52 protein-coding genes (2 of these 52 cut by a window edge) are annotated in these 56,878 nt (G+C 70.1%); 23 read left to right on the top strand and 29 right to left on the bottom strand.

Translation table 11 applies throughout. The features are described 5' to 3' along the window. On the top strand, positions 1–75 hold the 3' portion of the coding sequence (locus Ate02nite_RS22390) for an aldo/keto reductase (protein WP_203808608.1). It extends 780 nt beyond the left edge of the window; the window shows 75 of its 855 coding nt (coding positions 781–855); its start codon lies off the left edge, out of view; the stop codon is at positions 73–75. Here Ate02nite_RS22390 and Ate02nite_RS22385 read toward each other — a convergent pair. Beyond that, positions 68–865: an alpha/beta hydrolase gene (locus Ate02nite_RS22385; RefSeq protein WP_239147598.1), complete on the bottom strand. Its 798-nt coding sequence runs from the start codon at positions 863–865 to the stop codon at positions 68–70. The genes Ate02nite_RS22390 and Ate02nite_RS22385 overlap by 8 nt on opposite strands. A 49-nt stretch (positions 866–914) precedes the next feature. Then, positions 915–1,346 carry a MarR family winged helix-turn-helix transcriptional regulator gene (locus tag Ate02nite_RS22380; protein WP_203808604.1) on the bottom strand — a complete coding sequence of 144 codons (432 nt, stop codon included), beginning with the start codon at positions 1,344–1,346 and terminating at the stop codon, positions 915–917. Between the two features lie 89 nt (positions 1,347–1,435). Here Ate02nite_RS22380 and Ate02nite_RS22375 point away from each other — a divergent pair, with 89 nt between their 5' ends. Both Ate02nite_RS22375 and Ate02nite_RS22370 read left to right on the top strand, forming a co-directional pair. Further along, entirely contained in the window at positions 1,436–1,600 is a 165-nt protein-coding gene (locus tag Ate02nite_RS22375; protein ID WP_203808602.1) for a hypothetical protein, read from the top strand. A gap of 342 nt (positions 1,601–1,942) precedes the next feature. Continuing rightward, a complete protein-coding gene (locus Ate02nite_RS22370; protein WP_203808599.1) occupies positions 1,943–3,523 on the top strand; it encodes a hypothetical protein in 1,581 nt (526 codons plus the stop codon). Between the two features lie 109 nt (positions 3,524–3,632). Here Ate02nite_RS22370 and Ate02nite_RS22365 read toward each other — a convergent pair whose 3' ends face one another. From Ate02nite_RS22365 to Ate02nite_RS22320, 10 genes are all read right to left on the bottom strand, one after another. Then, positions 3,633–4,799 carry an MFS transporter gene (locus tag Ate02nite_RS22365; RefSeq protein WP_203808597.1) on the bottom strand — a complete coding sequence of 389 codons (1,167 nt, stop codon included), beginning with the start codon at positions 4,797–4,799 and terminating at the stop codon, positions 3,633–3,635. 73 nt (positions 4,800–4,872) lie between these two features. Beyond that, a complete protein-coding gene (locus tag Ate02nite_RS22360; RefSeq protein WP_203808595.1) occupies positions 4,873–6,570 on the bottom strand; it encodes a DUF6311 domain-containing protein in 1,698 nt (565 codons plus the stop codon). A gap of 103 nt (positions 6,571–6,673) precedes the next feature. Next, positions 6,674–7,660 carry a TIM barrel protein gene (locus Ate02nite_RS22355; RefSeq protein ID WP_203808593.1) on the bottom strand — a complete coding sequence of 329 codons (987 nt, stop codon included), beginning with the start codon at positions 7,658–7,660 and terminating at the stop codon, positions 6,674–6,676. Between the two features lies 1 nt (position 7,661). Beyond that, positions 7,662–9,026, bottom strand: a complete 1,365-nt coding sequence (locus Ate02nite_RS22350; protein ID WP_203808591.1) for an FGGY family carbohydrate kinase — start codon at positions 9,024–9,026, stop codon at positions 7,662–7,664. After that, the gene (locus Ate02nite_RS22345) at positions 9,019–9,960 is read right to left on the bottom strand and encodes a transketolase family protein (RefSeq protein ID WP_203808589.1); all 942 of its coding nucleotides are present in this window, start codon (positions 9,958–9,960) and stop codon (positions 9,019–9,021) included. Before Ate02nite_RS22345 ends, Ate02nite_RS22350 begins: the two co-directional genes overlap by 8 nt. Then, positions 9,957–10,838, bottom strand: a complete 882-nt coding sequence (locus tag Ate02nite_RS22340) for a transketolase (RefSeq protein WP_203808587.1) — start codon at positions 10,836–10,838, stop codon at positions 9,957–9,959. The genes Ate02nite_RS22345 and Ate02nite_RS22340 overlap by 4 nt, the downstream gene beginning before the upstream one ends. A gap of 26 nt (positions 10,839–10,864) precedes the next feature. Beyond that, positions 10,865–11,842, bottom strand: coding sequence for a D-ribose ABC transporter substrate-binding protein (locus Ate02nite_RS22335; protein ID WP_203808585.1), 978 nt, complete (start codon positions 11,840–11,842; stop codon positions 10,865–10,867). A gap of 12 nt (positions 11,843–11,854) precedes the next feature. Then, complete coding sequence (locus Ate02nite_RS22330; RefSeq protein ID WP_203808583.1) at positions 11,855–12,934, bottom strand: ABC transporter permease; 1,080 nt, start codon at positions 12,932–12,934, stop codon at positions 11,855–11,857. After that, a complete protein-coding gene (locus tag Ate02nite_RS22325; protein WP_203808581.1) occupies positions 12,931–14,436 on the bottom strand; it encodes a sugar ABC transporter ATP-binding protein in 1,506 nt (501 codons plus the stop codon). The genes Ate02nite_RS22330 and Ate02nite_RS22325 overlap by 4 nt, the downstream gene beginning before the upstream one ends. Beyond that, a complete protein-coding gene (locus Ate02nite_RS22320) occupies positions 14,433–15,068 on the bottom strand; it encodes a DUF2291 family protein (protein ID WP_203808579.1) in 636 nt (211 codons plus the stop codon). The genes Ate02nite_RS22325 and Ate02nite_RS22320 overlap by 4 nt, the downstream gene beginning before the upstream one ends. 144 nt (positions 15,069–15,212) lie before the next feature. Here Ate02nite_RS22320 and Ate02nite_RS22315 point away from each other — a divergent pair, with 144 nt between their 5' ends. From Ate02nite_RS22315 to Ate02nite_RS22300, 4 genes are read left to right on the top strand one after another with little or no spacing between them, the layout of a single operon-like run. Then, the gene (locus tag Ate02nite_RS22315; protein WP_203808577.1) at positions 15,213–16,181 is read left to right on the top strand and encodes a sugar-binding transcriptional regulator; all 969 of its coding nucleotides are present in this window, start codon (positions 15,213–15,215) and stop codon (positions 16,179–16,181) included. Between the two features lie 52 nt (positions 16,182–16,233). After that, positions 16,234–16,716, top strand: coding sequence for a hypothetical protein (locus tag Ate02nite_RS22310; RefSeq protein WP_203808575.1), 483 nt, complete (start codon positions 16,234–16,236; stop codon positions 16,714–16,716). Positions 16,717–16,720: 4 nt separating this feature from the next. Beyond that, a complete protein-coding gene (locus Ate02nite_RS22305; RefSeq protein WP_203808573.1) occupies positions 16,721–17,851 on the top strand; it encodes a sensor histidine kinase in 1,131 nt (376 codons plus the stop codon). Next, positions 17,848–18,489, top strand: coding sequence for a response regulator transcription factor (locus Ate02nite_RS22300; RefSeq protein WP_203808571.1), 642 nt, complete (start codon positions 17,848–17,850; stop codon positions 18,487–18,489). The genes Ate02nite_RS22305 and Ate02nite_RS22300 overlap by 4 nt, the downstream gene beginning before the upstream one ends. A 1-nt stretch (position 18,490) precedes the next feature. On the opposite strand, the gene Ate02nite_RS22295 is transcribed toward Ate02nite_RS22300, so the two are convergent. After that, a complete protein-coding gene (locus tag Ate02nite_RS22295) occupies positions 18,491–19,213 on the bottom strand; it encodes an SDR family oxidoreductase (protein WP_203808569.1) in 723 nt (240 codons plus the stop codon). Between the two features lie 101 nt (positions 19,214–19,314). On the opposite strand from Ate02nite_RS22295, the gene Ate02nite_RS22290 reads away from it, so the two are divergent. The 3 genes from Ate02nite_RS22290 (at position 19,315) to Ate02nite_RS22280 (ending at position 22,678) form a co-directional block, all read left to right on the top strand. Beyond that, positions 19,315–20,184, top strand: a complete 870-nt coding sequence (locus Ate02nite_RS22290) for a LysR family transcriptional regulator (protein ID WP_203808729.1) — start codon at positions 19,315–19,317, stop codon at positions 20,182–20,184. Positions 20,185–20,193: 9 nt separating this feature from the next. Next, entirely contained in the window at positions 20,194–20,697 is a 504-nt protein-coding gene (locus Ate02nite_RS22285) for a GNAT family N-acetyltransferase (protein ID WP_203808567.1), read from the top strand. 634 nt (positions 20,698–21,331) lie between these two features. Next, a complete protein-coding gene (locus Ate02nite_RS22280; RefSeq protein WP_203808565.1) occupies positions 21,332–22,678 on the top strand; it encodes a M78 family metallopeptidase domain-containing protein in 1,347 nt (448 codons plus the stop codon). Positions 22,679–22,801: 123 nt separating this feature from the next. Here Ate02nite_RS22280 and Ate02nite_RS22275 read toward each other — a convergent pair whose 3' ends face one another. Further along, on the bottom strand, positions 22,802–23,992 hold the full coding sequence (locus Ate02nite_RS22275; RefSeq protein WP_203808563.1) for an MFS transporter: 1,191 nt from the start codon (positions 23,990–23,992) through the stop codon (positions 22,802–22,804). Between the two features lie 301 nt (positions 23,993–24,293). Here Ate02nite_RS22275 and Ate02nite_RS22270 point away from each other — a divergent pair, with 301 nt between their 5' ends. The 6 genes from Ate02nite_RS22270 (at position 24,294) to Ate02nite_RS22245 (ending at position 29,510) form a co-directional block, all read left to right on the top strand. Then, positions 24,294–24,926, top strand: a complete 633-nt coding sequence (locus Ate02nite_RS22270) for a DUF5317 family protein (protein WP_203808561.1) — start codon at positions 24,294–24,296, stop codon at positions 24,924–24,926. Between the two features lie 244 nt (positions 24,927–25,170). After that, positions 25,171–25,530 (top strand): hypothetical protein, encoded by a 360-nt coding sequence (locus Ate02nite_RS22265; protein ID WP_203808559.1) that lies wholly within the window; start codon positions 25,171–25,173, stop codon positions 25,528–25,530. A 271-nt stretch (positions 25,531–25,801) separates the two neighbouring features. Then, entirely contained in the window at positions 25,802–27,742 is a 1,941-nt protein-coding gene (locus Ate02nite_RS22260) for an MMPL family transporter (RefSeq protein WP_438871238.1), read from the top strand. Further along, positions 27,739–28,236: a hypothetical protein gene (locus tag Ate02nite_RS22255; RefSeq protein WP_203808557.1), complete on the top strand. Its 498-nt coding sequence runs from the start codon at positions 27,739–27,741 to the stop codon at positions 28,234–28,236. The genes Ate02nite_RS22260 and Ate02nite_RS22255 overlap by 4 nt, the downstream gene beginning before the upstream one ends. A gap of 48 nt (positions 28,237–28,284) precedes the next feature. Then, positions 28,285–28,887: a ClpP family protease gene (locus Ate02nite_RS22250; protein ID WP_203808555.1), complete on the top strand. Its 603-nt coding sequence runs from the start codon at positions 28,285–28,287 to the stop codon at positions 28,885–28,887. After that, positions 28,887–29,510, top strand: coding sequence for an ATP-dependent Clp protease proteolytic subunit (locus tag Ate02nite_RS22245; RefSeq protein WP_203808553.1), 624 nt, complete (start codon positions 28,887–28,889; stop codon positions 29,508–29,510). The genes Ate02nite_RS22250 and Ate02nite_RS22245 overlap by 1 nt, the downstream gene beginning before the upstream one ends. Here the strand turns inward: Ate02nite_RS22245 and Ate02nite_RS50005 are convergent. After that, complete coding sequence (locus Ate02nite_RS50005) at positions 29,507–29,872, bottom strand: helix-turn-helix domain-containing protein (RefSeq protein WP_203808551.1); 366 nt, start codon at positions 29,870–29,872, stop codon at positions 29,507–29,509. The two genes, Ate02nite_RS22245 and Ate02nite_RS50005, sit on opposite strands and share 4 nt — an antisense overlap. A 124-nt stretch (positions 29,873–29,996) precedes the next feature. Here Ate02nite_RS50005 and Ate02nite_RS22235 point away from each other — a divergent pair, with 124 nt between their 5' ends. Further along, entirely contained in the window at positions 29,997–30,356 is a 360-nt protein-coding gene (locus Ate02nite_RS22235) for a PRC-barrel domain-containing protein (protein WP_203808549.1), read from the top strand. Here the strand turns inward: Ate02nite_RS22235 and Ate02nite_RS22230 are convergent. The 6 genes from Ate02nite_RS22230 to Ate02nite_RS22205 all read right to left on the bottom strand — a co-directional run bounded on the left by Ate02nite_RS22230 (position 30,341) and on the right by Ate02nite_RS22205 (position 37,445). Next, a complete protein-coding gene (locus Ate02nite_RS22230) occupies positions 30,341–30,967 on the bottom strand; it encodes a glycerophosphodiester phosphodiesterase (protein ID WP_239147597.1) in 627 nt (208 codons plus the stop codon). The two genes, Ate02nite_RS22235 and Ate02nite_RS22230, sit on opposite strands and share 16 nt — an antisense overlap. 19 nt (positions 30,968–30,986) lie before the next feature. Next, on the bottom strand, positions 30,987–31,805 hold the full coding sequence (locus Ate02nite_RS22225; protein ID WP_203808547.1) for a MetQ/NlpA family ABC transporter substrate-binding protein: 819 nt from the start codon (positions 31,803–31,805) through the stop codon (positions 30,987–30,989). 11 nt (positions 31,806–31,816) lie between these two features. Beyond that, on the bottom strand, positions 31,817–32,473 hold the full coding sequence (locus Ate02nite_RS22220) for a methionine ABC transporter permease (protein WP_203808546.1): 657 nt from the start codon (positions 32,471–32,473) through the stop codon (positions 31,817–31,819). Continuing rightward, positions 32,470–33,438, bottom strand: a complete 969-nt coding sequence (locus Ate02nite_RS22215) for a methionine ABC transporter ATP-binding protein (RefSeq protein WP_239147596.1) — start codon at positions 33,436–33,438, stop codon at positions 32,470–32,472. The genes Ate02nite_RS22220 and Ate02nite_RS22215 overlap by 4 nt, the downstream gene beginning before the upstream one ends. 97 nt (positions 33,439–33,535) lie before the next feature. Beyond that, positions 33,536–36,469 (bottom strand): dipeptide ABC transporter ATP-binding protein, encoded by a 2,934-nt coding sequence (locus tag Ate02nite_RS22210; protein ID WP_203808544.1) that lies wholly within the window; start codon positions 36,467–36,469, stop codon positions 33,536–33,538. Beyond that, entirely contained in the window at positions 36,462–37,445 is a 984-nt protein-coding gene (locus Ate02nite_RS22205) for an ABC transporter permease (protein WP_203808542.1), read from the bottom strand. Before Ate02nite_RS22205 ends, Ate02nite_RS22210 begins: the two co-directional genes overlap by 8 nt. A 91-nt stretch (positions 37,446–37,536) precedes the next feature. Between Ate02nite_RS22205 and Ate02nite_RS22200 the strand changes: the two genes are divergently transcribed. From Ate02nite_RS22200 to Ate02nite_RS22190, 3 genes are all read left to right on the top strand, one after another. Next, the gene (locus tag Ate02nite_RS22200; RefSeq protein WP_203808540.1) at positions 37,537–39,141 is read left to right on the top strand and encodes an ABC transporter family substrate-binding protein; all 1,605 of its coding nucleotides are present in this window, start codon (positions 37,537–37,539) and stop codon (positions 39,139–39,141) included. Between the two features lie 109 nt (positions 39,142–39,250). Next, positions 39,251–41,680 (top strand): phosphoenolpyruvate synthase, encoded by a 2,430-nt coding sequence (locus Ate02nite_RS22195; RefSeq protein ID WP_239147595.1) that lies wholly within the window; start codon positions 39,251–39,253, stop codon positions 41,678–41,680. A 41-nt stretch (positions 41,681–41,721) separates the two neighbouring features. Then, positions 41,722–43,332: an MFS transporter gene (locus Ate02nite_RS22190; protein WP_203808538.1), complete on the top strand. Its 1,611-nt coding sequence runs from the start codon at positions 41,722–41,724 to the stop codon at positions 43,330–43,332. 993 nt (positions 43,333–44,325) lie between these two features. On the opposite strand, the gene Ate02nite_RS22185 is transcribed toward Ate02nite_RS22190, so the two are convergent. Beyond that, on the bottom strand, positions 44,326–45,054 hold the full coding sequence (locus tag Ate02nite_RS22185; RefSeq protein ID WP_203808536.1) for a CPBP family intramembrane glutamic endopeptidase: 729 nt from the start codon (positions 45,052–45,054) through the stop codon (positions 44,326–44,328). Positions 45,055–45,137: 83 nt separating this feature from the next. On the opposite strand from Ate02nite_RS22185, the gene Ate02nite_RS22180 reads away from it, so the two are divergent. Further along, complete coding sequence (locus Ate02nite_RS22180; RefSeq protein ID WP_203808534.1) at positions 45,138–46,466, top strand: AI-2E family transporter; 1,329 nt, start codon at positions 45,138–45,140, stop codon at positions 46,464–46,466. Between the two features lie 138 nt (positions 46,467–46,604). Continuing rightward, positions 46,605–47,417, top strand: a complete 813-nt coding sequence (locus Ate02nite_RS22175; protein WP_239147594.1) for a CAP domain-containing protein — start codon at positions 46,605–46,607, stop codon at positions 47,415–47,417. A 7-nt stretch (positions 47,418–47,424) separates the two neighbouring features. Here the strand turns inward: Ate02nite_RS22175 and Ate02nite_RS22170 are convergent, their stop codons facing one another. The 5 genes from Ate02nite_RS22170 to Ate02nite_RS22150 are packed head-to-tail and all read right to left on the bottom strand — an operon-like array spanning position 47,425 to position 52,668. Beyond that, positions 47,425–48,408: an ABC transporter substrate-binding protein gene (locus Ate02nite_RS22170; RefSeq protein ID WP_203808532.1), complete on the bottom strand. Its 984-nt coding sequence runs from the start codon at positions 48,406–48,408 to the stop codon at positions 47,425–47,427. After that, a complete protein-coding gene (locus tag Ate02nite_RS22165) occupies positions 48,405–49,193 on the bottom strand; it encodes an ABC transporter ATP-binding protein (protein ID WP_203808530.1) in 789 nt (262 codons plus the stop codon). The genes Ate02nite_RS22170 and Ate02nite_RS22165 overlap by 4 nt, the downstream gene beginning before the upstream one ends. Then, on the bottom strand, positions 49,190–50,236 hold the full coding sequence (locus Ate02nite_RS22160) for a FecCD family ABC transporter permease (RefSeq protein ID WP_203808528.1): 1,047 nt from the start codon (positions 50,234–50,236) through the stop codon (positions 49,190–49,192). Before Ate02nite_RS22160 ends, Ate02nite_RS22165 begins: the two co-directional genes overlap by 4 nt. After that, the gene (locus tag Ate02nite_RS22155; protein WP_239147593.1) at positions 50,233–51,258 is read right to left on the bottom strand and encodes a FecCD family ABC transporter permease; all 1,026 of its coding nucleotides are present in this window, start codon (positions 51,256–51,258) and stop codon (positions 50,233–50,235) included. Before Ate02nite_RS22155 ends, Ate02nite_RS22160 begins: the two co-directional genes overlap by 4 nt. Positions 51,259–51,300: 42 nt before the next feature. Further along, on the bottom strand, positions 51,301–52,668 hold the full coding sequence (locus Ate02nite_RS22150) for a PQQ-dependent sugar dehydrogenase (RefSeq protein WP_239147592.1): 1,368 nt from the start codon (positions 52,666–52,668) through the stop codon (positions 51,301–51,303). Positions 52,669–52,712: 44 nt separating this feature from the next. Here Ate02nite_RS22150 and Ate02nite_RS22145 point away from each other — a divergent pair, with 44 nt between their 5' ends. Continuing rightward, positions 52,713–53,624: an aminotransferase class I/II-fold pyridoxal phosphate-dependent enzyme gene (locus Ate02nite_RS22145; RefSeq protein ID WP_239147591.1), complete on the top strand. Its 912-nt coding sequence runs from the start codon at positions 52,713–52,715 to the stop codon at positions 53,622–53,624. Positions 53,625–53,626: 2 nt separating this feature from the next. On the opposite strand, the gene Ate02nite_RS22140 is transcribed toward Ate02nite_RS22145, so the two are convergent. Together Ate02nite_RS22140 and Ate02nite_RS22135 are read right to left on the bottom strand one after the other, a co-directional pair. Beyond that, entirely contained in the window at positions 53,627–56,041 is a 2,415-nt protein-coding gene (locus Ate02nite_RS22140) for a transglycosylase domain-containing protein (RefSeq protein ID WP_203808526.1), read from the bottom strand. Between the two features lie 69 nt (positions 56,042–56,110). Beyond that, on the bottom strand, positions 56,111–56,878 hold the 3' portion of the coding sequence (locus Ate02nite_RS22135; RefSeq protein WP_239147590.1) for a sensor histidine kinase. Its footprint extends 483 nt past the window's final position; 768 of the gene's 1,251 nt are visible here — the last part of the coding sequence; its start codon lies off the right edge, out of view; the stop codon is at positions 56,111–56,113.

The raw sequence follows: 56,878 nt of genomic DNA, 5'->3' as shown, positions 1-56,878 counted from the left end.
CTGGCCGACAACGTCGCGGTGGCCCGGATCGAGCTGGACCCCGAGGCCACCGCGGCTCTCGACGCGCTCAGCTGATGCCCTGGGCGGCCAGCCACGCCAGGGTGTGGTCGGCGACCGCGCGCCAGCCCGAGTCGATGGTGAGCGAGTGGCCCCGGTCCGGGAACTGCTTGAGCTCGGTGGTGGCGGCCGAGTCGCCGTACAGCTTGTAGGTGGCCCGGGTGACCACGTCCGGCACGGTGTGGTCCTGCTGGCCGGAGATCAGCAGCAGCGGGCCGCGGGTGGTGTTGGCGGTGTCGACCGCGGCCGGCGAGTTCCTGGTGAAGTTCGCGAACGCCGCCTCGAACAGCGGCCGGCCCGGCGACGGAACCGTCCAGCGGTCGAACAGGTCACCGGACTCGCGCTCGCCGAGCGCGTTCGCGAACCCGTACCGGAATTGCGCCGGAGTGAGGGAAACGGCCCGGCGCCGGTTCGCGGGGTTGCCGAGAACCGGGAAGCCGGAGCGCAACTGCGCGAACGGCAACGGTTTGACGCCCTTGATCTGCGCCGGGTCGATCGCGATACCGGCCCGGCCGAGCCCGCGCCCGAGCAGCTTCTGGGTGATCAGACCGCCGAACGAGTGCCCGATGATGACCGGCGCGGCCGGCAGCGTCGCGATGACCGCGGCGTAGTGCTCGGTGACGTCGTCGATGCCGTGACCGGCGACCGCTTGCGGGTCGCGGCGGGCGGCCTCGACGGTGTCCGGCTCACCGGGCCAGCCCGGGGCGACCGGGGCGTACCCACGGGCGGCGAAGAGGTCGCTCCACGGCTGCCAGGACGAGGCGTGCAGCCAGAGGCCGTGGATGAACAGGGCCGGCGTGTTCGTCATGCTCGCGAGCATGGCCCGCCAGTCAGAGTCATCGAATCTGTCGGATGACCTAACCGGTCCGCAGTACCTTGCCGAGCGCCGACGCGACCGCGCGCGACTCGGCCGCCGTCATCCGGGATGTGAAATGCCGACGGATGGCGTCGAGGTAGACCGGGGCGGCGTCGCGCAGGCGCTGCCGGCCGGCCTCGGTGATCGATGCGTACGCCGAACGGCGGTCGTCCGGGTTGCTCTCCCGGCTGACCAGGCCGGCCGCCTCCAGCTGGTCGACGACCCGGCTGGCCCGGGTGCGGCTGACCACCGCGACCTGCCCCAGCTCACCCATGCTGAGTCTGCGCTCCGGCGCCGAATTCAACTCCAGGAGTACGTCGTACCAGGTCAGCGGCAGGCGGCAGGCGGCCTGCAGCTCGCGGTCGATCAGCGGAACCAGGGCCGCGTGCACCCGCAGCAGCGCCGCCCACGCGGCCGGATCGGTGTCGCTCATCACCCGAGCGTACCCAACTCCTGTGCGTGCGCACGCATCGATCTAACAATGTGTGTGCGCACGCATATTACTTCGCTTTGGAGTCCGCCATGACCAAGGTTCTGCACATCCTGGAGGACTGGCTGCGCTGGGCCGGCGTCGACGACATCCGCACCGTCCACTTCCGCCCCAACCTGGTCACCGCCGACGCCGAGCAGGCCCGGAGCCTGGCCCACGCCCAGGCCCGAGACCTGGCGAAGAGCTTCCTGCGATGAGGTACGGGCGGCAGGCTTCCCGCCCGCGCCCGGGGTTGCGGCAGAGGCCTGGTGGTGCGGAAGGTCCGGGGCCTCAGACCCGGTGCACGTGCACGCCGCCGGCCAGGCTGTACTCACGCACCTTGACGGTCCGCGAGGCCGGGCTGGTGCGCGGCCCCGAGTCAACCCGCACGCCCCCGAACACGCGGAAGCCCTCGACCTACCAACACAGTTCCCCCGATGACATCCGTCATGCACCCCGGGTCGGCCGTGTCGCATGTACAGTAGGCGCTAGACAAGTTGTCTCTCCACTGTGCACTCAGAAGGTTGATAGCCATGTACGACAGGCATGTTCGTGCTCGAATGATCGACTTCTTCACCCTCGAAGGAATGCCATGGCCGCGGCGGCTGTGGGACATCGGTTCGCTGCTCGCCCTGGAGGAGTTGCTGGAGGCGAGCATCTGGGCTCGGCAACGCGTGCTGTCTCCGGCCGCTGTCGACTGGCAGCGCCACGAATTACTGAAGGTCATCGGCCCTGACATCGGCCTGGGCAGCAAGGAATTGCGCGCCGAACTGACCTCGCTGCTGAGTAAGCCGCTGCCATACCCCAGCACGGCTCACCGCCGCCTACAAGACATCGTTGACCATGCCCGTGAGGGATACCTGAGCCGCTGGGCATCGGCGGCCGCCCGACCTGAGGAACAGCGGCCGCAGCCGGAACGACTCGCTCGCGTCGTTGCAGCGCATCTGCTCGACCTCGGCTACGACGCGAACCACCTGGCTGCGTGGATCGGGCAGCTAGCCCGGCGGCAGGCCATCATCGACGAAGTCCTGCAAGGCGCAGTTGCCCTTGACACCGCCGCGCCGCAGGAGTTCACCGTTCTCGCGGTCCTGGACAATGCGCCTGAACGTGAGCAAGCCCAGAGGCACGAGGCGTGGCTCTCGGGCCGTGAGGTCGTGGATTGGCTGAAACAGCGCGGCCATTCCACCAACGGATTACGCCCCGGCGGCGGCTTTCTCTATCGAATGGTTGCGCGGGATCCCTTCAGCGCGGCAAGCCAGGTCCGCGAACTGGTCGAGCACATGGTGGTGCGATCGTCCTTCGAACGCGGCAACAGGGGTGGGGTCAGAGCTGCCTCAAAACTTTGGGTAGACGAACACCCGGAGCCGATCCCTTTCGTCACGCCGTCCAGGGGAGCTCACGTGCTGTCGCTGGTGAACGAAGGTCGCCTTTACCAGGTCCAGGGGCAACGCACTTTGATCGACGACGCCTTGGAACTGGCAGCGCCGTTGAATCGCGGTGCTCTTGGGCCGGCAGTCGCGGGGGTGTGGGCCGCGATTGAGTCCTTGCTGTCGCATCCGGACGATCCCAGCGATGAGGAACGATCCGGGAAGGCCGTCGCAGCCGACCGGCTGGCGGCTGTAATCGCCTGTTCATGGCCTCGTGCCGAACTGACCGCTCTCGCCCACAGACATCAGCCAGAGACTCCCGATGCTCTCGCATACGCGCTGGCGGCGTGCACGAACAGCCGCGAACGAGCGGCTGCGGTTGCAAAGGCCCTAGCGGCCGGTGAGATGCTCGCACCGACCGAGCGCTTCCGACGCGACTCCGACATCGCGGCGGTGCACCGGATGCGCCGAGTTGTGGCCAATCCTCGAGCAGAGCTAGCGACGACGGCCGCCGTCTTCCGGATCGCGATGAGGCGCCTGTATCGGACTCGCAATATCGTGCTGCACGGCGGCTCCATGCAAGGCGTGGCCTTGAAAGCCGCCCTACGGATCGCCGCGCCGTTGGTGGGTGCCGGACTCGACAAGATTACTTACGCCACGCTGGTCAACGACCTCAGCCCGCTCGCCCTCGCAGCCAGGGCCGAGAACGGCTTGAAATTAGTCGGGGGTGAGACCGGCATGACCGTGGTCGACCTGCTTGACCGCCGCAGTTGACGCCGAAACTCCCGGGAAAGCAAAAGGGCCCCAGCCAAATGGCGGAGGCCCTTGCGAATCTGAGGACGACTATACACGGCCCGGCGGCCAAGAGCCACATTCTTACGGATCAGCGTCGATGCGGTACATAGCGAAACAAGGTCACTGCGGCGGCCAGGCCTACCAGGCCGGAGACGCTTACGCCCCAGGCCAGGCCGGCTAGGCCGGTTACGGCGGAGAGCAGCAGCGGGCCCAGCGCTGCGCCGCCGTCGGCCAGCTCTCGCCACACTCCTAGGAACGTGGGGCGGCCCACGGCCGGGGCGGCGTCGGCGCCGAGGGTGTTCACGATGCCTGAGCCGATGCCGTTGCCCAGGCCGATCACCATGGCCACCGCGGCCAGCGTGAGCACTCCGTGGGTCAGCGGGAGCGCCAGGAAAGACAAGCCCATCACCAGCGTGCACGGCACCGCCACGGCTCGGCGGCCCCAGCGGTCCATGGCCAGGCCGGCCGGGTAGAAGACCAGGGTCTCCACCGCGCCCGCCACGCCGAACAGGATTGATGACGTGCTCGCGTCCAGGCCCAGGTGATGGGCCCAGAGCGGGACCACCACCTGCCGGGTCTGGCGGATGGCCGAGAGCAGCAGCACCCCGATGCCGAGGGTCAGCAGGGTGCGCCGATGGTCGCGGGCGATGGTCCAGGTGGAGATGCCGGACGACGCGGCGGCCGGCGACGCCAGGTCGGGCACCGTGTAGGCGATTACGCCGGCACCCGCGATGGCTACCAGCGATATCGCGTACGCACCGGCCAGGCCGGTCAGCGCGATCACCCCGGCGCCGGCGAACGGGCCTGCGAACGCTCCGATCCGGGCCACGCCGCCGAGCGTGGACATGGCCCGCGCCCGCATCTCGAGTGGTACCACGTCGGTCAGGTACGACTGCCGGGCCAGCTGGAACACCGCCGAGCCGATGCCCATCGCGAACACCGCGGCCGCGAACGTCCACAACCCGAGGTCGAACAGGCACAGCGCGATCGCGGCGACGCTCAGGCCGGCCGCCGCGACCATCGCCCGGCGCTCGCCGAAGCGGGTGGTCAGGGCGCCGGCCGGGATGTTCGCCACCAGCGCCCCGATGCCCATCAGGGCGACGATCAACCCGGCCGCGGCGACCGTGGCGCCGCGCTCGATCGCGCTGATCACGATCACCGGCGCGATGACACCCTGGGAAAACCCGGAGAGCAGCGACGGACCGTACGCCGAGACGGCCACCGACCGCAGCCGGAAGGTGGCGGTGTCAGACATGACCGGCATCCTCCGCGCCGCCCAGCCCCGCCGCCCGAACGCCCTCCCCCAGCGTTGGGTGGAACACACCCGATCAGCGGTTCGTGTGCCACACCTCGACCCCGCCCATCGGCGACGGCTCGCCGAGCACCGAGGTCAGCACCAGCCGTACCTGGGTCCGCTTGTTCCAGTTCGGCAGCAGGACGACGACGCCGGCGTGCCAGTAGTCCAGGTCGGCCTGGATCGCCCGATGCTCGTCGGCGCCGAGCGCGGGTGCGATGCCGGTCTTGCGGATCTGCTCGATGAGGGTGACCGTGTAGCGCGGCTCGCCGAACCAGGTGCCGGTGTTGTCCCGGGGCGGGTCGACCGGACCCAGGAAATACCCACGCGGGGTCGGGAAGGCCAGTTTGCTCAGTGCCGCGATGCGCATGCTGTCCCGGCCGGTGACCATCGCCGGCAGCGGCACCAGCACCACGCTCTGGCCGTCCTTCAAAACTGGCCGCCACATCTCCTGGGTGAAGTACGCCGGCACCGACCGGGTCTGGGAGGTCGGCAGCGGAAGCGGGAACATCGGGATCAGGGCCAGCGCCATCCCGGCCCAGAAGGCGCCGCGGCCGAGGCGCGGGAAGTGCCGGGCCCGGTCGGCGGCCAGGGCGAGCAGCACCCCGGCGATCGTCGTGGTGGCCAGCCCGAACCGAGGTGTGGTCACCAGGTCCACCAGCGGGACGTGCTGGGTCCAGCCGAGCGGAGCCGGGCCGAGCGTGCTGGTGCGGGTGAGCCGCAGCTCGTGCCCGAACGACATGACAAGCAGCACGAAGCCGGCGAACGCCAGGGCGCGCGCCGCCATCGAACGCCACAGCACCGCCACCGACACGATGACCATGAGACAGATGCCGGGCCCCCAGAACATCGAGTCCTCGAGCACGCTGCCGCCGGTGACCTGCCGGGCGATCTCCTCACTGCCGGCGATCGACCGCCGGGGGTAGGCGGCGATCGACCCGAGCGGGGTGGCGTACTGGTCGACCCGGAACGGCACCCCGCTGTAGTGGCCGGCGCCGAAGAACTGGAAGTAGAGCGGATAGGCCAGCAGGACCACGGCGACGCCGGCCCCGACCGCGAGCCCGGGCAGGCACTGCCGCCAGGAGAAGATGAACCCGACCGCGACCAGGGCCAGCGCGATCGCCAACAGCAACAAAAACTCTTCATTCACAAAAACCTGGACCGCGACGAGTACGCCGAGAAGCGCCCCACTGCGCCACGTCCGGCCCGGTTCGCGGAGCCGGATCACCTGCCAGACGATGAACGGGATCACGAAGCCGGCGGTGAAGTTGGGCTGGCCGTTGGCGTGCGCCACGAACCCGGGGGCGAAGCCGGCCCACAGTCCGCCGATCCACGCGGCGACCTTGCTGTCGACCAGGTGCCGGGAGAGCAGCCACCACCAGGCGGTCGCGGTGCCGGCCAGGCCCAGGAAGATCAGCGCCACCACGGTCCAGGCCGGGCCCTTGAGGTGGGTGAGCGGGGCGAGCGGGATGCTGACGGCCAGCATCGAGGTGTTGGCCATCAGGTTGATGCCGTCGGGGAAGTTCAGCTGGGTGGTGAAGAACGGCGACTCGCCGTGGAAGACCACCCGCTCGCCGTGCGCCATCATCGCCAGGAAGAACCCGCTGTCGTCCTGGTTGTGGAACTGCCGCCGGGACGGGTCGTCCCAGAGTTCCCGCACCAGCCAGACGGCCAGGAGCAGGTAACTGGTCAGAGCCGCGGCGTCCGCCCACCGAGCGGAGATCCATTTCACGCACACATGGTGGACGGACGCTCACGGTCTTGGTTGTCCCGTCGGGTTAACAGCACCCGAAGAAAGCTTCACATCACCCGAACGATTACCGCCGCCACCGTCCTCAGTCCGCTACCTCGCCGAACAACGCGTTCTGGACGAGGCGCTGGGCGGCCATCGCGTCCTGGCGTTCCTGGGCCTCGGCCAGCGCCGTCGTGTCCAGGCGGTCGAGGGCGCGGTAGAGGCGCTTGAGGATGCCGATCGAGGTGCGGGCGGCGTCGACCGAGTCCTCCCGGAACGGGAACTGGTCGAGCTGCCACACCCCTTCCCAGTTGTTCTTCCGCAGGGTGTGGAAGTACTCGAAGATCTCGGTCAGGTGCACGGTGCCGACGACCAGGTCGTCGTCCCAGCCGCGCAGGTTGTCGTTGACGTCCATGCCGTAGAGCAGGCCGTGGTCGATCAGCAGCTGGGCGGCGTCGGCCGGCGACTCGCCGCCGTAGAGGCTGTGCCCGAAGTCGAGCAGCACGCCGACGTTGTCCAGGCCGATCTGCTGGATGCCGAGGATCGAGCGGGCGGCCGAGTCCCAGGTCATCTTCACCCGGGGCTCGCGCGGCTTGTACTCGATGGCGAAACGAAGGTCGGGGTGCGCGCCGGCCAGCTCCCGCATCCCGTCCACGGCCAGTTTCCACAGGGTGCGGTGGTCGACCTGGAACGGGTAGTCCCAGCCGTCCTGGCCGGGCCAGATCTTCACGTAGTCGGCGCCGAGCTCGCGGACGATCCCGGCCGACTCGTGCATGAGGTCGAGGGCCTGCTTGCGTACGCCCGGGTCGGGGTTGGTGAATGCGCCCTTGGCAAATTTGCGCAAGTAGATCTCGGGGGTGATGCCGATCGCGGTCAGGCCTTGCGCGGCCAGCGCGTCCTTGACCTCGGACAGGCCGACGCCCGGGGTGAACGGATAGTTGAGGTCGACCACCGACAGGTCCTCGACCTGTCCGGCCAGCTCGATCGCGTCCAGGGTGGTGCGGGCCGGGCCGTAACCGTCGCTGGCGTACCGGTCGACGTAGGTGGCGAAGTGCCAGAGTCCGGCTCCGAAGCGGGGGTAGTCGGTCATGTCAGCTCCTTGCTGCGGGGGTGCGGGCCCGGGCCACCGCGTCGCGCCAGGCGTGGCGGACGGCCGGGTCGCGGGGACGGGGTTCGAAGTCGTCGTACTCGAGGGGCCGGGCGATGCCGCCGGCCAGGAAGGCCGCGCCGAGCGCGGAGAGGCTTGCGGTCCGGGCCCGCTTGACGGGTACGCCGGTCAGGTCCGCCTGAATCTGCATGAGCTGGTCGTTCTCGCTGGCGCCCCCGTCCGCGAGGATCCGGCCGGCACCGCCCATCGCGTCGACGACGTCGGCGACCTGGTGGGCGATCGACTCGATGGCGGCACGGGCCAGCTGCTCCGGGCGGGTGCCGAGGGTGAGACCGCTGACCAGGCCGACCGCGGTGTCGTCCCACCAGGGCGCGGCCAGCCCACCGAAGCCCGGCACGAGATGGACGCCGTCGCTCGCCGCCGACCGAGCCATTTCTCCGATCTGCGCCGCCGAGACGCCGAGGAAGTCGGCCAGCCAGGCAACGGTGGAGCCCGACGAGCGGATGTTGCCCTCGGCGGCGAGCCGGTCGTTCCAGGCGATGGTGAGGCAGACGGCGTCGCCGGCGACCTCGCCGAGGCGCATGACCGAGGAGCCGGTGCCGTAGGTCGCCTTCACGTCGCCCTCGCCGGCGCCGTGCGCGTAGAGGGCCGCGTGCGAATCGCCGAGCACGGCGGTGATCGGCAGGCCGGCCAGCACTCCCCCGCGCTCGGAGATCCGGCCCAGCTCGCCGTTCGATGGGGTGATCTCCGGCAACGCCGCCGCCGGGATGCCGAACAGGTCGAGCAGCTCCTCGCTCCACCGCCCGGCCCGCACGTCGAGCAACTGGGTGCGCGAGGCGTTGCCGACCTCGATCTGATGGTTGCCGGTCAGCGCGAACAGCAACCAGGAGTCGACCGTGCCGACTGCCGCCGACGGGGTGCGGTCGAGCAGCCACCGGAACTTGGCCGCGCTGAACATCGGGTCGAGCGGGAGACCGCTGACCGCCCGTACCACCTCGGCGTCTTTTCGGAGGCCTTCGCAGACGGCCAGCGCGCGCTGGTCCTGCCAGCCCAGCACCGGGCCGGCTGGAAGGCCGGTGTGCCGGTCCCAGACCACCGCCGATTCGCGCTGGGTGCTGAGGCCGACCGCCGCGACCGCCCCGCGCGGCACCCCGTCGAGGCATCGCGCGGCCGCGACCAGGACGCTGTCCAGGATCTCGCCGGCGTCCTGCTCGACCCAGCCGGGCCGCGGATAGCGGATCGGCACCGGCGCGCTCGCCTCCCGCACGACCGCGCCGGCCGCGTCGACCAGCAGGCACTTGGTCGAGCTGGTGCCCTGGTCGATCGCGAGGACGAGCCGGTCAGACATGGGCGAGCTCCACGGCGGCCGCGCGGATGTCGGCGGCGGTCAGGCCGAAGTGCTCCAGGAGGAAGTCGGTGTTGCCGGTCGGGGCGAACTCGCGGTGCACGCCCAGCATCCGCATCTTGACCGGGGACGGGGACGAGACGACCACGGCGGCGACCGCGGCGCCCAGGCCGCCGGTGGTGGTGGCCTCCTCGGCGGTCACGATGCCGCGGGTCTCCCGGGCGGCCGCGAGGACCGCCTGCTCGTCCAGCGGCGCGATGGTCGACATGTTCAGCACCCGGATCGAGACGCCCTGGTCGGCGGCCTCGGCGGCGGCCTCCAGCGCGCGCGAGACCATCGTGCCGGTGGCCACCACGGTGATGTCGGTGCCGTCCCGCAGCAGGCCGGCGGTGCCGAAGGTGAACGAGTCGGTCACCGCGGGAACCTTGAACCGGCCGATCCGCAGGAAGACCGGGGTGGCGGCGGCCGCGGCCCAGCGCACCGCGGCCCGGGTCTCGTCGGGGTCGGCCGGCACCACGATGCCGAGCCCGGCGATCGCCCGCAGCCAGGAGAGGTCCTCGATCGAGTGGTGGGTCGGGCCGAGTTCGCCGTAGGCCATGCCGGGGCTCATCCCGCACAGCACGACCGGCGACTGGCTGTACGCGACGTCGGCCTTGATCTGTTCGAGGGCCCGGCCGGTCAGGAACGGCGACGCGCCGCAGACGAACGGGATGTAGCCGGACAGGGCGAGACCGGCGCCGACGCCGACCATGTCCTGCTCGGCGATGCCCACGTTGATCAGCCGGTCCGGGAACTCCTGCTGGAAGCCGACCAGATTGCTGGAACCCACCGAGTCGTTGCAGACCGCCACGATCCGCTCGTCCTGTTTGGCCAGCGCGATCAACTCGTCGGCGAAGGCGACCCGGCAGTCGAAGGTTTCCTGGGTCAAAAAGCTCATCGGGCCAGCTCCACCGCGGCGAGGGCGATCTGCTCGGCGGACGGCACCTTGTGGTGCCACTCGACGCGGTCCTCCATGAACGAGACGCCCCTTCCCTTGATCGTGTTGGCGATGACGCAGGTCGGACGCTCGCCGCGCGGTGCGGTGAAGACATCCAGCAGCTCTAGATGATCATGTCCGTCGACCACGTGCACGTCCCAGCCGAATGCCCGGAACTTGTCGTCGAGCGGGTCGAGCGCGCTGGTCTCCTCGGTGCGGGCGCCCTGCTGGAGACGGTTGCGGTCGACGACCGCGGTGAGGTTGGCCAGGCGGCGGTGCCCGGCCGTCATCGCCGCCTCCCAGTTGCTGCCCTCCTGCAGTTCGCCGTCGCCGAGCACCACGTACACGTGCCGTTCGGAGGCGGCCAGCCGGCCGGCCACCGCCATGCCGACCGAGACCGGCAGGCCGTGGCCGAGCGGCCCGGTGTTGGTCTCCACCCCGGGCACCTTGACCCGGTTGGGGTGCCCGTTGAGCGCGGACAGCGGCGCGGCGAACGTCGCCAGCTCGGCCGGGGCGAAGAAGCCGGCCGCGGCCAGGGTCGAGTAGAGCGCGCCGGCGGTGTGGCCCTTGCTCAGCACGAGGCGGTCGCGGTCGGGCCACTCGGGGTGCTCCGGGTCGACCCGGAGCACTCCGAAGAACAGCGTGGTGAGGATGTCGAGCACGGACATGTCACCGCCCACGTGTCCCAGGCCGGCCCGGCCGATCATCTCCAGGTCGGCGGCGCGGGACTGGTTGGCCCGCTGCCGCAACAGCTCGCGGCGTCGCTCCGGTGCGGCCTCGGCGATCTCCTGCCGGAGCAGGCGCCAGGCGGCAGCGGTACGGGGGTCGGCGACCAGCATGGTGTTCCTCTCGTTTGGTGCGGGGTTCAGGAGACCGCGAAGTCCGTGACCGACTTGGCGTTGTCCGGGTTGACCAGGACGCAGTCGACCGACTGCTTCTCCGGCTGGTCGGTCTTGCCGCCGGCCTTGATGTACGCGTCGGCCTGGTCGACGGCCATCTCCGAGATCTTGGAGGCGGGCTGGAGCACGGTGGCCTTGATGCCGTTCTTGAGGATCGAGGCGACCACGTCGGGGCTGCCGTCGAAGCCGACGACCACGATGTCCTTCTTGGCGGCCTGCACCGCGGCCCACGCTCCGAGCGCCATGGTGTCGTTGCCGGCGATGATGCCCTTGATGTTGGGGTGGGCCTGCAGGATCGTCTGGGTCTTCTGCAGTGCCTCGGCCTGGTCCCAGTTGGCGCTCTGCTGGGCGACCATCTTCAGGTCCGGGAATTGATCGAGTACGCCGTGGTAGCCCTGCGACCGCACGCCCGCGTTGGTGTCGGTGGGCTTGCCGGTCAGCTCGGCGTACTCGCCCTTGTTGCCCATCAGCTTGGCGAACTCCTGGCCGCCGAGGCCGGCGCCCTGGGCGTTGTTGGAGACGATCTGGGCGACCGCGACACCGGTCTTGTTGATCTCCCGGTCGACCAGGAAGGTCGGGATGCCGGCGTCCTTGGCCCGCTGGATCGCGGTGACCGAGGCGTCCGCGCCGGCGTTGTCCAGGATGATCGCGGCGGCCTTGCGGGAGATCGCGGTGTCGATCTCCTGGCTCTGCTTGGTCGGGTCGTCGTCGTGGCTGAGCACCAGGGTCTCGTAGCCGAGCTTCTTGGCCTGGGCGGACGCGGCGTCCTGCTCGGCCTTGAAGAACACGTTGTCCGGCGACGGCGTGATGATCACGATGAGCTTCGAGGCGGCCGGCGCGGACGCGCCGGAGTCACCCGACGAGGAAGCGGAGTCGTCGCCTCCACAGGCGGTCAGGGTGAGAAGTGAAGCGGCAGTTGCGGCAATGAGGAGTTTTTTGAACATGGGGGATCCCTTTCAGGCCGTGCGCTTGGTGAGACCTGACTGCAGGCGCTGCTGCGCCTGCTCGGTGATGACGGCGAAGACGATGACGGCGCCCTTGACGACCGACTGCCAGAAGGTGGAGACCCCCACCAGGACCAGGCCGTCGCTGAGGAAGCCGATGACGAAGGCACCCATGACGGTGCCGATGATGGTGCCGCGGCCACCGGCCAGGGCGGTGCCGCCGAGGACCGCCGCGGCGATCGCGTTCAGCTCGTACGTGGTGGCGGTGTCCGGGTAGGCGGCGCCCAGCTCCGAGGTGAGAAGCAGGCCGGCCAGGGCGGCGCAGGCACCCGAAATGACGTACACCGCGATCTTGACCCGATTGACCCGGATGCCGGAGAGAACCGCGGCGCGTTCGTTGCCGCCCACCGCGAAGATCCGGCGCCCGAAGGGCGTCTTGGTGGTGACCACGATGGCCGCGACCGCGACCAGCACCATGATCCAGACCGCGACCGGGATGCCGAGCAGGCTGTCCACCCCGATGAAGTGGAAGCCGGTGTTGCCCCGGGCGTCCGTTCCGGCCAGATCCGGGTAGGTACCGCCGTTGCTGTGCAGCTGGGCCAGGCCGCGAGCGACGTACAGCATGCCGAGGGTGGCGATGAACGGCGCCACCTTGAACCGGGTGATCAGTACGCCGTTGACCGCGCCGACCAGCGCGCCCACCACGATGCCGATCAGGATGACCACGGCCACCGAGAAGAAGACCGTGCCGCCCGGGAAGTTCAGCCCCTTGAACAGCAGCCCGCCGGAAACCATGCTGGCCAGCCCGGCGATCGAGCCGACCGACAGATCGATACCGCCGGTGAGGATGACGAACGTGACGCCGATGGCCAGGATCGCGTTGATGGCCACGTGCTTGGTCATCAGGATCAGGTTGCTCTGCGTCAGGTACTCGCCCGAGATGGCCGAGAAAATCACGATCAAAAGGACGAGGACCACGAGGGTACGGCCACGGAGCAACAGCAACGCGGCCTTCGCGAGAGCTTGGTTCCGCGGGGCGTCCGGTGGTGGGGCAGCGGTCTTTGCCGGCGCCGCGACGTGGGTGTCGGTCATTGCTGGCCCTCCAGGACACTCTCGGAAGCGGAGGCGGTGACGAGGGCCTCCTCGGTGACGTTCTGCGCGGTGAACTCGGCGGTGATCCGGCCCCGGGCCATCACCAGCACCCGGTCGGCCATCGCCATCACCTCGGCCAGCTCGGACGAGATGAACAGCACGCCGAAGCCCTGCGCGGCGAGGTCGGCCATCAGCGCGGCGATCTGCGACTTGGCGCCGACGTCGATGCCCCGGGTGGGCTCGTCGAGCAGCAGCACGACCGGTTCGGTGAGCAGGGCCCGGGCCAGCACCACCTTCTGCTGGTTGCCACCGGACAGCGAGGTCACGGCGGCGGCCAGGCCGGGGCTCTTGATGGCCAGTTCGCGCACCTTGGCGTCGGCGGTCCTCTGCTCGGCACCGCCGGAGAGAAGCCCGGCGCGGGTGAAGCGGGCCACGGTGGCGAGCAGGATGTTGTCGCGGACGGACATGGTCTGCACCAGGCCGTCACGCTGCCGGTCCTCCGGAACCAGGGCCAGGCCGGCGGCCATCCGGGCCTGCACCGTCCCGCGGGTTTCCGGCTTTCCCCGCACGGCGACCGAGCCGGCCTCCGCCTTACGCATGCCCATCAGGCATTCCATGAGCTCAGTGCGGCCGGCCCCCATCAGGCCGTAGATGCCGACCACCTCGCCCGCCCGGACGCTGAGCGAGACGTCGTGGAAGCCGGGGGCGGTCAGCTCCCGTACCTCCAGAAGCAGGTCGCCGACCGGGGAGCTGTTGCGGACGTAGAGCGAGTCGGGGTCGCGGCCGACCATCTGCCGGACTATCCAGCCGGTGTCGGTCTTGTCCATCGACTCGTGCGCGACCAGGCTGCCGTCCCGGAAAACGGTGACCCAGTCGCCGATCCGGCGGAACTCGTCGAGCTTGTGCGAGATGTAGATGACCGTGACGTCCTGCGCGCGCAGGTCGGCCATCACCCCGAACAGCACGTCGACCTCGTGGTTGGACAGCGCCGAGGTGGGCTCGTCCATGATCAGCACGCGGACGTCCTCGAGCAGCGCCCGGCCGATCTCGACCAACTGCTGCTGGCCGATCGGAAAGTCACCCACCGCCGTGTCCAAGCTGAGATGGCCTTGGCCAAGCCGGGCGAGAACCTCCACCGCGCGCCGGCGCTGCTCCGCGGTGTCCACGAACAGGCCGCCGCGCCGCAATTCGCGACCGGCGAACATGTTCTCGGCGATCGACAGGTTCGGGAAGAGCGACAACTCCTGGTGGATGATCCCGATGCCCAGTGCCTGCGCGGCGCGCGGGCTGCCGAGGACCACCGGCTCGCCGTCCAGCCGGATCTCGCCGCTGGTGGGCTGCTCGGAGCCGGAGAGGATCTTCATGAGCGTCGACTTGCCGGCGCCGTTCTCGCCGACCAGCACGTTGACCTTGCCCTGGTGGGCGGTGAAGGTGACGTCCTTGAGCGCCCGTACGCCGCCGTAGTTCTTGCTGATGTCTATTGCTTCCAGAACCCCGGTCACGGCGTCACCGTCAGCTCGGTCGGGACCAGGAAGATCGTGCCGGGCGCGAGTGCGGAGAAGGCGCCGTAGAAGTCGATCTTCTTGCCCTTGACCGCGGCCAGGTCGACCTTGGCGATCACGTCGGCCTTGACCCGGCTGTTGATCTGGTTGGCCACCTCGGCGTAATCGATCTGGTTGGTGAAGTCGCCGAACGCGATGAAACCGACCCCGTCCCGCAGCGCGGTGCCGGCGATCACCGGCCCGGTCGCGATGGTCACCTTCAGGTCCCCGACCTGCACCGTCATCGGCCCGGTCGGCACCGACTTGTCGACCTCGGTGACCGTCCCCGAGCCCTTGACCAGGTAGGCGAACGGGCTGCCGGTGCCGGACTGATGGCCGTACTCCTTACCCGCAGCCTCCGGGTCCTTGGCGATCGCCGCGGCCACCGCGGTCACGTCGACCGCCTTGTCGTGCACGGTCGGCACGATCTTCGCGGCCCAGTTGTCCGCGACATACGTCTTCGGATCGGTCGCCGACGGCCCGGCCGCGACCGAACCGTCCTTCTCGTACACATAAACGCCCGGCACCTTCGCGCAGCCGGTGACGAGGGCTGCCACGAGGACGAGGGCGGCCGCTCGGGGGATCACCTTCATGCTGAATATCCATTCATGGGCGACTGGCCATGCGCCTACTGTGAACGCTGGATGTCGTCGTTGTCAACGGGCTGATTTTTCGATATCCGCAGGTGAATGGATATTCTTGGTCGCTGCACGTGATCGAGGCACGGAGGACCGCAGGTGGACAGCTATACGCCCGAGTTGGCGACCGATCAGATCCGGCTGCTCACCAAGGTCGCCCGGATGTACCACGAGCGCGGCATGCGCCAGCCGCAGATCGCCGCGCAGCTGCACATCTCCCAGCCGCGGGTGTCCCGGCTGCTCAAGCGGGCCGTCGACCTCGGCATCGTGCGCACCACGGTGATCGCCCCGCGCGGCGTCTACGCCGAGCTGGAGGAGCAGATCGAGCAGGCGTACGGACTGACCGAGGTGATCGTCGCCGACACCGAGGACCAGGCCGACGAGGCGCACGTCATGCGGGCGCTCGGCGCCGCCGCCGCGGTCTACCTGGAGACCACGCTGATGGGCGGCGAGCGGATCGGCGTCTCCTCGTGGAGCTCGACCATCCTGGCCACCGTCGAGGCCATGCACCCGCGGCCCACCCCGGTCGCCGACCAGGTGGTGCAGATGCTCGGCGGCGTCGGCAACGTGACCGCGCAGACCCAGGCGACCCGGATCGTCGGCCGGCTGGCCGCGCTGACCGGTGCCCAGGCCGTCTACCTGCCCGCGCCCGGCCTGCTGGCCTCCGGCGACATGCGGCAGATGTTCGTCACCGACCCCAACATCGAACCGGTGCTGCAGGCATACCAGGGCCTGACCATGGCCCTGGTCGGGGTGGGCAGCATCGAGCCGTCGCCGCTGCTGCGGGAGAGCGGCAACGCGTTCGCCGAGAGCGAGCTGCCGGCCCTGCGCGGCGGCGGCGCGGTCGGCGACGTGTGCATGCGCTTCTTCGACGAGACCGGCACGCACGTCGAGTCGGCCTTCGACGCCCGGGTGCTCGGCATCGCCCCCGACACCCTGCGCGCGATCCCCCGCCGGGTCGCGGTCGCCGGCGGCACCCGCAAGACCACCGCAATCCGGGCCGCCCTGCGCGGGGGCTGGGTAAACGTGCTGATCACCGACCTACAGGTGGCCCGCAGCCTGGTCTGATTACCACCCTGGGTTGGTACCGGCTTCTCGCCGAAAATCCGATCCTCAATACATGACCTCGATCAACCTGCTCCTCGGCCTCGCCCTCGTCGTCTACATCTGCTCCAAGCAGCTCACCTGGCGCCCGGTGAACCCGGCGCAGATGTTCAAGCTGCCGCTCATCCTCGGCGTCATCGGCGTCGTCTCGCTGTCGCACCAGGCCACCACGATCCACCCGATCGACGCGGTGATCCTCGGCCTGTCCGCCGTGATGGCGGTGGTCTCCGGCGCCCTGATGGGCCGGATCACCCGGTTCCGCCCGTCGCCCGCCGACCCGCGCCTGGTCGAGAGCCGCACCGGCGGCCTCGGCGTCGCGATCTGGATCGGCCTGATCGCGGTCCGGGTGGTGCTCGACGTGGCCGGCCACCGGATGGGCTCCGACCTGGCCGTCTCCACCGGCAGCATCCTGCTGGTCCTGGCGATCAACCGGGCCACCAGCGCGCTCGTCATCTCGGCGCGCCAGCCCCACGCCGCGCTCGCGATGGCCGGAAAATAGCCTCGTGTTTCTCATTCCGGCCCGGCGTGCCTGGGCGGCGACGCTCAACCTGATCGGCATCGTCCTGGTCGGCCTCGATCTGGCCCAGCGGTCGCTGCGCGACGCGCCGGCGCCGATCTCGGTCGCGGCCTGGGCGGCCTGGTCCCTCTGGCTGGTTTCGATCTTTCTGCCGGAGCCCTGGGTACGCCGTAGAGCAGTCGTTTACCTAGGCATGATCGCGGGCGGCTCGCTGGCCGGAGCCTCCACCGACGTGGTGGCCTTCGTCCCCGCCCTGGTCGCCCTGCTGGTCCTGACCGGCACGCCGACCATCCCGCTCCGGGTCGGCGCCGGCGCCGCGACCGGCTCAGTGGTCCTGATCGGGGTCAGCCAGCTGATCGACCCGGAACCGCGCGGCGCCATCATCGGCGTGGTGTCGCTGCTGCTCTTCGGCGTGATGGGCGGCCTGTCCCGCCGCCAGTACCGGCTCTCCGAGGAGCAGTCCCGGGCCCTGTTGGAGGAGAAGGTGCTTGTCGAGCAGGAGCGAGCCCAACTCGCCGCCCTGACCGAACGTTCCCGGATCGCCCGCGACCTGCACGACGTGCTCGCCCACTCGCTGGGCGGCCTGGTGATCCAGCTGGAGGCGGTCGACGCCCTGCTGGAGTCGGACCGCCCGGCCGAGGCCCGCGACCGGGTGCAGGCGGCCCGCAAGCTGGCGGTCTCCGGCCTGGACGAGGCCCGCCGCGCGGTCACCGCCCTGCGCGAACCGGACGAGCCGCTCTCCGCGATCGTCGCCGCCCTGGCCGCCACCCACCGCTCGCTGGGCGGCCAGATCGCCGTGCGCGGCGACGCCGACCGGGGTGCGCTCTCCCCCGCCGCCCGCACGGCCGTGCACCGAGCGGTCCAGGAGCTGCTGACCAACGCCCGCCGGCACGCCCCCGGCGCCCCCACCACGCTGGACCTGGACTGGGACGACAACCTGCTGACCATCACCGCCTCGACCCCCACCGGCGACGCTCCGGGCCACGTTTCACCTGGTGGGGGGCACGGTCTGGCGGGGATGCGGGAGCGGATTGTTGAGGTTGGGGGCGCTATGGACGTACGCGCAGGGGCGGCCTTTGATGTTGTTCTTCGGGTGCCCGGGAAGATGGGCTCATGATCCGAGTGCTTGTCGCCGACGACCAGGCGACCGTGCGGGACGGCCTGGTCACCCTGCTCGACCTGACCGAGGGGGTCGAGGTCGTCGGCGCGGCGGCCGACGGGGTCGAGGCCGTGCGGCTGACCGCCGAGCTGCACCCCGACGTGGTGCTGATGGACCTGCGCATGCCCAACCTGGACGGAGCCGGCGCGACCGCCCGGATCACCGCCGAGACGCCGGGCACGGCGGTGCTGGTGCTGACCACGTACGCCGACGACGACTCGCTGGCCGGGGCGCTGCGGGCCGGCGCCCGCGGTTACCTCACCAAGGACGCCGGCCGGGCCGAGCTGGCCGCCGCGGTGCGCTCGGTAGCGTCCGGCCAAGCCACCTTCGCCAAGGAGATCGCGGACCGCCTGGTCCAGGGTTTCACCAGCGCGCCCGCGCCCCAGCCCGGCCTGCGCGAGCGTTTCCCGGCGCTGACCGCCCGCGAGGCCGACGTGCTGGAAGCCATCACCCTGGGCCACAACAACGCCCAGATCGCCGCCGACCTGTTCCTGAGCGTGGCCACGGTGAAGAGCTACATCAACGCGATCTTCGCCAAGCTCGGCGCCCGCGACCGCGCCCACGCCGCCGCGATCGCCATGGGCCGCTCCGATTAGCTCACCAGGGGATGGTTCCGTCGTCGTTGACGAAGGTGCCGGTGGGGCCGTTGTCGGGGAGGGTGGCCAGGCGGATCGGGGTGGCGGCCGCTTCCTGGACCGGGCGGCCCTGGCCGCCGGTGAAGTCCGTGGCGACCAGGCCGGGGCAGGCGGCGTTGATCAGGATGCCGGTGCCGGTGAGCTGGCGGGCGTAGTGCACGGTGATGGCGTTCAGGTAGGACTTCGTGGGTGAGTAGGCCGCCATGATCGGGCCTACCTCGATGGCCGGGTCGGCCTGCCAGGTGAGCGAGCCGACGCTGCTGGAGATGTTGACGATGCGCGGGGACGGGGAGCGACGCAGCAGCGGCAGCATCGCGTTTGTCACCCGGATCACGCCGTAGACGTTGGTGTCCACCACCCGGCGCACCACGTCCAGGTCGAGGGTGGTCGGGTCCTGCACCCAGCCCGGTCCCATCTCGCCGGAGATACCGGCGTTGTTGACCAGGACGTCGAGGCGGTCGAGCCGGCCGGCGGCCTCGGCGACGCTCCGGTCGTCGGTGACGTCCAGTGCGACCGCGAACGCGTCGGCCCCGGCCGCCCGCAGCGTCTTCACGGCCGCCTCGCCCCGGGCGCGGTCCCGGGCTCCGATCGCCACCCGGTAACCCCGGGCGGCCAGTCCGGCCGCGATCTCGTAGCCGAGTCCCTTGTTCGCGCCGGTCACCAGCGCGGTCTTCGTGTCGCTCATGACGCCGATGCTGGCTCGCCGCCCGGCGGTGTCCTTACACCGTCTCGGTCGGCCGTCATACCGAGCCGGTATCACCGCAGTATCGTCGGACCGTGGACACGCTGGAGACCCGCGAGCTCAGATACTTCGTCGCGGTCGCCGAGGAGCTGCATTTCAGCCGGGCGGCCGAGCGTCTCGGCATCGCCCAGCCGCCGCTGTCCCGGGCGATCCAGCAGCTCGAGCGCCGGCTCGGCGTCACCCTGCTCGAACGCGACCGGCGCGGCGTCGCGCTCACCGGCGCCGGTCAGGTGCTGCTCGACGAGGCCCGCGCGATCCTCGACGGTGCCGCCGCGGCCGCCCGCCGCACCCGCCGGGCGGCGTCCACCACGACCAAGCTGGTCCTCGCCACCAAGGCCGGCGCGAATCACGAGCTGCTGCAGAGGCTTCTCGACGCGCACACCGCCGAGGTCGGCGCGGTCGGCGCGGTCGAGATCGAGGTTCTGCTGTGCGGGATGGGTGACCAGGCGCGGATGCTGCGTGACGGCCGGGCCGATGTGGCGCTGATGCAGCGGCCGTTCGACGCCCTGGCCGGGTTCGACACTGAGGACCTGCTGACCGAGCAGCAGGTCGCCGTGCTGCCGGCCGGGCACCCGCTCGCCGCCCGCACGTCGCTGACCATGGCGGACATCGCCGCCGTGCCGGACCTTCCGGTCGCGCGCTGGCCCCGGCAGGACGGCATTTACGAACCCGGGCCCGGCCCGGAGATCCACGACCTGTCGCAGCTGGCCCAGCTGATCGCGCTCGGGCACACCTCGGCGGTCATCTGCGCCTCGTCCCGGTCGTGGCTGTGGAGTTCGCACGTCGCGGTGCCGCTGACCGACGCGCCGCACGTCACCACCGTGCTGGCCTGGGCGGCGCACAGCCGGTCGCGGGCGGTCGCCGGCCTGGTTCGCACGGCCGCCGGCCTGGTTCGCACGGGCGCCCGGCTATAGGTTGCCGGAATGGAACCAGGCACGCTGGTGCGCCTCCGACCGGCCACTCCGGACGACGTTGCGGCCCTGGCCGTGATCCGCTCGGCGCCCGAGGTCTACCAGCGGTGGGGTGGCGGCGACGACCTGGCCTCCGCCGTCGCCGACGAGCTCGCCGATTCCGAGACCCAGGTGCTGGTCATCCTGTTCGAGGACCGGGTCGTCGGCGCCGTGCAGTTCAGCGAGGAGGACGATCCCGACTACCGGCACGCCGGCATCGACATCTACCTCGATCCGGCCGTGCACGGCCGGGGGCTGGGCACCGACGCCGTGCGCACGGTGGCCCGGCACCTGATCGACGACCTCGGCCACCACCGCCTGGTGATCGACCCGGCCGCCGACAATCACGCCGCGATCCGCTGCTACGCCAAGGCCGGCTTCCGCCCGGTGGGCGTCATGCGCCGGTACGAGCGCGGGCCGGACGGGACGTGGCACGACGGTCTGCTGATGGATCTGCTGGCGGACGAGCTGACTTAGGTGCCCCTTTTGTGATGCTGTCACGGAGGCACCACTGCTGCAAGATCATCGACGGTCGCCTCCCGCCCAGCTTCGATGCACGCCCATGCTCTCAGAGATCATGTATTTGTTCCGAAATTTCGTTTAGGCCTACTCCTTCGGCCTAAACTGTGTCTTCTGCCTGGTCGGGCGCAGAGAGGCAACCAGCGACTCCAAGCTACGTAGTGGCAGGCGGATCGCGCCGATCCTTGCCTGTGACGGATACTCAACTCATGCGCGCTCCCCGCCGCCACAGGCCCCTCAGGCGAACTCGTTGTGTGCCGCCGGAGGGCACAGACCTTCAAAGCCTTGCTGCGACGGTGCGGTACGTCGGTAGTTGCGAGCACAAGACTTACCCGTCTTTTGCCGGACCGCCCAAACCACGTGCGGACGCGAGCAAGTGTGATCCGAAGCTCGCTGACGCCGATGAACTGACAGGGTGGCTTCGTGAAGCGATGGCTGCCGGCGCCATCGGCGCCCCGTGGGAAGGCGACTACCCTCGGTACGTATGGCATCGGCAGGGCGATGTTGTGTATGAGGGCAGGCTCGTGAATCAAGCGCAGGGTCACTACAAGGGCTATCCGCTGACGGTAGACGAATTGCCGGAGGGGCTCTCATGAGCGGGGATGCGGACCTTCAGATTAGATGGGAATGGCTTTCCGCTCCCGAAGTTAGGGCGCCAGAGCTTAAGGCAACGTGGGCTCACCTGAGCATCGTCGCCGGCTCAGACTGTGTCACGTTGGTGGAAGACAGAGAGTCGGGAAGTTCCCGCAGGTCGATCTTCACTTCTCTGTACCCTCTCGCCGAGTGGGTGGCGTACAACTGGTGGTTCCTGAAGGCAGACTCTCGGCCGGCGACGGCATTGTCTCGATTGCCTGCTCGTTATGATGCGCTGTGGAGCGGCTATGGCGAGAGGTACAGGGCGCGGCACGGGCTGAGAGGTGTAGGTGATGGATTCCTTTGGCCCGACTTATTCATCATGCCTGAAGGGGATACCGCAAGAATTATTTGGGCTGCGGACAGGGGTAGCGTTGCTGAAGAGCGCCCGGTCCGTTTCCTGACAAGCGGGAATGTCTCTATCGACGGCGGTTTGCTGACGCAACGCCTCGCCAACTTCGTTGAGTCAGTAATAGATAGACTTCGCGAACAGGGAGTTGGCGAAACACCCCTGGCCACCGAGTGGGCGAGTATTCAGGGTGCAGATACGGATGAAGCCGACTTTTGCTTGGCCGCAGCCAGGCTCGGTCTCGACCCGTACTCTGAGGCGCTTAAGTATTCCGATGATATCGTGAGGACCTCGGACCAACTCTCCGATCCTGATCTCCTGGGTGACTTCCTAGATGTTGTTGATCCTGACAAGATTGCAGCTACGCTTAGCTGGGTTTCGGCCGTCAAGGGCGAAATCGATAATTTGACGTCCCGTCCCAGCGGAGACGTTGCGGAGCTTAAATCGCTGGCGCGCCCATCCCCGAAGTGGAATGGCTTGCGTCCCTGGGAGTTGGGCTGGGCTCAAGCGCAGCTAGTTAGGAATTCGATGGGTCTGGGTCATGAGCAGACATTCGAAATCGAACGCCTCCTGACGGACGTGACCAGGCCAACGAATACTCTTGGGATTCACGCCCTGGGTCAGTTGAAGGACGGCGGCCTACCCCTACTGGTCGTGAGTCACCGCCAACCAGATTCTTCCAAGCGGTTCGTTCTTGCGAGAGCGCTGTGGCATGTCCTATGGCGCAACACCCCGACTTTCCTGGTGACTTCTGCATATACGGATCGCCAGAAGACGGAACGGGCTTTCGCCGCTGAGGTTCTCGCGCCAGCGCAAGGCATAGCCTCAAGGCTGGTCGATGATGGTGTGCATAGCGGCTTGGAGGATTCTGCGCTCGTTGAACTAGCTGGGCACTTTCGAGTGTCGACTCTCTTGGTCCAGCATCAAATCGAGAACCAACTGATCCCAACGTGGTAGCTGCGGTGAGTCCGCGCCTATGAACCGTCTCGACGGAGGACACAGCGCTGACCAGCCCGGTTCGTTTAGGCGGCGGTTGGAAGGTACTCTTCGCTGCCCGGTCGTCATTTCGACACTAGACCTCTAGCCAACCGCGACGAGATCACGTCGGGCCGGGGTGAGCGCGCGGGAGAGCAGCGGGCCGACCACCGCGAGGGTTGCGGCTGCGCCCAGGCCGGCGATGACGAACAGCCAGCGGCTGCCGACCGCGCCGAGCAGGGCGGCGCCGGCCAGGTAGGCGAGGGCTTCCGCGGCGTACGGGAAAAGGTAGATCGTTCCGAAGACCGTGCCCAGGCAGGCGGGCGGCACGTGCCGCTGCACCAGGGTGTCGGCGGCGACGTTGTGCCAGCCGGCGCCCGCACCGGCGACGGCCTGGCCCGCCACCGCGATCGCGACCGCCCAGCTCAGGCCGGTCAGGATCGTTCCGGCGCCGATGATCAGCAGTGACGCGTACAGAATCAGGTCTATTCGCAGGCGGTCGGCGCCGCGGGCGATCAGCAGCGGGCCGGCGACCATGCCGACGCCGTAGGCGGAGGTGAGCAGGCCGACCGCGACCGGGCCGGCGCCGAGGCTGTCCCGCACGAGCGGCACGACGGCGACGTTGTCCAGCGCCGCGAACGTGACAAGCACCAGGAAACCGCAGGCCACCGCCCGGACGACCAGGTTGCCGCGGACCACGCCGAGGCCGTCGCGCAGCACCGCCGACAGCGGCTCGCGGGCCGAGGGACCCCGCCGGGACAGCGGCCGCAGCCCGGCCACGAGTGCCGCCGAGACGCCGAACGTCGCGACGTCGAGCAGCAGCGTCGGGGTCAGGCCGGCGGTGGCCAGCAACAGGCCGCCCAGGGCCGGGCCGGCCGCGAAACCGATGTTGACGCCGACCGCGAGGCGCGCGTTGGCCACGCCGAGCCGCTCCGGCTCGACCAGCTCGGGCAGCAGGCTGCGGCCGGCCGGGGTGAACGTGGTGGCGGCGACCGAGGCGGCCGCGACCAGCCCGAGCAGCACCGGCAGCGACGGGCTGAGCAGGGCGATCGCCGTGTAGAGCAGGGCCTGGGTCAGGTCGCAGGTCACGATGATGCGCCGCTGGTCGAAGCGATCGGCGAGCGCGCCGAGCGCCGGGCCGAACAGCCGCGGCACGGTGGCGGCGAGCAGGAACCAGCCGACGGCGACGCCGCCGTACCGGTCGAAGACCGCGACCAGCAAGGCGGTACGGGCGATCTGGTCACCGGCGTACGAAATCAGCCGGGCCGCCCAGAAACGATGGAATGCGGTAGTCATGAATAGCCCCCGTTATTGCAGTTTCCCGCAAAGACATGATCCCCCCGGATCGACCGGAAAGCGGTGTCGGGTTCGCGACCACCAATTGCTGTTTCGGATCGCGGCCGGCCGGGTCTATGGTCGTGCTCATCGCAATTCCGACCACTTCTCATCGGGGGATGAAATGATCAAGAACGAGCGCACCTGGGCCGGACCCACCCGCACCTGGGCGGGCCCGACCCGCTAGGCCAACCCTTCTGCGGACAGGCAGGCTGCGCCCCGTCACCGGGGCGCGGCCGAGCCAATCGCGGAAATGGCTGCCATGTCTTATCGATTTGCGATTCTCATGGCCGCCCCGCCGCTCGCGGGGGTGGCACTCGGATACCTTTCCGGCGGTCGCCTGGGCGGCCTGCGCACCATTGAGGTCAAGGCGCTGTGGCTCGTCTGGCTCGCCGCGGCCGCCCAATTCGCCCAATACCGGGTGCCGATTCTGCACGGCCCGGTAACCCTCGTCGTCGTGTTCGGCGCGGTGCTGGCCTGGCTGGCCGTCAACCTGCCGCGCCGGCCGGTGGCACTCCGGGTCGCCGGCCTGCTGATCGTGCTCGGCGCGCTGCTCAACGGGCTGCCCATCGCGCTCAACGGCCGGATGCCGTACGACGCCGGGGCCGCCACCGGCGAAACACCCAAGAACGTCGCGGCGAACGAGCAGACCCGGGCCGCCATCCTCGGCGACACGATCCCGCTCGCACCGCTGCACGCCCTCATCAGTCCCGGCGACATCCTGATCGGCGGCGGCGCCTGCGCGTTCGTCCTGCTCGCGATGCGCCGACCCGAGCGGAGACCGCATGACGCTGTCCCGGCGCCGGCTGTTCCTGGCGCTCTGCACCCTGGCCACCCTGGCGCTGCTGCTCTACACGATCGGCGCTCCGCACGAGCAGGGCGGCTGATCCCATGACCGGCACCCTGCACCTCGCTCTGACCCTGGCCGCTTTCGCGCTGCTGCTCTACACGGCCGGCGCTCCGCACTGGCAAGGAGGCTGATCCCATGCGCCGCTTCACCTACGCCCTGACTACATTGGCCACGCTCGCGCTGCTGCTGTACACCGTCGGCGCCCCCTACAACCACGGCGGCTGAGCCGCCAACAGAACCGGTTCAGTTAGTACGTGTGCGGCGGCCCAACGAGGGAATACATGGATGCATGTCGATTGATACCGAAGAACTGACGACCTGTCCCGCCCGCATCACGCTCGACGCGTCCCAGCTGGCCTTCTTCGACGGCCTCCCGAGCGCGGCGCCGAGTCTGCAGTCCGAGCTGGGCTGCGAACTCGAACACGGCCACGAAGGCTCGCACGCCGCGCTCGGCCAGCAGGTGGAAGCCACCATGTGGTGGCTGCAGTGGACGCTCAGCGCCTCCGAGATCAACCCGTACACCTGGTGCCCGGCCCAGCAGGCACCCGGCACCCAGAGCCGCAACGACAACGATTGCACCCTGTTCGACGGACACCTCGGCCGGCACTCATCGGCCACGACCTACTGGTCGGCCGACCAGGCCGCCTGAACCGGTTAATAGAAGATGGCCCATCTCGGCGGGCGGCCGCGGAGATGGAACAGCACGCCACCGGCGCCGGCTTCACCACGGTCTTCCAGGCCAACCGGCCGCCGGGCGAAGGCCAATCCTGCCCCCAGGCGTACCTGCTCGCCCGCCGCAGGTAATCCCACCCGTCGTACCACCCGTGGTTGGTGCTGCTTTTCGCGGAGCGCGCCGAGCATCGGCGGTGACGCCGCGGGTGGGCCGCGGCCGGGGGGAAGTGGGGTTTGCCGTGGCCGCGATGCTTGCTCGGGTCGGGGGGTTCTGTGCTCGGCGGCGCTGGCTGGTGCTTGGTGGCTGGCTTCTGGTTCTGGTGCTCGCGGTGGGTCTCGCGGCCCGGTTCGCCAAGCCGCTCGACACCGAACTGACCGTCTCGGGGCTGCAATCTACGCAGACGCTCGACCAGGTCGACGCCGAGTTCGGCAGCGGCGGGGACGAGGGGCGGGTGGTGTTCGCAGCGCCGGAGGGGCAGACGCTCGCCGCCTACCAGCCTGCGCTGACGGCCCTCGAAAAAGCGCTCAACGCCGAGCCGACCCTCTCGCCCGCTGGGCGCATCGGCTACTTCTCGGTTAAAGCGGAGCAGAAGCAGACGGACGCCGCGCTCGATCAGGCCCGAGCGGCCGGGCTGCAGGTCGAGGAGTCGTCCGAGCTGGCGCCGCCGCCGAGCGGCGGCAGTTCGCCCGGCATCGGGCTGCTGATCGCGCTGGTCATCCTGCTGATCACGTTCGGGTCGCTCAGTGCGGCCGGGATGCCGCTGCTGACCGCGGTGCTCGGGCTCGGGGTGTCTCTCGCGGGGCTCTACGCGCTCACCGCGCTGGTGCCGGTCAACTCGATCGCGCCGACCCTGGCCATCCTGCTCGGGCTGGCGGTCGGGATCGACTACTCGTTGTTCCTCATCGAGCGGCACCGCCGCCAGCTTCGCGAGGGCGCCCCGGACGTACGGGCATCGATCGCTCTCGCCACCGGGACCGCCGGGTCGGCGGTGTTCTTCGCGGCCCTCACCGTGATCATCGCGCTGGCCGGGCTGGCCGTGGCGCGGGTCGGGTTCCTCACCCAGATGGGGCTGGCCGCCGCCGGAGCCGTGCTGGTCGCGATGCTGATGGCGCTCACCCTTACCCCGGCCCTGCTGAGCCTGGCCGGGCGCCGGGTGGTCGGCCGGTGGAAGCCGCGGGCCGCCCGGACCGCGCCGCGCTGGGCCGCCTTCGTGGTTAGGCATCGCGGGGTCGCCGCGGTGCTGTCGGTGCTGCTGCTCGGGGCCCTCGCCGTGCCGGTGCTGGGCATGCGGCTCGGTCTGCCCGACGACGGCGACGACCCGGCCGGCACCACCGACCGGCGGGCCTACGACCTGGTCGCCGAGGGCTTCGGGCCGGGTGCGAACGGGCCGCTGCTGGTGCTGGTCCGGAACGGCGCGGTGACGAGGGAGCAGATCGCCGCGCTGCCGGGCGTCGCCACGGTGCTGCCACCGGCGGTCCACGGCCAGGACACGCTTCTGACCGTCGTACCGTCAAGCGGGCCGGAGGATGCGGCGACCGCGACCCTGGTCGCCAAGCTGCGGGGTCTCTCCCCCAAAACGAGCGTAACCGGGCAGACTGCCGTGGCCATCGACATCTCCGACCACCTGGCCGGCGCCCTTCCGCTCTACCTCGCGCTGGTGGCGGGGTTCGCGTTCGTGCTGCTCCTGGTGGTGTTCCGGTCGGTGCTGATCGCCGCCAAGGCGGTGCTCAGCTTCCTGCTCAGCCTGGGTGCGGCGCTCGGCTGCACGGTTCTGGTGTTCGGGCCGCTGCTGGCCTTCCTGCCGACCATCGTGATCGGGGTCCTGTTCGGCCTGTCCATGGACTACGAGATGTTCCTGGTCTCCGGCATGCACGAGGAGCACCGGCGGGGCGCGACCGCGCCGGTCGTCAGCGGCTTCGCCCGGGGCGCCAAGGTCGTGGTGGCGGCCGCGCTCATCATGATCGGGGTGTTCGGCGGTGGGGTGGCCGGCGGTGACCCGGTGACCCGGCCGATCGCGTTCGCGCTGGCGGCGGGGGTCATCGCCGACGCGTTCGTGGTGCGGCTGGTGCTCGTTCCGGCGCTGATCTCGCTGTTCGGGCGGGCCGCGTGGTGGCTTCCCAAGCGGCTGGATCGGGTGGTCCCGGCGGTGGACGTCGAGGGCACCGACTTGATCGTTAGCAGGGCATGATCCTGCAGCTCGCCGTCGCCGGTGCGGTTCTCGCCGCCCCGGTGACCGCCCCGGTGACCGCCCCGATGACCTACGACCCGCACACGATGACCGGTTACGTCGGCCAGGGCGACGTGCGGCGCGCCTTCGGCTGGGCCGCGGCCACGCTGGCCACCCGGGCCCCCGGCCTCGCCTTCAACCAGGAGTTCTGGACCGACGACAGCTACACGGTCAGCTGCGGCCGCGGCACCTTCCCGGTGACGCATCACCGCGACTTCGGGCGGTACTGGCTGACCGTCAAGGCGGTCAGTGGCTACGGCAAGGTGACCGGCTGGCGGATCACCGGGGCGAACGCCGGCATCTCCGGCACCTCGGTGGCGCCGGCGGCCGGCCAGCCCTGCCCGTCGCCGGGCCGCGGGAAGACGGTCGTGCGGGCCGCGAAAACCGGGACGAGGACCGGCTGCGAACTTACGGTCACCTCCCAGGACGTACGCCGGAGGCTACTCGTCTGCTAACGGCAGATCCGCTTGGTACCGGGCCCCGGCCGAACCCATCGTGGAGCCATGGAAACCCTCAGTTCTATCGACGATCAGCTGGCCGCCCGGCTGCTGCACCAACGCATCATCGTGCTCGGGACCGAGGTCGACGACCCGATCGCCAACCGGCTGTGCGGGCAACTGCTCCTGCTGTCGGCCGAGGACCCGCGCGGCGACATCAGCCTTTACATCAACTCGCCGGGCGGGTCGGTCAGCGCCGGCCTGGCCATCTACGACACGATGCGGCTGATCCCCAACGACGTGAGCACGCTCGCGCTGGGCCTGGCCGGCAGCATGGGCCAGTTCCTGCTCACCGCGGGCACACCGGGCAAGCGGTTCGCCCTGCCGAACGCGCAGGTCCTGATGCACCAGGGCTCGGCCGGGTTCGGCGGGACCGCCGCCGACGTGGAGATCTACGCCGAACAGCTGGAACGGGTCGGCTCGCTGCTGCTGCGGCTGACCGCCGAGCACACCGGCCAGCCACTGGAGACGGTGGAGCTGGACAGCCGCCGCGACCGCTGGTTCACCGCCCCCGAGGCACTTGCCTACGGCCTGATCGACCACATCCTGGACAGCGTCGACGACGTGCGTCCGTCGATGACCCGCCAGCCGATGGGGTTGAGCGTCTGATGGCCGGCCAGTACACAATTCCCACCGTCATCGAGAAGACGCCGAGCGGCGAGCGGGCCTTCGACATCTACTCGCGGCTGCTGTCCGACCGCATCATCTTCCTCGGCACCGAGATCGACGACGGCGTCGCCAACGTGGTGATCGCCCAGCTCATCCACCTGGAGTCGGCCGGCGAGCAGGAGATCGGCCTCTACATCAACTCGCCGGGCGGCTCGTTCAGCGCGCTCACCGCCATCTACGACACGATGAACTTCATCCGCTGCGACATCGCCACCATCTGCGTGGGGCAGGCGTCGTCCGCGGCGGCGGCCCTGCTGGCGGCCGGCACCCGGGGCAAGCGCTCGGTGCTGAAACACGCCAAGGTCACCCTGCATCAGCACTCCAGCCAGGCCCGGGGCACCCTGCCCGACCTGGCGGTGGAGGCCAAGGAGGTGGCCAAGGTGCGGGCCGAGATGGACCAGATCCTGTCCGAGCACACCGGCCAGCCGGTCGCCAAGATCCGGGCCGACACCGACCGCAGCATGGCCCTGACCGCGGCCGAGGCGGTCGCTTACGGCCTGGCCGACCGGGTGATCACCCACCGGTCGGAGGTGCGGGCTTATCGCCTGGACAGCGCCGCCTAGGCCGCCAGCAGCATGACGCTGCCGCCCCCGTGCGAGGCCTGCGGGGGCGCGGCGCGGTGCAGCTGGGTGGTGGCCAGCCGGAGGACCGGGGCCAGCGTGGCGGCCCGGACGAGTTCGAGGTCGTGCCGCACCTCGGCCAGCAGGTCGGCCAGGTCGATGCGCAGCGAATCGCAGACCGACGCCAGGATCTCGGAGCTCGGCTCCTTGCGGCCGCGCTCGACCTCGGAGAGGTACTGAATCGAGACGTTGGCCGCCCGGGCCACCTCGGCCAGGGTGCGCCGCTGCTCCTGCCGGTGGCGGCGCAGAACCTCGCCGACCAGGACGCGAAGCAGTGGCCGGGGGTGCCGCGCGATGTCCGCCATGGGCTCACGCTAATTCAGATGGCAGCGGCGGCGATACCCGCCGGACCCGGTTCTGCCAGCAGCGTAGAAGCAGTTTTGGCGCCCCGGCGATGGGTAGTTCTCGATATACAACAAGGAGGACGCGATGGACACCCGGCCCGTCACGATGATCAGACTCACCCAGTCCGCGCACCGCAGCGCCCCGCCGGCCCGCCTCCTTGGCTGCCCGGTCACCGATTTTGACGGCAACATGCTCGGCACCGTGGAGGATCTGCTGGTCGACGCGGACGAGCGCCGATTCCGGCTGATCAGCGTGGAACACGGCGGGGTGGCCGGTTTCGGCGCGACCCCATCGCTCATCCCGGTCGAGGCCGTACACGGCGTGACCGGCGGCCGGATCCGGATCGGCCGCAGCAGCGCCCAGGTCGCCGACGCCCCACACGTCGACAAGAGCAGGATGGGCGAATTCTGCGAGAGCCTCTACGGCTACTACGGCGTCGCCTGATCCCGCAGCCCCCGCAACAGCGGCAGGCTCTTGCTGATCACACCGGTCACCCCGAGCTGCCGGGCCCGGGCCAGCTCGGCCTCGGTGTCCACCGACCAGGCCAGGATCAGGTCGGTCCCCCGCCGCAACTCGGCCACCACGGCCGGGGTGAGCAGCCGCAGCCGGATCGAAACCCCGTCCACCCGCTCGCCGCGCATCCGGGCCAGCAGCCCCGCCAGCTGCGCGGCATTCGCCGCGGAAAAGACCCGGCGCACGCTGGGATCGCCCGCAAACGCGTCGAGCATGGCCCACTCCTTGGTGCAGACCGCGACGGGTACGTCCTTCGCACGCTCCCGCAGCGTCGCGGCAACCCGCGACGCCACGGCGAGCGAACGGCCCTTCAGGTCGAGCATCAGGCGCGGGTCACCGTCCGCAACGGCGAGGATCTCGTCGAGCTCCGGCACCACCACCCGGCGCCACCAGGGTTTACGCCCATGGCGTACCTCAAGGAGCCCGCGGTGCAGATGGACGTCGGCCTCGACGAGGTCGACGCCGGCCGCCAGGGCGGCCCGGAGGCCGGCAACCGAGTTGCCGGCCCGATGGGCCACCGCCAGCATCACGTCGTCGCCCACCCGATCAAAGGTACGGCGGTCAGAAGGCCGGCAGGACCGAGCCCTGGTACTTGTCCTCGATGAACTTCTTCACCTCGGGCGAGTGCAGCAGCGCCTCCAGCTTGACGATTCGGGGGTCGCTCTCGTCGCCGGTGCGCACCACGACCAGGTTCGCGTACGGGTTGTTCTCGCCCTTCTCCAGGGCTAGCGCGTCCTTGGCCGGGGTCAGGCCGGTCTCGATCGCGTAGTTGCCGTTGATCACCGAGACCGCGGTGTCCTCGAGGCTGCGCGGCAGCTGGGCGGCCTCCAGCGACTTGATCTTCAGGTTCTTCGGGTTGGCCGTGATGTCCTTCTCGGTGGCCTTGACGCCGGCGCCGTCCTTGAGCGTCAGCAGGCCGTTCGCGGCCAGCAAGTTGAGCGCGCGGCCCGAGTTGGACGGGTCGTTGGGAATGGCGACAACCCCGCCGGAGGGTACGTCGGCCAGGCTCTTGACCGTCTTGGAGTAGATGCCGAGCGGCTCGATGTGCACCGGCTTGAGGGCGGTGAACTTGTAGCCCTTGGCCGCGACCTCCTCCTCCAGGTACGGAATGTGCTGGAAGTAGTTGGCGTCGAGCTGCTTCTCCTGCAGGGCCACGTTGGGCTGGATGTAGTCGTTGAACTCGACGATGTCCAGCTTCAGACCCTGCGCGGCGGCCAGGTTGTCCTTGACGTACTTGAGGATCTCGCCGTGCGGAACCGGGCTGACCCCGACCTTGAGCGTGTCGCTGGCGGTCTCTTCCGAGGAGTCGGAGCCGCAGCCGGCGAGACCCAGGACGAGGGTCGCGGCGGCCAGGACGGCGGTGAGGGAGCGGCGGTGCATTGATTTTCCTTTCAGCGGTGCGCCAGGCGCCGAACGGCGAGGTCGCCGAGCGTCTGGATGAGTTGGACGAAAACGACTAGGACGACGACCGTCGCCACCATCACCTCGGTCTCGAAGCGCTGGTAGCCGTACCGGATGGCGATGTCACCGAGGCCGCCACCGCCCACCACGCCGGCCATCGCGGAGTACCCGACAAGCGCGATGACGGTGATGGTGAGGCCGGCCAGCAGGCCGGGGCGGGCCTCGCGGAGCAGGACCTTGCCGACGATCTGCCGCCGGGTGGCGCCCATCGCGACGGCCGCGGCGATCACGTCGCCGGGCACCTCGCGGAGCGCGGACTCGACGATCCGGGCGTAGAACGGGATGGCGCCGATGGTGAGCGGCACGATCGCCGCGGTGGTGCCGATCGTGGTGCCGACGACGGCCCGGGTGAACGGGATGACCGCGACCAGCAGGATGATGAACGGCAGCGAGCGCCCGATGTTGACGATCAGCCCGAGCACGCTGTTGACCACGGGCGCGGAGAGCAGGCCGCCGCGCGCGGTGAGCACCAGCAGGATGCCTAGCAGCAGCCCACCCACGGCGGTGAGCAGTGCCGAGACGCCCACCATCCAGGCCGTCTCCTGCAGCCCCTGACCGAGCAGTTCGGCCACCTCGGACCAGCTCATGACGCCACCAGGGCGCCACGGTCGCGCAGGAAGGCGGCCGCCGGAGCCGGGTCCCCGGTCACGCCGATGCGCAGCCGGCCGGCCCGGGTCGCGGCCAGGCTCTGCACCCCGCCGTCGAGCAGCCGCACGTCGATGTCGAGCGTGCGGGCCAGCGCCGACAGCAGCGGCTCGTCCGCACTGTCGCCGCTGACCGTGACGTCGAGCAGCGACTCCCCGTCGCGGGCCTGGGCGGCGGCCAGCGGGAACAACCCCCGGGCCAGCTCGGAGCCGGGTTCGCGGAGCAGGTCGGTCAGCGCGCCGGCCTCGGTGAACCGGCCGTCGCGCATCACCGCCGCCGACTGGCAGATCGTCTTGACCACGTCCATCTCGTGGGTGATGAGCAGGATGGTCAGCCCGAGCCGGCGGTTGAGGTCGAGCAGCAGGTCGAGGATCGAGCGGGTGGTGTCCGGGTCGAGGGCCGAGGTGGCCTCGTCGGAGAGCAGCACCTTGGGCCCGGCGGCGAGCGCGCGGGCGATGCCGACCCGCTGCTTCTGCCCGCCGGACAGCTGGGCCGGGTAGGCGCCGGCCCGGTCGGTGAGCCCGACCAGGTCGAGCAGTTCCGCGACCCGGCGGTGCCGCTCGGCCCGGGGCACCCCGGTGACCTCGAGCGGGAAGGCCACGTTGCCGGCCGCGGTCCGCGAGGAGAGCAGGGCGAAGTGCTGGTGGATCATGCAGAGCCGATGCCGGGCCGCGCGCAGCCCACGGCCGGGCAGTGCGGTCAGCTCCACGCCGTCCACCTCGACGGTGCCGGAGTCCGGCCGTTCGAGGAGGTTCACGCAGCGCAGCAGGGTGCTCTTGCCGGCCCCGCTCTGACCGAGGACGCCGTAGATCTCGCCCTCGCGGACGTGCAGATCGACACCGTCGACGGCCCGGACGTCGTGCCCGCGCGAACGGTAGGTCTTGTGCAGACCGCTGACTTGAATCACCGCGCGAACAGTAATTGCAGATTTCGGTGATTCGACAGATGTGTAACTACCGTCACCGCTTTCCGGTCGTTCTGTATAAAGCTCGCAACAATCGTATTTACAATTGCCCGGCGAAATGGCAGGCGACGCCTTCGGTCAGCGCCGGTTCCCGCTCGGCGCAGAGCGCCGGACGGTCCAGCTCGGCGTAACGCGGGCACCGCGCCCGGAAGCGGCAGCCGGGCGTCCGGGTCCCGGCGCCGGGTGGTTCGCCGATCAGCAGGATCCGCTCACGGCCGCGTTCCACCGCCGGGTCCGGGACCGGCACGGCCGACAACAGAGCCTGGGTGTACGGGTGCCGGGGCGCGCCGAACACCGAGTCGACATCACCGGTCTCGACGATCCGGCCGAGGTACATCACGCTGACCCGGTCGGCGATGGTCGCCACCACCGCGAGGTCGTGGGTGACGAACAGATAGGCCAGGCCGAGCCGCGCCTTCAGGTCGCGCAGCAGGTTGAGCACGCCGGCCTGCACCGACACGTCCAGGGCGGACACCGGCTCGTCCAGCACCAGCAGGGCCGGTTCGACGCTGAGCGCGCGGGCGATGGCGATCCGCTGCCGCTGCCCGCCGGAGAACTCGTGCGGGAACCGCTGGGCGTGCCCGGCCTCGAGACCGACCAGCCGGAGCACCTCGGGCACCCGCGCGGCGATCGCGGCCTCACGCGCGTGCTGGGCCCGCATCGGCTCGGCGATGATGTCACCGACCGGCAGGCGCGGGTCGAGACTGGCCATCGGGTCCTGGAAGACGAGCTGCACGTCACCGCGCAGGGCGGCCCGCCCGGCCGGGTCGAGGGTGCCGTCGATCCGGCGCCCGAGCAGCTCCACCGAACCGGCCTCGGGCGGCTCGAGTCGGAGTATCTCGAAAAGCGTCGTGGATTTACCGCAGCCGCTCTCGCCGACCAGCGCGAGCGTTTCTCCGCGCCGAATGTGCAGGTCGACGCCGTCCACCGCGAAGACGCTGCCGATTCGCCGTTTGAATACCTTTCCCCGGAACTGCGGAAACGTTTTGGCGAGGCCGCGGACGTCGAGCACCACCGGGCCGGCGGAAGTTCGAGCGGAAGGCGGCGCGTGTACCCCGTACACCTCGAATGGGTCTGATGGGATCTCGTCGGCACGACGGCAGGCCACCTGGTGGCCGGCCGGGCCGAGCAACGCCGGCTCGGCGGTCCGGCAGGCCGCCTCCATCATGGGACAGCGGTCGGCGAACGGGCATCCGGTGTGGTGCTGCGGGCTTGGTGGACGGCCCGGAATGGGTACGAGCGGGCGGTCCCGCCCGGCGTCGAGGCGCGGCAGCGCGCCGATCAACCCGAGGGTGTACGGCATCAGCGGGCGCGCGAACAGCTCGGCCGCGGTGGCCTGCTCGACCACTCGGCCGGCGTACATGACCGCCACCCGGTCGGCCATCCGGGCGATGACGCCGAGGTCGTGGCTGATCAGCACGAGCGCGGCACCGGTCTCGCGCTGGGCGGTGCGCAGCACGTCGAGGATCTGCGCCTGCACGGTGACGTCGAGCGCGGTGGTCGGCTCGTCCGCGATGATCAGGTCCGGGTCGTTGGCGATGGCCATCGCGATCATCACGCGCTGCCGCATGCCGCCGGAGAACTCCTCGGGGAACGCCTGCGCGCGTACCTCCGGGTCCGGAATCCCGACCAGGGTGAGCAGCTCGACGGCCCGGCGGGCGGCGGTGGCCCGGTCGACGTCGCGATGCGCGCGGACCGCCTCGGCGAGCTGGTCGCCGACCCGGTAGACCGGGGTCAGCGCGGACAGCGAGTCCTGGAACACGATGGCGACCCGGTTGCCGCGCAGCCGGTCCAGGGTGCGGCGGCTCGCGCCGATCACCTGCTCGCCGAGCACGCCGATCGAGCCGGTGACCGAGGCCTGGGCCGGCAGCAGGCCGAGGATGGCCAGCGCGGTGACCGACTTGCCGGAGCCGGACTCGCCGACGATGCCGAGCACCTCGCCGCGCCGCACGGTGAGGTCGACCCCGCGCACGACCGGCGCCGAACCGAAGCTCACGTGCAGGTCGTTGACGTCGAGCACGGCGTCGCCGGGCCGCCGGGTGGCCCGCGCCACCGGGCGGCCGATGGTGCGGGCGCTGCCCGAGGTGGGGTCGATGGCGTCGCGCAGGCCGTCGCCGACCAGGTTGACCGCGACCACGAAGACCACCAGCAGCACGGCCGGGAAGAAGAAGATCCAGGGATAGGTGACGGCCGAGGTGGTGCCGTCGGCGATAAGCGTGCCCAGCGAGACGTCGGGTGGCTGCACGCCGAAGCCGAAGTAGGACAGTGACGTCTCGGTCATCACCGCGCCGCCGACCGCGATGGTCGCGTCGATGATCAGGAAGGACGCGGTGCTGGGCAGGATGTGCCGGACGATGATGGTCAGCGGCCGTACGCCCATGAACTGCGCGGCCCGCACGAACTGCCGTTCCTTGAGCGAGATGGTCAGCGTGCGCACCACCCGGGCCGAGATCATCCAGCCGAAGATGGCGAGCAGGCCGATGAACGCCACCCAGCCGCCGGTACGCAGCCGAGGCGAGATGATCGAGATGATCAGGAACGACGGGAAGATCAGCAGCAGGTCGACCACGAACAGCAGGAGCCGCTCGGACCGGCCGCCGAAGTAACCGGCGACCGCGCCCACCAGCGCGGCCAGGGCGGTCGCCGAGACGGCCACGGCCAGGCCGATGAGCAGGGACTTCTGCAGTCCCCGTACGGTCTGGGCGAAGATGTCCTGGCCGATGCCGTTGGTTCCCCACCAGTGCGCGGGCGACGGCGGTTGCCGCAGGGCGGCGTAATCGATGTCGTGGTAGGACCACTGCGCGAACAGCGGCCCGGCGAAGGCCAGCACGAACAGCAGCGCCACCACGACCGTGCCGACCAAGGCGCCGCGATGCCGCAGGAATCGCCGGGCGGTGACCCGCAGCCGGCCGGCCGGGGCCCGCGCGGCGGTGTCGGCCGCCTCGGCCAGCAGTTCGGCGGACAGCTCAGCCATGCCGCACCCGGGGGTCGAGGGCGGCGTGCAGCAGGTCGGCGAGCAGCCCGGCCAGCAGCACGGTGCCGGCCGCGAACAGGTTGACCGCGACCACCGCGTTGACGTCGTTGTTGTTGATCGAGTCGATGAACCACTCGCCCATGCCGTGCCAGCCGAAGATCTTCTCGGTGAAGGTGGCGCCGGTCAGCACGCCCAGGAACCCGAACGCGAAGAACGTCGACATCGGAATGAGGGCGGTCCGCAGCCCGTGCTTGACCAGCACGGTCCGCCGGGAGAGACCTTTCGCGGCGGCGGTACGCAGGTAGTCGGAACCGAGTACGTCGAGCATCGCGCTGCGCTGATAGCGGCTGTAGGTGGCGAGCGTGGCCAGCCCGATCGACAGGGTCGGCAGCAGCAGGTGAATACCCCGGTCGGCGACGATCGCCGCGAACGAGCCCTGCAAGCCGGGTGTGCCCTCCCCGGTGAACGAGATCAGCTGCCGCCCGGTGGCCTGATTGAGCGCGAGCGCGCCGATCTTCAGCAGCAGCGCGAGCAGGAACGTCGGCGTGGACAGCAGCACGAACGCGACGAGCGTGGTGACCCGGTCGGACAGCCGGTACTGCCGGACCGCACCCCACACGCCCACGGCTACGCCGAGCACGGTGCCGAGCAGCGTGCCGACCACGAGCAGCCGCAGGCTGACCCCGACCCGGCGGCCGAACTCGTCGTTGACCGAGCCGCCCTTGATGCTGAGCCCGAGGTCGCCGTGCACCGCCGCGACGGCCCAGTGCCCGAACCGCACCACCACCGGCTGTTCCGGGTCGAGCCCGAGCACCGCGAGCTGGGCCTCGACCTGCGCGGCCGGCGGGGGCGGCTGGCGGGCCTGGAAGTAGGCGCGGGGCGACAGCGCGGTCGCCGCGAGCAGGTAGGACAGGAACGCGGCCACCACCATCAGCACGGCGAAGTAGCCCAGCCGTCTTGCGAAGTAGCCGAGCACGCGATCACCGTAACCAGGACCTGATACAAGCTTGTATCGAAGATCTTAAGGATTCTTGCCTGTCGATGGAATAGGAATAACGTGTGCCGGTATGAAACGGGCATTAGTCATCCTGGCGACGGCGACCCTGCTCGCCGCGTGCAGCGGCGGTAGCGGCGACACCGCGACCACCACTCAATCGGCGGCGCCGAAGACCGGCAGCACCGACATCAACGCACAGCCGCGGGACGCGCTGAAGACCGGCGGCACGCTCAACCTGTCGATCCAGCAGTGGATCACCCAGTACAACGTCGGGCAGGTCGACGGCACCCAGGGCGACGGCCAGGCGATCCTGGCGATGACCCAGCCCCGGCTGTGGCATCTGGACGAGAGCGCGAAGGCGACGGTCAACCCGGACGTGCTGGTGTCGGCCGAGGCGGCCGGGCCGGTGGTCACCTACAAGCTCAACCCGCTCGCCACATGGTCGGATCAGACGCCGATCACCTGGCAGGACTTCGCCACCCAGTGGAAGACCCGCAACGGCACCGACAAGCGGTTCCAGCTCTCCGGCAGCACCGGGTACGACAGCATCACCGGTGTCGAGAAGGGCGCCGACGACCGCGAGGTCAAAGTAACTTTCCGGGAGCCGTACGCCGATTGGCAGTCTCTTTTTGATCCCCTTCTGCCGGGCAGTGCGCTGGACACGCCGGAGAAGTTCAACACCGGGTGGATCGAGAAGGTCCCGGTGTGGGGCGGCCCGTGGAAGATCGGCACCGCCGACAAGACCGCGCAGACCATCACGCTGGTCCCGAACCCCGACTACTGGGGCACCAAGCCGGTGCTCGACAAGGTGGTGTTCCGGGCGCTGGACTCGGCCGCGATCACCGACGCCTACCTGAACAAGGAGATCGACCAGGCGCCGGCCCGCCAGCCCGACGACTACAAGCGGGTGGCCGGCGACGCAACCACCAAGATCCGCACCGGTGGCCGCTGGGACGAGACCATCCTCAGCCTGGGCAGCAAGGGCCCGCTCGCCGACGTGCGGGTGCGGCAGGCGATCGGCGCCGCGATCGACCGGGACGCGATCGCCAAGGCGCAGTCGTCCGGCCTGCCGTTCGCGGTGCACACCGTCGGCAACCACTTCTACATGCCGAGCCAGGACGGGTACGCCGACAACGCCGGCGAGTACGGAAAGCTCGACCTGGACCGGGCCAAGTCGCTGCTGAAGGAGGCCGGCTACACCGGCGCCAAGCTCGTCTACGTGGTCAGCGCGAGCAGCACCTCGACCGTCCCGCAACTGGTCCAGAACATGCTGTCCCAGGCCGGCATCAACGTCGAACTGCGCAAGGTCCCCGGCAACGACTTCTTCGAGAAGTACGTCAACCGCGGCTCCTTCGACCTCGTCTCGTTCCGCAACGTCGACCAGGTCTTCCCGTCGCTGTCCTACCCGGCCTTCCTCAGCAACGGCGAGCAGAATTACGGCAAGATCGGTTCACCGGAGATCGACAAGCTGATCGCCCGGGCCGCCGTCGAGACCGACCACGCCAAGCAGGCCACCCTGCTCAACCAGGTCGACGCGCTGCTCTGGCAGGAGGAACACTCGATCGCGCTGTTCCAGACCCCGCAGATCCTGGCGGTGCGGGACGGGCTGGCCAACTTCGGCGCCTATGGGCTGCGCGACGATCGGCAGTACACGGAGGTGGGTTTCGTCAAATAACGCCGCCCTCCAGCTTTAACGTATAGCGGAGCGGGGGGCTTGCGGCAAGACCCGGGTGGTGGCGCAGAATCGTCGACCGTTGGCCACCACCTGCGGAAACGGGGCACGCGTGCGGTATGTCAGGGTGCTCGGCGAACAGCGGCTAGAGCTCGTCGGCGGTAAGGGCGCGAACCTGGGGGCGCTGACCCGGATGGACGGGGTCAGCGTCCCGCCCGGCTTCTGCGTGACGACCGACGCGTACCGCCGGGTTGTGCTTCCGGTGTTGTCTCTTCCGGACGTGGACGACCTTCGCGGGACCATCGAGGGGATCGCCATCCCGGACGATCTCGCGGCCGAGATCGCCGACGCGCTCGGCCCGGGCGCTTATGCCGTGCGGTCCAGCGCGACGGCCGAGGACCTGCCGGGCGCGTCGTTCGCCGGGCAGCAGGACTCCTACCTGAACATCGAGGGCACGGCGGCGATCCTCGCGCACGTCAGCCGGTGCTGGGCCTCGCTGTTCACCGAGCGGGCGGTGGCCTACCGGCGGCACCACGGGATCGACGACCGTACCGTCCGGATGGCCGTGATCGTGCAGCAGATGGTCCCGGCGGAGGCCGCCGGGGTGCTGTTCACCGCCGATCCGGTCACCGGGGATCGGAAGGTCGCCGCGGTGGAGGCCGTGCCCGGCCTCGGCGAGGACCTGGTCTCCGGCCGGGCCAACCCGGACCTTTTCACGCTGCGCGATGGCAAGGTCGTCGCGAAGACGATCGCCCGCGACCGGCCCACCCTGACCGACGATCAGGCCGTACGGCTGGGAGCGCTCGGCCGGCGAATCGAGCTTCACTTCGGGCGGCCGCAGGACATCGAATGGTGTCTGGCCGGCGACGAGTTCGCGATCGTGCAGAGCCGGCCGATCACCACTCTCTTCCCCGTGCCCGAACCGCGCGACCAGGAGAATCACGTCTACGTGTCGGTCGGCCACCAGCAGATGTGGACCGAGCCGATGATGCCGCTCGGGCTCTCCGTGCGGCGGCTGAACATGCCGCCGTCGACGGTCGAGGCCGGTGGGCGGTTGTTCGTCGACGTCGCCGCGGTGCTGGCCTCGCCCGCGCGGCGAGCGGGCCTGTTAGCCATGTGGAAGTCCGATCCGCTGGTCGGGGACGCGCTGCGGATCATCGCCGAGCGCGACTTCGTCCCGTCGGTGGCGGACGGCTCGCCGGGCGTGAGCCCACCGGCTCCGCCCGCTCCCCTGCCGACCGATCCGGCCATCCCCGCCGAGCTGATCGCGCAGAGCGAGGCGTCGGTGGCCGCCCTGAAGGAGGCGATCCGGGGGCGGTCGGGAGCGGATCTTGTGGACTTCGTGCTGGCCGACATGCAGGAGCTGAAGCGCCTGCTGTTCGATCCGCGGAACCACCAGGCGATCATGGCCGGGATGGAGGCCACCTGGTGGCTCAACGACCATCTCGAACAGTGGCTGGGCGAGAAGAACGCCGCCGACGTCCTGACCCGCTCGGTCCCACACAACATCACCTCAGAGATGGGCCTGGAACTGCTCGACGTGGCGGACGCTTTCCGCCCGTACCCATCGCTCCTTGCTCTTTCTTCTTCTCTTTCGTCCCCCGCCGGCCTGCGCCTTTTGCTTGATGAGCTTCCCCGCAAGGCGGGCGCGGCTCTGCGGGCCTGGCTTGATCGGCATGGCATGCGGTGCGTCGGGGAGATCGACATCACCCGGCCGCGCTGGAGCGAGCAGCCGGAGACGCTGCTGCCGCTGATCCTCGGCAATATCCGCAATTTCGAGGCGGGCGCGAACCGGCGGCTCTTCGAGGAGGGGCGCGCGGCGGCGCGAGCGGCCGAGGACGGGTTCCTGGCCCGGCTGCGCGAGCTGCCGGACGGCGAGGCGAAGGCCACCGAGGTGGCCGCGATGATCGACCGGCTGCGCACCTTCGCCGGTTATCGCGAATACCCGAAGTACTTCATGATGCGCCGCTACTTCATCTGGAAGCTGGCCCTGCTCGACGAGGCCGACCGGCTGGTGCGCGACGGCGTGCTCCCCGACCGGACCGACATCTTCTACCTCACGCTGCCCGAACTCGGCGAGGTCACGCGCACGCAACTCGCCGACCTCGGGCTGATCGACCGGCGCCGCGAGGAATTCCGATCGTACGAGGCACTCACCCCGCCCCGGGTCTACACCTCGGACGGCGAGGTGATCACCGGCTCGTACCGCCGCGACGACGTGCCCGCCGGCGCCCTGGTAGGCCTGCCGGTCTCAACCGGCACGGTAGAGGGCCGGGCGAGGGTCCTGCTGGACATGGCCGAGACCGACCTGGAACCGGGCGACATCCTGGTCACCCCGCACACCGACCCGAGCTGGACCCCGGTGTTCGTCACCGTGGCCGGCCTGGTCACCGAGGTAGGCGGCCAGATGACACACGGCGCGGTGATCGCCCGCGAATACGGCCTGCCCGCCGTGGTAGGCGTCCCGAATGCCACCCACCTGATCCCCGACGGCGCGCAGATCCGCGTGCACGGAACCGACGGCTACATCGAGATCCTCTAGTTATATGTACGCCCGTACACACCATGTGTACGATCGTACGCATGAGCCTCCTGACCCCCGCCCGGCCTGAGCTACAGCTGAGGCAGGCCCGGTTCGCGGTCGCCGCCCTGTTCTTCACGAACGGCGCGTTGTTCGCCAACCTGATCCCGCGCTACCCGCAGATCAAGGCCGACCTGGGGCTCAGCAACGCGGTCTACGGCCTGTCGGTGGCCGCTTTCCCCACCGGCGCGATCGTGGCCGGCCTGGCCGCCGGGGTCCTGGTCCGCCGCTTCGGCTCAGCCACGGTCGCCACCGCCGGCACCCTGCTGACCGCGCTGGGCGTGCTGTTCGCCGGGGTGGCCCCCACGGTGGCGCTGTTCGCAGCGGTCCTGTTCCTGGCCGGCGCCATGGACGCCATCACGGATGTGGCCCAGAACGCCCACGGCCTGCGGGTGCAGCGCCGCTACGGCCGCTCCATCATCAATTCCTTCCACGCGATCTGGTCAATAGGAGCGGTAACGGGCGGCGCAATGGCCGCCGCCGCAATAGCCCTGGACCTACCGCGCAGCGTGCACCTGGGCTTCTCCGGCGCCCTGTTCGTAGTCGTAGCCTTCGTAGCCCACCGCTTCTGCCTACCCGGCCCCGAACCAACCGACCAGGAATCCCCCGATCAGAACCAAACCAGCCTGGAACACGCCACCCCAGGAGCAGCCAACCCGGGCCCGGCCAACCTGGGCGCGGCCAACCTGGGCGCGGCCAACCTGGGCGCGGCCAACCTGGGCGCGGCCAACCTGGGCCCGGCCAACCTAGGAGCGGGCGAGCTCGGAGCGGCCAATCCGGGAGCGGCCAACCTAGGAGCAGCCAACCCGGGAGCGGGCAACCTGGGAGCGGGCAACCTGGGCGCAGCCAACCTGGGCCCGGCCAACCTGGGAGCGGGCAAGCTCGGAGCGGCCAATCCGGGAGCGGCCAACCTAGGAGCAGCCAACCTGGGAGCGGGCAACCTGGGAGCGGGCAACCTGGGAGCGGGCGAGCTCGCAGCGGCGGGGGCGGGCGTCCCTGGGCCGGGGCGCGTGGCGGCCGTCCGCGCGGCGGTTGGTCCGCGGATCTGGCTGATCGTCGGCGCGCTGGTGCTGATCGCCATTGGCGGCACCCTCGTGGAGGACGCCGGCAACTCCTGGGCAGCGGTCTACCTGTCCGGGTCCTCACTGCACGCGGCCGCCGCGGTAGCCGCGTGGGGCTACATCGCCCTGGTAGGCGCCCAGTTCGTGGGCCGGCTCATCGGCGACCGCCTGGTAGACCGCTTCGGCCAGCGCACGGTAGCCCGAGCCGGCGGCGTGATCGTCGCGGCCGGCATGGGCCTGGCCCTGGCGGTACCCACCGTCCCCGGCACGATCCTAGGTTTCGCCGCGGCCGGCTTCGGCGTAGCCACCCTGGTCCCGGCCGCGATGCACGAAGCCGACGAACTCCCCGGCCTACGCCCCGGCACCGGCCTGACCGTAGTCTCCTGGCTGATGCGCCTAGGCTTCCTGCTCTCCCCACCGGTGGTAGGCGCAGTAGCCGACGCCACCAGCCTGCGAGCCGGCCTCCTGGTAGTCCCCATCGCCGGCATCCTGGTAATCCTCCTGGCCGGCGTCCTGCAGCCCCGCCGCCCCCAGACCCAAGCCGCAAAGTAGCCAAATCCACCGCCGCCAGAAACGCACCCGGCCCCTCCCCGGCGACCAGAGCAACCCGCCCCACAGCCGACCTTGCGGAGTCCCGGTCAGCTCCGAGCGGGATTCCCCCAAGATCGCCCGCAGCCCGAAACCCTCAGCCGGCGCAAAGCCAGCCGCAGGCCGACTCACGGCCAATCTTGCGGAGTTCCCGTCAGCTCCTGACAGCACCTCCGCAAGATCGGCCATGGGCCGGCGCCACACGAGCGAGGAGCGCGGGCCAAGACCGCTCAAGCAAGACCCCGGGCCGGGCCTGCGGCCGACCTTGCGGGGTTCGCGTCAGCTCCTGACAGCACCTCCGCAAGATCGGCCATGGGCCGGAAACGCACGAGCGAGGAGCACGTGCCGAGACCGCTCAAGCGAGGCCGCAGGCCAGGACACGGGCCGGGCGCCGCCGATCTTGCGGAGTTCCCGTCAGCTCCTGACAGCAACTCCGCAAGATCGGCCGCAGGCCGGGGCCGCACGAGCGAGGAGCACGGGCCAAGACCGCTCAAGCAAAGCCGCAGGCCAGGACACGGGCCAGGCCTGCGGCCGACCTTGCGAGGCTCGCGTCAGCTCCTGACAGCACCTCCGCAAGATCGGCCATGGGCCGGGAACGCACGAGCGAGGAGCACGGGCCGAGACCGCTTAAGCAAGCCGCAGACCGGGCCGCGGGGCCGGGCCGCGGCCGACCTTGCGGGGTTCGCGTCAGCTCCTGACAGCACCTCCGCAAGATCGGCCATGGGCCGGGAACGCACGAGCGAGGAGCACGGGCCGAGACCGCTCAAGCGAGGCCGCAGGCCAGGACGCGGGCCGGGCGCCGCCGATCTTGCGGAGTTCCCGTCAGCTCCTAACAGCAACTCCGCAAGATCGGCCGCAAGCCGGGGCCGCACGGGCGAGGGGCTCGGGGTGGGGCTCCGCAGGCATCGGGCTCGGGGTGGGGCCGTGCTGGAGGTGGGGTGGGCTAGGCCGGCGGGGTTAGGCGAAGCGGGTTGTGGCCAGGGCTGCGGTGGCCAGCAGGCCTAGGCCGTTGGTGGCCCAGTGCAGGGCGGCTGCGGCCAGCAGGCTGCCGCTTCGGCGGCGCAGTTCGCATAGCAGTAGGCCGGCCACCGCGGTGAAGGCGACCGCTCCTAGGACCGCCAGTACGCGGCCGGTTGTGGTTTGGCCGAAGGCTGCGCCTACTGCCTGGTTGGCGCTGTTCAGGCGTAGGGACGGGAGGATGTGCCACAGGCCGAACAGGACCGATGACGTGATGCTGGCCCAGGTGGCGCCTCGGTGGCGGTTTATCAGGCCCAGCAGCACGCCTCGGAAGGCGATCTCCTCCAGCAGTACCGTGCCCAGTGGGACCACGATGAAGGCGGTCATCAGGGCCGCGCCGGGGTGCAGGTGGTAGCGGACGTCCTGGAAGGCGGGGCGGGTCAGCGGCAACGCTATGCCGATCGCGTAGACGACCGCCACCGTCAGCACGGCGCCCACCGCGTACTTCAGGCCGGGCAGCAGGGTGTGCCGCGACATGCCGAGGTCACGCCAGCTCAAGCCCGCCCGGCGGGCGATCAGCACCAGCAGCAGCGCCACCACCGGGCCGGCGACCAGGCCGGTGTGCTGGGGGCCGAACTTGTCGGCGACGTTGACGGCCGCCAGGACCAGCACCACGGCGCCGAGAAGGAGGGCAAGGCGGAGCCGCGGGCGTTCGATCGGGGTAGGCATCGGCACAAAGCGTACCCACGTTTCCGGACCCGGCCCGGAGGGTAGCCAGGGGTCACCGCGACCGCACGTTGGAGGAGCCCCGGATGGCCTGGATAGACGAAGTGCGCCAGCGGGCTCGGACGCGGATGCAGCAGGCGCAGCGGGATGAGCTGGCGCCGCCCTTCGTGGCCGACGACTCGCTGGAGACAGCTACCCCGGTCGTCATGGTCGACGCCTCCCCGAAGATCGACGACGGCCTGCCGCGGGCGGTACGCATCGCGGGGGCCTGGTCGTGGCGGATCATCCTGTTCGTGGCGGCGATCTACGTGCTGCTGCGGGTCGTGGTTCTGCTGCGCATCGTGGTCATCCCGGTGGCGGTGGCGATCCTGCTCGCCGCGCTCTTCCAGCCGGTCACCGCGTGGCTGCGGCGGCACGGCATGAACCGGTCGCTCGCCTCGGGGCTGGTCCTGGTCGGCGCGCTGATCGTAGTCTTCGGCGGGCTCGGCCTGATCGTGAACACCGTGGTCGGGCAGATCGACACGCTGGGCACCCAGTTCGGGGACGGGGTGCGGGAGGTGCAGGACTGGCTGGCCAAGGGGCCGCTGCACATCTCCCAGCAGCAGGTGGACGACGCGATCGCCCAGTTCCAGACGTCGATCACCGCCAACAAGGGGCGGCTCACCACCGGTGCGCTGAACACCGCCACCACCGTGACCGAGCTGGGCGCCGGGTTCTTCCTGACGCTGTTCACGCTGTTCTTCTTCCTGCGCGACGGCGGCGACATCTGGCGCTTCCTGTGCCGGCTGCTGCCGCGTCCGGCCCGGGTGCCGACCGCGCGAGCGGGGCACTACTCGTGGCACACGCTGGTGTCCTACGTGCACGCCACCGTGCTGGTCGCCTTCGTCGACGCGATCGGGATCGGGGCCGGCCTGTTCATCCTGGGAGTGCCGCTCGCCCTGCCGCTGGCCGCGCTGGTGTTCCTAGGAGCGTTCATCCCGGTGGTCGGCGCCACCGTCACCGGCGTGGTCGCGGTGCTCGTCGCCCTGGTCACGGTCGGGCCGGTCAAGGCGCTGATCGTGCTGGGCGTGGTGATCGCGGTCCAGCAGCTCGAGGGGCACGTGCTCCAGCCGCTGATCATGGGCCGGGCGGTGGCTCTGCACCCGCTCGCGGTGATCCTGTCGATCGCCTCCGGCGTGGTGCTGGCCGGCATCGTCGGCGGCCTGGTCGCGGTCCCGATCCTCGCGGTGCTCAACACCGCGATCCGCTACCTGGCCCAGCACCCGACGGGCGAGCCCACCCCGGACCGGGAGCCACCCGGCACGAAGCCGGCCGACGAGGCTGAGGCCGAGGCTGAGGCTGAGGCTGAAAAAAGGGACAACGACCCGGCTGCCCCTCCGTCGGCTCGCACTTCCCTGGAGAGCACAACGCCTTAGGTCCACCTGAGCCGATCTTCAAGGACTCCTTAAGGATTGGGTGATCGGGGGCATAGCTCCGGATAGTGGGCAGTCGCGCCGCCCCACCGGCGCCCGCCCGCGCCCGTGGGGCGGCCCACCGATCGACTAGGACCTCTCGTGCCCTCGCGTCACCGCAAGCCCACCCGGACCCGCTACGTCGTCATGGCCGGCGTCACCGTCGCCGTGCTCGGCGCCACCGCGACGGGGGTCGCCTCGGCACGAACGTTCCACCGCTCGGAGGCCAAGCCGGCCGCCGCATCGCTCGGCCCGGCCACCACCACCGAGGCCACCGCGGGCCAGCGCCGGCCCCGGCCGACCAGGACCACCGCCACGCCGACCAGCACGCCGGCGACCACCGCGCCGACAACGCAGCCGACCAGCGCGGCCCCCACGACGACGGCACCGACCACGGAGCCGACGACCGTGCCGGCCACCACGTCGCCGACCACCGCCGCGCCGACAAACCCGACCACAAACCCGACGACAAGCCCGACGACGAGCCCGGCCACCGACCCGGTCATCGCGGCCGCCCTGGCGCACATCAACGCCGCCCGCACCGCCGAGGGCCTGTCCACGCTGACCCTGAGCCCGCAGCTCTCGGCCGCCTCAGCCGCGCACAACGCCCTGATGGCCGGCGGCTGCGGCCTGTCACACCAGTGCAGCGGCGAGGCCGGCCTAGGCGACCGGTTCACCGCGGCCGGCGTCTCCTGGAGCTCGGCCGGCGAGAACATCGGCCAGGGCAACGCGTCGAACACCGAGGCGTCGATCATCACGGCCGCCAACGGCCTGACCGACCTGATGCTGGCCGAGGTGGCCCCGAACGACGGTCACCGCAAGAACCTGCTCAACACCGGCTTCAAGCGGATCGGCCTCGCGGTGACCCGGGACGCCAACGGCAAGGTGTGGTTCACCCAGGATTTCGTCAACTGAGAAGCAGTTAGCTGACGGGCTTGGACTCCTTCAGGAAGCCCGAAAGCTGGGTCATGTACGCGGCCTGGGACACGTAGTCCAGGCCGGGCGAGCTCCACGGGTGGAACTGACCGGACTTGGCCGCCGCGGTGGTAGCGAACGTCGGCTGCTTGAGCAGCTCGGCCTGCTGGTAACCGCTCGAGTTCAGCAGCACCATGTCGCCGCCGATCTTCCCGGCGTTCTCCCAGCTGTAGGTGCCCCAGTAGAACCCCTCCGGGGTAGGCGCGAAGAACTTGACCCCGAGGTCGCTGTAGAGGCGCAGGGCCGGGTCGTCCTGCGCCTTGGCCACGCTGACCCCGTCGGCGTCGGCATAGAGGGCGACAACCTCGACCTGACTCGCGGCCGCAGTGGTCTGCAGGTCGGTCTTCGCCGCCGTGTACGCCTTCTCGGCAGTAGCGACGGTCTCGGCCGAGGCGCCGAGCGAAGTGGCCAGCTCGGTGGTCCGCTTGATCACGTCGGCGCCGTCGCCGCCCATCTTCAGGGTCACGATCGGCGCGATCTTGGCGATCTGGGTCTGCTGGGCGACGTCCTTGAAGCCGTAGTCCGGCTGGGTGGGATCGATCGTGCCCTTGGTGTCGGTCGGGTAGACGTCGGCCACGATGATGTCCGGCGCGGCCTCGGTGAGCTTCTCCACGTCGATCTCGCCGTACGTCGCGCCGACCTCGGTGATGCCGGTGGTATCCACGCCCTCGAAGCGCGGGTCGGTCTTGATCGAGGCGTACCCGAACGCGGCGACCGGCTTGATGCCGTACTTCGCGAGCGACACCACCACCTCGCTGAGCCCGGCGACCCGGGCCGGCCGGTGGTCGAGGGTGACCGTCTTGCCGAGATCGTCGGTGAAGCTCCACGGGCCGTCCGAGGTGGCGGCGGCCGCGTCCGGCGTGGACGAGCCGCTGGAGCATCCGGTGAGCAGCAGGGCGGTGGCCGCTACCGCGGCGACGAGGATTCTCATGAGGGGCCTTCCTCGGGAACCACCAGCGGGGTTCCGGTGACAGGGTCGGGGACGACGCGGGCATCCAGGTCGAACGCCGTGCGCAGGACGGAAGGGGTGAGCACCTCGGCCGGGGTGCCGTCGGCGACGACGGCGCCGCGGTGCAGCACGACGAGCCGGTCGGAGTACCGGGCGGCCAGCGACAGGTCGTGCAGGACCATCACCACGGTGGCGCCCGAGTCGCGGTTGATCCGGCGCACCAGCCGCAGCACCGAGAGCTGGTGGGTGAGGTCGAGGAAGGTGGTCGGCTCGTCCAGCAGCAGGGTGCCGGCCTGCTGGGCGACGACCAGAGCGATCCACACCCGCTGGCGCTGCCCGCCGGAGAGCGCCCCGACGTCCCGGTCGGCGACCTCGGACAGGCCGGTCGCGGCCAGCGCCTCGGCGACGATCGCGGCGTCCTCGGCCGACCAGGGCCGGGCCCAGGTCTGGTGCGGGTTGCGCCCGCGCATGACCAGCTCGCGGACGCTGATGCCGGTCGGCGCGGACGGGCTCTGCGGCAGGATCGCCAGCCGCCGGGCGACCTCCTTGGTCCCGATCGAGGTGATCGCGGAGCCTTCGAGCAGCACTTCGCCGGAAGACGGCTTGAGGATCCGGCCGAGGGTCTTGAGCAGGGTGGACTTGCCGCTGCCGTTGGCGCCGACCAGGGTGGTGATCTGCCCGCTCTCGATGCTGAGGTCGAGCCCGTCGAGCACCACCGTGCCGTCGTAGGCGACCCGCAGGCCGCGCGCTTCGAGGGCCGTGGTCATGAGATGAACTCCCTACGGTGCCGGATCAGCAGCCAGATCAGATAGGGCGCACCGACGACGGTGGTCAACAGGCCGACCGGGACCACCCACGGGAAGACGGTCCGGGCGGCCAGGTCGGCGCCGACCACCAGGCACCCGCCGAGCAGGCCGGAGAGCACGATCGGCGGCCGGGAGGCGGCGGCGATCCGCACCGCGATCTGCGGCACCACGAACGCGACGAACCCGATCGGGCCGGCCGCGGCCACCGAGGAGCCGGTGAGGACCACGGTGAGCGCGATGACCAGCAGCCGGTGCCGCTGTACGCCGAGCCCGACCCCGGTCGCCGTCTCGTCACCGAGCTGCGCGATGGCCAGCGGCGCCGAGCAGGCCACCGCGAGCGGCCCGGCCACCGCGGTGACGATCAGCAGCGGCCGGACGCCGTCCCAGGTGGTCCCGTTGAGGCTGCCGACCAGCCACGCGGTGGCCTGGGTGGCCTCGATGATCTGGGCCCGAACCAGCAGGTAACTGGTGAAGGCGGTGAGCACCGACCCGACCCCGATGCCGACCAGGATGAGCCGGTAGCTCTCCACCCCGTTGCGCCAGCCGAGCCCGTAGGTGACCGCCGAGGCGATCAGCGCCCCGGCGATGGCGGCGGCCGGGATGCCACTGCCGAGCAGCAGCCCGGTGACCGCGTAGGTACCGCCGCCGAGCACGATCGCGCCGACCGCGCCGGCCGACGCCCCGGCGGTGACCCCGATGATGTCCGGGGTGGCGAGCGGGTTCCGGGTGAAGGTCTGGGTCAAGGCACCGGCAATACCGAGACAGAGGCCGACGAGTACGCCGGTGAGCACCCGTGGCAGCCGCAGCTCGACGACGATCAGGTGCTGCGCGTGGGTGCCGCCGCCGAGCAGCGTGCGCACGACGTCGGCCGGCCCGATGGTCGCGCTGCCGGCCGCGATCCCGGCCACCACCAGCACGAGCAGCAGGATCAGCGCACCGATCGAGATCAGCAGGGCGCGGGGCCGGAACGGCACCCCGATCGGCCCGAATTCAAACCCGCTCATAGCGCTGCCAGCGATCGGCGCCGGGCTACGGCCACGAAGAACGGCCCGCCGAGTACGGCGAGGACGATGCCGACCTGGACCTCGCCGGTGCCGCCGATCATCCGCCCGACCACGTCGGCCCCGAGCACCAGGCTGATGCCGAGCAGCGCCGAGGCCGGCAGCAGCCACCGGTGTCCGGCGCCGACAAGTGGCCGGGCCAGGTGCGGCACGACCAGCCCGACGAACCCGACCGGCCCGGCGGCTGCGGTGGCGGCGGCGGTCAGCAGAGTGATCGCGGCCAGCCCGACGACCCGGGCGACGAGCACGTTCTCGCCGAGCCCGCGGGCCATCTCCGTGCCGAGACTGAGGTTGTCCAGAGCCCGGGTGTTGAGCACCGCGAGCAGCAGGCCGGCCGCCGCGAACGGCAGCACCGCGACGGCAACGCCGGTCGGCCGCCCGGAGAGCGACCCGACCACCCACAGCCGGTAGGCCTCGAGGGCGTCCCGGTCGGCCAGCACGATGAACGAGGTGAGCGCGTCGAGCAGGGCGGACACCGCCGCGCCGGCCAGCGCCATCGGCACCGGGCTGGCCGGTTCGCTGCCGGCCGCCGTGATGCCGAATACGGCGACGCTCGCGATCAGCGCCCCGACCACGGCGAACACCACGGTGAAGGCATTGCCGGTGACGCCAAAAACGAAGACGCCGATCACCACGGCCAGCCCGGCCCCGGCGGAAACCCCGAAAATACCCGGATCGGCGAGGGGATTGCGGGTGTGTCCCTGCATCAGGGTCCCGGCCACGCCGAGACAAACCCCGACAATGACCCCCAGGATCGTACGGGGAATCCGCACGCCGAAGATGATCGCGTGCAGGTCTTCCGGGGCCGACCCGGAGTGGAAAAGCGTGTCCCAGACCTGCCCGGCGCTCAGCCGGCTGCTGCCGAACGCGAGGCTGGCCAGCACGGCGAGCATCGCCAGAAGCGTGAGCGCGCCGATGATCCCGGGGCGCCGCAACGACGCCGGAATGATCAACGAGGCGGGCACGCGAGGTAGCTTAGGCTAGCCTTACATCGCCACCCAGGCGGGTCAGGACATGGTGACCCGGTAGACCGCGCCGGCCAGGTCGTCACTGACATAGAGAGCGCCATCCGGCCCCTGCACCGCCGCCACCGGCCGGCCCCACCGCGAGCCGTCGGTGCTCTGGAAACCGGTGATCAGCGTCTGCTGCGGACCGAGCGTGCCGTCCCGCCAGGCGAAGAACGACACCTCGGGCGAGCGCGGCGGCTTCCGGTTCCACGAGCCGTGAATGCCGGCCAGCGCTCCCACCCCGTACTCTCCGGAAAGGCCCGGCGAAGTCGCGAAGCTCAGCCCCAGCGGCGCGCTGTGCGCGCCCATCCCCTGCTCGACCGGGGGCAGTGCCGCACAGTCGAGCTTCGAACCGTCGGCGTTGGTCTGCAGGTCACGCACAAACGGGCGCTTGGTGTAGCTGAACGTCGTGCTCTTCTCGCCCGGCTGCAGGTCGGGGTCGGGATTGCAGTACGGCCAGCCGAGGTCGCGCCCCTGGGTCAGCCGGGCCAGCGGTTCGAGCGGGTGGTCGTTGACGTACCCCACGATGACCTTGCCCTGGTCCGAGTCGCCGTCGCCGTCGTAGTCCTGGTCGTACGGATATTCGGTGTTGTCCCGGTTGTTGACCGCGGTCCACACCCCGCCGTCCGGGTCGATCGCGAGCCCGGTGCCGTTGCGCACGCCGTGCGCGAACGTGCTGGCCGCCCCGCCGCCCGGCGGGATCCGCAGGATCGCGGCCGCCTCCGGACTGGCCGACCGGTCCTCCGGGGTCACGTTGCCGGACGAGCCGATCGAGAAGTAGACCGCGTGGTCGGCGCCGACCGCGACGCTCTTCAGCGCGTGCGCGTACTTACCGCCCAGTTCCGGGCTCTTGGTGTCGGGCAGTCCGCCGGCCACCACCTGCTTGCCGGAGAGCCGGCCGTCCCGGTAGGTGAAGGAGTCGATCTGGTTGCTCTCGGCCAGATAGAGCTTGTCGCCGTCGAAGGCCAGGCCGTGCGGCTGGGTCAGCCCGCCGATCAGCGTCGACTGGATGGGCGGGGCATCGCCCGAGCCCGGGGTCAGCGCCACAACGTCGCCGGCGCCCGGCCGGGAGACCAGCAGCTTCTTGTCCGGCGTCCAGGCCAGCAGCCGGGCGCTGGGCACCCGCGCCCAGACGCTGACCGTCCAGCCGGGCGGCGCCTGCACCTGCCGGGCCTGGTCGAACGGCGCCGCCCCGGTGCCCTCGAGCGCCCGCACCGCGGTGGTGGCCAGGCCGGGCGGCACGGTCACCGGGGCGGCCGGTGCCGCCGGTTCGGCCGAGGAGGTCAAGGTACACGCGGCCAGCGCGAGCGCCAGACCGCCGGCCAGCGCCGAACGCGCCACGATCGTCATCCGGCGATCTTTACCCATCCACGCCACCTCCAGCCAATCTCGGCTCGGTCTGACGTTTCCGATTGATCGTCGATCTTGCGGGTAGGCCAAAGGGCACGCTGATCATGGAGAGCCGGGCGCACCGGACCATCTACGACGGCTGCGTGTTCGCCCGCGGCCAGGGTGCCACGATGCAGCGCTTCCGCAGCGGCGACGTCGCCACCCTGGAGAAGCTGCTCAAGGAGGCCACCGCCCGGCCGGTGATGGTCTGCATGGACGGGGTCAACAGCATGACCGGCGACGTGCCCGACCTGCGGGTCTACGCCCGGCTCTGCCGGGAGTACGACGCGGTGCTGTACGTGGACGACGCGCACGGGATGGGCGTGATCGGCGAGCGCGGCCCGGCCGAGACCTCGCCGTACGGGATGCGCGGCAACGCGATCGTCAAGCACAGCGGCGAGACCTACGACAACATCGTGCTGGTGGGCGGCTTTTCCAAGGCGTACTCGTCGCTGTTGGCCTTTCTGGCCCTGCCCACCGCGATGAAGGACCGGCTCAAGGTGGCCGCGCCGACCTACCTCTATTCCGGCCCGGCGCCGGTGGCGTCGCTGGCCACGGTCTGGGCCGGCCTGGATGTCAACGAGAAGCGCGGCGACGAGCTGCGCGGTCATCTCTACCGGCTGACCGCGAAGCTCCTCGGGCACGTGCGCGGCCTCGGCCTGCACACCCTCAATGTGGACGACACCCCGGTGGTGGAGATTCCGATCTCGGCCGAGCACGACCTGATCGAGGTGTCCGAGCGGCTGTGGCGGGCCGGGCAGTACGTGACGCTCGCCCCCTACCCGGGCGTGCCGCGCGACGAGATCGGCTTCCGGATCCAGCTCACCGCGGCGCACACCGACGCCCAGGTGGACGAGCTCAACAACGTGCTGACCTCGCTGGCGAAGGACGGCGCGCTGCGGCCGGCCATCCCCCGTCAGCGCCGTCCTTCCTGACGTCAGCGGCGAGGTGGCCGGGCCGTCGGCGGGGTCGTCCCCGGCGTAGGCTCCGCGCCCTTGCCGTTGCTGACCTCGATGATCACCACGCCGCCGCGGATGGTGCGGCCGCTCGGGTTGGTGCCGGCCGCCGTGCCGGCCGGGCACTTCGAGTCGACGTCGTGGCCGACCGACACCGAGAAGCCGGCTCCGTCCAGGCGACTGCGGGCACTGCTGATCGAGTCGCATTCGACGTCCGGGATGGAGCGCTGATCGCCGAGCGCGATCTTCCGGCTCTCCGGCCGCTTGAACTGGATCTTCGGCTTGCCCTTCATGGCGTCGGCGAGCGTGTTGTAGACCGCCGGGTTGACGGTGTCGTGCGACATCCGGTCGCGGTGCGCCTGCCAGTCCGGGTTGACCAGGTAACCGGCCACGACCAGCGAGGTGGTGCCGGCGATCAGCGCGGCGGTCTTGTCGTTGTCGGTGGTGCCGGTCTTCCCGAACACCGGGTGCCCGACCACGCCGCGGGTCGCCCGGGCGGTGGCGCCGTTGCAGCTGCCGAGCTGGGCCGAGTCGCCGACCGGGCAGCGGGTCGCGTCGAGCGCGGCGCGGGCCACGTCGCTGCTGGTGGCGCGCACGCAGTGCGGCTTGCCGACGTCGAGTTTCTCGCCGGCCTGGGTGGTGATCTGCTCGATCGGGGTGGGATCGCAGTACATGCCGTCGCCGGCCAGGGTGGCGTACGCGTTGGCCATGTCGAGCGGGGTGGTGGACGAGACGCCGAGGGTGAACGCGCCCCACTGGTGCGAGTTGCCCGGCTGGGCCAGCAGCGCGTCGTTCGGCGCGCGGAACTTCACGCCGAACCGCTTCGCCACACTGACCACATTCTCCGCACCGACCCGTTCCTCCAGCGGCACGAAGAACGTGTTGATCGACTTACCGAACCCGGTCCACATGTTGTAGACGCCCTCGCCACCGCCGCCCGAGTTCTGCGGGCACCAGAAATGCGTACCCTGGCAGGCCGAATCGTTGCCGGAGTCGATGATGTAGCCGGATTTGTACTGCTTTTCGGCCTTGATGGTGTACGCCAGCGGGTAACCCTTTTCCAGCGCGGCCACCATGGTGAACATCTTCATCACCGAGCCGGCCTGGTAACCGGTGATGTCCCCACCGCCGGTGAGCAGCGGGTTCGTCGTGTTCGGGTAACTGCCCCGGATGCCCTTCTTGGCCTTGGCCGGATCAGACGTGATCTTGTTCTGCGGGTGCGCCTTGTCGTCGAGCTTGAACCGCCGGTTGGTGGCCAGCAGCCGCACCTTGCCGTTACCGGGCTGCACCGCCGCCAGCAGCAGCGCGTTCTTGTTGTTGACCGAGATCTGGTCGGCGATGTTCTCGCGCGCCTTGGTCTGCGCCTTGATGTCCAGCGTGGTGGTGATCCGGTAACCGCCGGCCTTCAGGCGACGCTCCCGGTCGTACGGCGTGGAACCGAACTCCTCCCGGCCCAGCCACCAGCGGTAGAAGTAGTCGCAGAAGAAGCCCCAGTCGTTCTTCGCCACCGACACACAGCCGTTGCTGACCTGCCGCACCTGCCGCGGGATGCCTTCCTTGACCGCCGCGGTGGCCTCGGCCTGGGTGATCGCGCCGGTCTCGACCATGCCGGGGATCACGTACGCGTTGCGGCGCTGCAGCAGCTGGTCGTAACCCTCGCCGGTGGTCGGGTCGTAGTAGGACGGCGCCCGCACGATGCCGGCGAGCATGGCCGCCTGGCCGATCGTGAGGTCCTTCGGCTTCTTGTTGAAGTAGACCTGGCTGGCCGCGAAGATCCCGTACGTCTGCTTGCCGAAGGGTGCGATGTTCAGGTACCGCTCGATGATCTGGTCCTTGTTCAGTTCCTTCTCGAGCTGCATCGCGTACTTCATCTCGGTGACCTTGCGCTTCGGCGTGTCCTTGGTGGCGTCCACGACCTCCTGCGGGTTGGTCGCCGAGTAGGCCAGGGACATCCGGACCAGTTGCATGGTGATCGTCGAGGCGCCCTGCTTGCCGGCTTTGCCCTGGTTGTTGCTCACCATCGCGCGGGCGACACCCTTGATGTCGACGCCGTTGTGGTTGGGGAACTCCCGGTCCTCGGCCGCGATCATGGCGGCGGGCATGTACTTCGAGATGTCCTTCAGCGGCACGTCACTGCGGAACTCGTCGTAGAACTGGGCGATCTGCGTCTTGTTGTCGGACGCGTAGATCCGGGTGACCTGCGGCGAACGGAACTTCTTGATCTCACCGGGCAGGTTCGCGAACGCGGTGTTGCCGGCCCGCGCGACCAGGCCGGACATCGCGGCCACCGGGAACACGGCAGCGGCGACGACCACGCCGGTCAGCAGACCGCACGTCAAGAACGAGAACGCGTTGAGAAAGATGTTGTGATCGCGTCGCCGTATCCACGAACTCACCCGCACCACCCCGTGACTTGGCGCTCGCGAGGGTAGCGAGCCGCGTCAATCACACCTCACGGTGTCAAGTCAGGGAAGGTTCAACGAGGGTGGAAACGTGATGACCATGGCCACGCCGGGATCGCGGGCCTCGGCCACCGCCTCCCCGCCGTGCGCGACGGCCAGCTGCCGCACGATCCACAGGCCCAGCCCGACACCCTCCGGGCCACCCACCGCGAACTGCCCGAACAGGGTCGACCGCAGTTCGTCCGGGATGCCCGGCCCGTGGTCGCGCACCTCGAGCCGGTCCATCGCGCCGTCGTGCGACATGCAGATCACCACCGGCGGCTTGCCGTACCGCAGCGCGTTGCCGACCAGGTTGATCAGAATCTGCTCGAACCGCTGCTTGTCGACGCAGACCATCAGGTCACCGGGCACCTCGACGACAAGCTCCCGGTCGGTGCGCACGTAGGCGAGGGCGTCCTGGACGAGGAGCCGGGCCGGCTGCCGCCGGCGATCGAGCTTGAGGTGGCCGGTGCTGTCGATGCGCTGCATGTCCAGCAGGCCGTCGGCCAGCCGGTAAACCCGGGCGGTCTGCCGCAGAGCGGCATCCACCATCCGCTCCTCATGCCCGGTCGCGCTCTCCTTCAATTCTTCAAGAGTCATCCGTACGGTGGACAGCGGCGACCGCACGTCGTGGGCCAGCGTGTTGACCATCGCCGACCGCCACTCCTCGATCCGGGCCAGCCGCGCCCGGTCGTCCCGCAGGTGGCGAGCCTGCGCCTCGATGAGCAGGGCCACCGCGATCGCGATCGGCATGAAGATGAACGCACTGCTGACCACCATCGGCGGCTGGTG

Origin of the sequence: Paractinoplanes tereljensis, assembly GCF_016862435.1 — a bacterium.
Classification (GTDB): domain Bacteria; phylum Actinomycetota; class Actinomycetes; order Mycobacteriales; family Micromonosporaceae; genus Actinoplanes; species Actinoplanes tereljensis.
This window is presented reverse-complemented; position numbering and strand designations above follow the sequence as displayed.

Coding starts and splice junctions, on each gene's coding strand:
- Ate02nite_RS22385 (WP_239147598.1), bottom strand. CDS start 865: ATGACGAACACGCCGGCCCTGTTCATCCACGGCCTCTGGCTGCACGCC.
- Ate02nite_RS22380 (WP_203808604.1), bottom strand. CDS start 1,346: ATGAGCGACACCGATCCGGCCGCGTGGGCGGCGCTGCTGCGGGTGCAC.
- Ate02nite_RS22375 (WP_203808602.1), top strand. CDS start 1,436: ATGACCAAGGTTCTGCACATCCTGGAGGACTGGCTGCGCTGGGCCGGC.
- Ate02nite_RS22370 (WP_203808599.1), top strand. CDS start 1,943: ATGATCGACTTCTTCACCCTCGAAGGAATGCCATGGCCGCGGCGGCTG.
- Ate02nite_RS22365 (WP_203808597.1), bottom strand. CDS start 4,799: ATGTCTGACACCGCCACCTTCCGGCTGCGGTCGGTGGCCGTCTCGGCG.
- Ate02nite_RS22355 (WP_203808593.1), bottom strand. CDS start 7,660: ATGACCGACTACCCCCGCTTCGGAGCCGGACTCTGGCACTTCGCCACC.
- Ate02nite_RS22350 (WP_203808591.1), bottom strand. CDS start 9,026: ATGTCTGACCGGCTCGTCCTCGCGATCGACCAGGGCACCAGCTCGACC.
- Ate02nite_RS22345 (WP_203808589.1), bottom strand. CDS start 9,960: ATGAGCTTTTTGACCCAGGAAACCTTCGACTGCCGGGTCGCCTTCGCC.
- Ate02nite_RS22340 (WP_203808587.1), bottom strand. CDS start 10,838: ATGCTGGTCGCCGACCCCCGTACCGCTGCCGCCTGGCGCCTGCTCCGG.
- Ate02nite_RS22335 (WP_203808585.1), bottom strand. CDS start 11,842: ATGTTCAAAAAACTCCTCATTGCCGCAACTGCCGCTTCACTTCTCACC.
- Ate02nite_RS22330 (WP_203808583.1), bottom strand. CDS start 12,934: ATGACCGACACCCACGTCGCGGCGCCGGCAAAGACCGCTGCCCCACCA.
- Ate02nite_RS22320 (WP_203808579.1), bottom strand. CDS start 15,068: ATGAAGGTGATCCCCCGAGCGGCCGCCCTCGTCCTCGTGGCAGCCCTC.
- Ate02nite_RS22310 (WP_203808575.1), top strand. CDS start 16,234: ATGACCTCGATCAACCTGCTCCTCGGCCTCGCCCTCGTCGTCTACATC.
- Ate02nite_RS22300 (WP_203808571.1), top strand. CDS start 17,848: ATGATCCGAGTGCTTGTCGCCGACGACCAGGCGACCGTGCGGGACGGC.
- Ate02nite_RS22295 (WP_203808569.1), bottom strand. CDS start 19,213: ATGAGCGACACGAAGACCGCGCTGGTGACCGGCGCGAACAAGGGACTC.
- Ate02nite_RS22285 (WP_203808567.1), top strand. CDS start 20,194: ATGGAACCAGGCACGCTGGTGCGCCTCCGACCGGCCACTCCGGACGAC.
- Ate02nite_RS22280 (WP_203808565.1), top strand. CDS start 21,332: ATGAGCGGGGATGCGGACCTTCAGATTAGATGGGAATGGCTTTCCGCT.
- Ate02nite_RS22275 (WP_203808563.1), bottom strand. CDS start 23,992: ATGACTACCGCATTCCATCGTTTCTGGGCGGCCCGGCTGATTTCGTAC.
- Ate02nite_RS22270 (WP_203808561.1), top strand. CDS start 24,294: ATGTCTTATCGATTTGCGATTCTCATGGCCGCCCCGCCGCTCGCGGGG.
- Ate02nite_RS22265 (WP_203808559.1), top strand. CDS start 25,171: ATGTCGATTGATACCGAAGAACTGACGACCTGTCCCGCCCGCATCACG.
- Ate02nite_RS22260 (WP_438871238.1), top strand. CDS start 25,802: ATGCTTGCTCGGGTCGGGGGGTTCTGTGCTCGGCGGCGCTGGCTGGTG.
- Ate02nite_RS22255 (WP_203808557.1), top strand. CDS start 27,739: ATGATCCTGCAGCTCGCCGTCGCCGGTGCGGTTCTCGCCGCCCCGGTG.
- Ate02nite_RS22250 (WP_203808555.1), top strand. CDS start 28,285: ATGGAAACCCTCAGTTCTATCGACGATCAGCTGGCCGCCCGGCTGCTG.
- Ate02nite_RS22245 (WP_203808553.1), top strand. CDS start 28,887: ATGGCCGGCCAGTACACAATTCCCACCGTCATCGAGAAGACGCCGAGC.
- Ate02nite_RS50005 (WP_203808551.1), bottom strand. CDS start 29,872: ATGGCGGACATCGCGCGGCACCCCCGGCCACTGCTTCGCGTCCTGGTC.
- Ate02nite_RS22235 (WP_203808549.1), top strand. CDS start 29,997: ATGGACACCCGGCCCGTCACGATGATCAGACTCACCCAGTCCGCGCAC.
- Ate02nite_RS22225 (WP_203808547.1), bottom strand. CDS start 31,805: ATGCACCGCCGCTCCCTCACCGCCGTCCTGGCCGCCGCGACCCTCGTC.
- Ate02nite_RS22220 (WP_203808546.1), bottom strand. CDS start 32,473: ATGAGCTGGTCCGAGGTGGCCGAACTGCTCGGTCAGGGGCTGCAGGAG.
- Ate02nite_RS22210 (WP_203808544.1), bottom strand. CDS start 36,469: ATGGCTGAGCTGTCCGCCGAACTGCTGGCCGAGGCGGCCGACACCGCC.
- Ate02nite_RS22200 (WP_203808540.1), top strand. CDS start 37,537: ATGAAACGGGCATTAGTCATCCTGGCGACGGCGACCCTGCTCGCCGCG.
- Ate02nite_RS22190 (WP_203808538.1), top strand. CDS start 41,722: ATGAGCCTCCTGACCCCCGCCCGGCCTGAGCTACAGCTGAGGCAGGCC.
- Ate02nite_RS22185 (WP_203808536.1), bottom strand. CDS start 45,054: ATGCCTACCCCGATCGAACGCCCGCGGCTCCGCCTTGCCCTCCTTCTC.
- Ate02nite_RS22180 (WP_203808534.1), top strand. CDS start 45,138: ATGGCCTGGATAGACGAAGTGCGCCAGCGGGCTCGGACGCGGATGCAG.
- Ate02nite_RS22170 (WP_203808532.1), bottom strand. CDS start 48,408: ATGAGAATCCTCGTCGCCGCGGTAGCGGCCACCGCCCTGCTGCTCACC.
- Ate02nite_RS22165 (WP_203808530.1), bottom strand. CDS start 49,193: ATGACCACGGCCCTCGAAGCGCGCGGCCTGCGGGTCGCCTACGACGGC.
- Ate02nite_RS22160 (WP_203808528.1), bottom strand. CDS start 50,236: ATGAGCGGGTTTGAATTCGGGCCGATCGGGGTGCCGTTCCGGCCCCGC.
- Ate02nite_RS22150 (WP_239147592.1), bottom strand. CDS start 52,668: ATGGGTAAAGATCGCCGGATGACGATCGTGGCGCGTTCGGCGCTGGCC.